Origin of the sequence: Burkholderia sp. MSMB1498 (genome assembly GCF_001526245.1) — a bacterium.
Classification (GTDB): domain Bacteria; phylum Pseudomonadota; class Gammaproteobacteria; order Burkholderiales; family Burkholderiaceae; genus Burkholderia; species Burkholderia savannae.
The window spans coordinates 1-55,654 of sequence record NZ_LOYJ01000092.1 but is presented as its reverse complement, the minus strand read 5'-3'; the positions used below and the strand labels follow the sequence as shown (position 1 = coordinate 55,654).

Genomic DNA, 55,654 nt, shown 5'->3' with positions numbered 1-55,654 from the left:
CCGCTGGCGCTGGCCGCCGGAGAATTCGTGCGGATAGCGGCGCGCGGCGTCGGCGGGCAGGCCGACGCGCTCGAGCAGCCAGTCGACGCGCGCCTGCGCCGCCTTGCCGCTCGCGACGCCGTGCACGAGGAGCGGCTCCATGATCGAGAAGCCGATTGTCAGGCGCGGATTCAGCGACGCGAACGGGTCCTGAAAGATGAACTGGATGTTGCGGCGCAGCGCCTGCAGCGCGCGGCCCTTCAGCGCGCCGATCTCGCGCCCCTCGAATTCGATCGAGCCGCTCAGGCTGTCGACGAGGCGCAGCAGCGAGCGGCCCGTCGTCGACTTGCCGCAGCCGGATTCGCCGACGAGCGCGAGCGTCTCGCCCGCGCGCAGCTCGAAGCTCACGCGCTCGACCGCGTGCACGTATTGCGACACGCGGCCGAACGCGCCGCTCTTGACCGGAAAGCGCGTGACGAGGTCGCGCACGCGCAGCAGCGGCGGCGACGCCGGATCGATCGCGGGCTGCGCGAAAGCGCCGGCGGCGCGCGCGTGCGCCGCCGGCGCGGCGGTCGATGCGGTCGATGCGGTCGATGCGGTCGATGCGGTTGCAGCGGTTGTAGCGGTCGATGCGGCAGAATCAAGCGAAGCAACCGGGGCAACCGAACCAACCGATGCGGATGCGGATGCCGCGTCGCCCGACGCGGGCGCGGCGTCGCCGTTCTCGACGACGACCGCATCGCCCGTGACCGGATCGAAGCGCAGCAGCGGGAATTTCGCGGGCGCGTCGGTGCCCTGCATCGAGCCGAGCCGCGGCACCGCCGCGAGCAGCGCCTTCGTGTACGGATGCGACGGCGCGGCGAAGATCGCATCGGACGCGCCCTCCTCGACCTTCTCGCCGCGATACATGACGAGCACGCGATCGGCGACTTCCGCGACGACGCCCATGTCGTGCGTGATGAAAATCACGCCCATGTCCATCTCGTCCTGCAGCCCGCGGATCAATTGAAGGATCTGCGCCTGGATCGTCACGTCGAGCGCGGTGGTCGGCTCGTCGGCGATCAGCAGCGCCGGCCGGCACGACAGCGCCATCGCGATCATCACGCGCTGCCGCATCCCGCCCGAGAGCTGATGCGGATGGCGCGCGAACACGCGGCGCGCCTCGGGAATGCGCACGAGATCGAGCAGGCGCAGCGCCTCCGCGCGCGCTTCGCCCGCGTTCTTGTTCTGGTGCAGCGCGATCGCCTCGCTGATCTGGTCGCCGACCGTGAAAACCGGATTGAGCGACGTCATCGGCTCCTGGAAGATCATCGCCACGTCCGCGCCGCGCACGCTGCGCAGCGCCGACGGCGACGCGCGCACGAGATCGAGCGTCGCGCCGTTGCGCCGGCGCAGCGCGATCCCGCCGCCCGTGATCGCGCCGCCGCCGTGCTCGACGAGGCGCATCAGCGCGAGCGACGTCACCGATTTGCCGGAGCCCGATTCGCCGACGATCGCGAGCGTCTCGCCGCGATCGACGTGGAACGACAGCCCGCGCACCGCCTCGAACGCGGCGCCCTCGCGGCGGAACGTGACGGACAGCCCGTCGACTTCGAGCACGCGCTGCTCGCGCAGGCTCGGGGCGGTTCGGCTCGCGCTCATCTTCCGGCTCTCCTGTGTCTGCGCGGCTGGCGGCGTCACGCCGCCTCCTCGCGGTAGATCGCGGTCACGGGCGCCTCGCCGACGCGCGCGTAGCCGCGGTACATCCCCTCGGTGTTGAACGGCATCGCGAGGTTGCCGCGCGCGTCGATCGCGATGACGCCGCCGCGCCCCGCGATCCGCGGCAGCTTGTTCATCACGACGTCGTACGCGGCCGACGCGAGCGACGCGCCGCGGTATTCGATCTGCGCGGACACGTCGTACGCGGTCGCGAGGCGAATGAACATCTCGCCCGTGCCCGTCGACGACACCGCGCACGTCGCGTCGTTCGCGTAGCAGCCCGCGCCGATGATCGGCGTGTCGCCGACGCGCCCCGGCTGCTTGTTCGTGATCCCGCCCGTCGACGTCGCCGCGGCGAGATGGCCGTGCAGATCGCGCGCGACCGCGCCGACCGTGCCGTGCTTGCGGTCCGGATCGAGCGGCTGCGGCGCGAACGCGACGGCGCCGTTACCGCTGCCGTTGCCGTCGCCGTCGCCGAACGCGAACGCCGTCGCCGCGTCGTGATCGAGCATCGCGCCCGCCGCCTGCCGCGCCTTCAACCACTGCGCGCGGCGGAACTCGGTGTCGAAGTAGCCCGGCTCCGCGAGCTCGAGCCCCTGCGCGGCCGCGAACGCGTCGGCGCCCGCGCCGGCGAACATCACGTGCTCGCTCGCCTCGAGCACGCGCCGCGCGGCGAGCACCGGGTTGCGCACGCGCGTCGCGCAGCAGATCGCGCCCGCTTTCAGCGTCGCGCCGTCCATGATCGCGGCGTCGAGCTCGTGCGTGCCGTCGGCCGTGTAGACGGCCCCGCGCCCCGCGTTGAAGAGCGGGCAATCCTCGAGCATCCGCACGGCGACGCTGACCGCGTCGAGCGCGCTGCCGCCCTCGGCGAGCACCTTCTGCGCGGCGGCGAGGATCGCGTTCAGCTCGGCGCGGTACTGCGCTTCGGCGTCGGCCGTCATTGCCTGACGCAGGATCGTGCCTGCGCCGCCGTGAATCGCAACGATTGCTGTTGAGGGTGAAGTCATCGGTCGGTTTTCCTGGAACGGCGCGGCGGGCGCGGCGGCGCGACGCACGCGCCCCGCGCCTCGAGCCACGGCAGCATGAATTCGGTCACTTCGGCAGCCGCGCGCGCGGAGCGCTGCGAGCGATGCGCGACCGCGTCGATCAGCGCCTCGAGCAGCGCGAGCACCGCGGCCTCGGACGTCGCCGCGAGCCGGCGCTCCGCGTGCACGAAGAGCGCGCGCGTGGCGAACGGCGCGATCGGCGAGTCGGGCCCGTCGGTGATCGCGAGCACCGGCGCGCCGCGTTCGGCCGCGCGGCGCGCGAGCTCGATCGTGTCGTGCACGTAGCGCGGAAACGCGATCGCGACGACGAGATCGTCGCCGCGCGCGTTGAACAGGCGCCGCGCGGCGTCGGTCGGGCCGCCGAGCAGCGCGAGCGACTGCACGTTGTCGCGATACACGGACAGCCCGTGCTCCATCAGCCCGGCGAGAAACGCGCTCGCGCCCATCCCGACGAGGAAGATCCGGCGCGCGGCGAGCAGCGAATCGACGGCCGCCTCGACGTTCGCGCGATCGAGCCGCCCGCGCGTGCGATCGAGGTTCGCGAGCGCCTGCTCGAAGCTCGCGTCGATCAGCTCGCCGCCGCGCGCGCCCGCTTCGCGCTCCTGCGCGGAGCGCAGCCGCTCGACGGGCGCGAGCGTCGCCTCGAAGCCGCGCACGAGCGCCGCACGCAGCGCCGGATAGCCGTCGAAGCCGAGCGCGCGCGCGAAGCGGTTCGCGGTGGCGATCGATGCGTCGACCGCGTTCGCGAGCTCGTCGATCCGCATCGTCGCCGCGCGGAACGGATTCGCGAGCACGTACTCGCCCATGCGCCGATGGATCGGCGTGAGCGACGGCAGCGCGGCGGCGATGCGCGCGGCGATCGACGGTTCGGCGTCGAGCGGTGTGACGGTCGGGCTGGAACTGGACATTCGGCGGTCGGGACGATGCGCTGATTGATGAAAGTAAATTTACACAATAGGAAGAAGAGAAAAAATAAATTTTCATCGGGGTTTGCACTGCCTACAGGCGAGCGCCGCCAGCCCGCGCCACCGGGCGCGCGGCGCGATCCGCGCGCGCATTGTCGGGCAACTTCATCGAATAGCTTACAATTCGTCAGTTTCGGCCTGCATCCTCGCCGTTGCAGCCCCTCCACCCCGCGCCTCGCGCGCGCCGCCGCCTCCGCGCCGTCCACATCGTCCCCATGCCGGGCTCGGTCGCCGCGGCGCGCGCCCCGCGACGCGTCCTTTTTCCGGAGATCCGCTCATGCCCTCATCCCGACCTACGCCGCGCACGACGCTCAAGCCGCAAGTCGTCGTGCCGTCGCTCGCCGCGATCGGCGCGCTGCTCGCTGCCTGCGCGCTGCGGCCGAGCGAAGCCGGCGCGCTCTTCGGCGCCGGCCAGCAGTGGATCGTCACGCGCTTCGACTGGTTCTACGTGCTCGCGATCACGACCTTCCTGATCTTCCTCGTGCTGATCGCGGCGAGCCGCTTCGGCAACATCAAGCTCGGCCCGGACGACGCCGAGCCCGAATTCAGCTTCGTGTCGTGGACCGCGATGCTGTTCGCGGCCGGCATGGGCATCGGCCTCATGTACTTCGGCGTCGGCGAGCCGATCCAGCATTACCTGTCGCCGCCGACGGCCGCGGGCGGCACGCCCGCCGCCGCGCGGGAGGCGATGCTGATGTCATTCTTCCACTGGGGCCTGCACGCGTGGGCGACGTACGGCGTGATGGGCCTCGTGCTCGCGTATTTCGGCTTTCGCTACAACCTGCCGCTCACGCTGCGCTCGGGGCTTTATCCGGTGCTGCGCGACGGCGTGAACGGCTGGATCGGCCACGCGGTCGACGCGTTCGCGCTCGTCGGCACGCTCGCCGGGATCGCGGTGACGCTCGGCTACGGCGTGCTGCAGCTGAGCGCGGGCCTGCATACGGTCGCCGGCTGGGACACCGGCAGCGATGCGTTCCGCGTCGGCCTCGTCGCGGTCGTCGTCGCGCTCGCCGGGCTCTCCGCCGCGAGCGGGCTCGACAAGGGCGTGCGCCGGCTGTCCGAGCTGAACCTGATGCTCGCGTTCGCGCTGCTCGCGTTCGTCGTCATCGCGGGGCCGACGTCGTTCCTGCTGCGCGCGATGGGCGACAACCTCGGCGAATATCTGTCGAAGCTCGTGTCGCTGTCGTTTCGCACGTACGCGTACGAGACGCCGAACGAGCAAGGCTGGTTCGGCGGCTGGACGCTGCTCTACTGGGCGTGGTGGGTGTCGTGGTCGCCGTTCGTCGGGATGTTCATCGCGCGCATCTCGCGCGGCCGCACGATCCGCGAGTTCGTGATCGGCGTGCTGCTCGTGCCGACCGCGTTCAACCTCGTCTGGATGACCGCGTTCGGCAACAGCGCGATCTGGCTCGACACGCACGCGGCCGCGGGCGCGCTCGCGCAGACCGCATCCAACGTCGACGCGCTGCTGTTCCGCTTCTTCGACTACCTGCCGCTCACGCGGCTGCTGTCGATCGCGGCGATCGTGCTGATCGCGGTGTTCTTCGTGACGTCGGCTGATTCGGGCGCGTTCGTGATCGACGCGATCGCGACGCGCGGCGCCGCGCATTCGCCCGTGTGGCAGCGGCTCTTCTGGGCGGCGGTGCTCGGCGTGACGGCCTCGGTGCTGCTCGTCACGGGCGGACTGAAGGCGCTGCAGGCGCTCACGCTCGTCGCCGCGCTGCCCGTCGCGCTCGTGATGCTCGCGCTCTGTTACGGGCTCTGGCGCGGCCTGAAGGCCGACCACGCGCACTACTCGCAGGACATGGCGCCCGCGACGAGCTTCTGGACCGGCCAGCACTGGCGGCACCGCCTGTCGCATATCCTGCGGCAGACGACCGACGCCGAGGCGCGACAGTTCGTTGAGCGGACAGTCGAGCCCGCGCTGCGCAAGGTCGCGGACGAATTGAAGGCGGGCGGCGTCGACGCGCACGTCGCGCGCGACGACGACGATGCGGTGCGCCTCACGGTGCCCGCGCCCGCGCAGCGCGACTTCGTGTACGGCGCGCGGGTGTCGCGCAAGTCCGCGCCCGCGTTCCGAATCCGCGAGGCGGCCGAGCCCGAGCCGCAGCGCGAGCACGTGTACGAGGTGCTGACGTTCTTCGCGGACGGGCGGCTCGGCTACGACATCGAGTATCTGCGCGGCGACGAGATCATCGCCGACGTGCTGCGGCAGTACGAGCGCTACGTGTCGCTCGCGGCGGACACGCGCACGCATCTGCTCAATCGCGCGCCCGAGCATGCGGGGCCGGAAGGCCAGCCGCCGCGGTAAGCCGCGTCGCCGGAGAAGGGCTCGCGCGGCGCGTGCGCCGACGGACGCGGGCGCCGACGGACGCGGGCGGCTCCGGCGGCGGGCGCAGGCGAGCGAGCGGGCGGCGCGGATCGGTTCGGTTCGGTTCGGTTCGGTTCGGTTCGGGGCGGCTCAGTTCAGCTCAGTTCAGCTCAGTTCGGCCCGGCCCGGTTCGGTTTGGCCCGGTTTGGCCCGGTTTGGCCCGGTTTGGCCCGGTTTGGCCCGGTTTGGCCCGGCTCGGGTCGGCCCGCTCGGCTCGGTTCCGTTTGACGCGACTCGGCGCGGCGCGCGAGTGCGTCAGCGTCGCCGCGATGCGTTCGCCCCCGTGCGGCGGCCCAAGCCGCCGCCGCACGGACCTTCCAGACCGCCCGGACCGCCGACGCCGCCCGCGCCCGCCGCCGCGAGGCCAAGCGCCGTCCTTCTTCGCGCCGCGCGCACCGCAAAGGCGGGCCGCGAATCACCCGCCGTAAACCGCGTCGCGCACCTCGACCGTCAACGGCCCCGACATCCCTTCATACGCGGTGTTCGTCATCAGCAGCACGGTAAGCCCGCGCGCCGCGTCGACGAACCAGGAATGCCCGTAGACGCCGCCCCATTGCAGCGTCCCCGCGCTTTGCGGCGACTGCGCGAGCGCCGGATCGGACAGCACCGCGCCGCCGTAGCCGAAGCCCCAGCCGGGGCCGCGCGTCTCGGCGGCCGGCCCCGTGTGATCGGTGCGCATCGCGTCGACGAGCGCGGCGGGCAGGAAGCCGTCGCCGCCCGTGCGGATCGTCTCGAGCATGCGCAGCACGTCGTCGGCGCTGCCGTACATGCCCGCGCCGCCCGACGGAAACGCCGACGCGTCGAACGCCCGCGACGGCGCGAAGCGCACCGCGACGCCTTGCCCGTCGGGCAGCGGCACGTCGAGGTTGTCGGTGATCCGCGCGGGTTCCGGCGCGGCGTTCGCGTACGCCACCGCGAAGCGCGCGGGATCGGCCGCGACGAAGCCCGTGTCGCGCATCCCGAGCGGCGTCGTGACGAGCTGCGCGACCGCGTCGGGCAGCTCGAGCCCGGTCGCGCGCTCGATCGCCGCGCCGAGCACGTCGAGCGCGAGCGAATAGCGCCATGCGCTGCCCGGCTCGAACGCGAGCGGCGCGGCCGCGATGCGCCGCAGGTTCTCCTCGAGATCGAAGTCGACGAGATCGATGCCGTCGGAAATGCCGAGCGCGTGATAGATCGAGCCGGGCTCTTCGAGCAGCCCGTAGCTGAGCCCCGCCGTGTGCGCGAGCAATTGATGCACGGTCAGCGCGGGCGCGCGGCCGTCGGGCAGCTTCGGCGCGAACGCCGGCAGCCAGCGCGTGATCGGCGCGTCGAGCGCCATCCGGCCGTCGGCGACGAGGCGCAGCACCGCGGCGGTGACAATCGGCTTGGTGATCGACGACAGGCGAAACAGCGTGTCCTCGCGCATCGGCTGCCGCGTTTCTCGCTCCGCGAACCCATGCGCGCGCCGATAGACGACTTCGCCATCGCGCGCGACGAGCGCGACCGCGCCGACGACGCGCCGCTCGGCGAGCGCCGTCGCGAACACGCGGTCGAGCCGCCCGGCAAGCGCGGCAGGGTCCGTTGCGGTGACCGCGGCTGTGGCGGCCGCGGATGCGGATGCGGGGGCTACGAACTCCAAATTCATCGTGCTGCTCCTCGTCGGTCGGAAAGCGTCGATTCTAGACACGCTGCGATGATTCCGCTGGCGTAGCCGCGCGCGGGACAGGGGCAAGGCGCGCGTCCCGCGCGCGCTCCGCGCGATTCGCTAAGATAGCAGGTCTTTCCGATTTTCCCGCCCCGTAGAGGTGAAGAGGTGCCGCTCCGATGACCGCTCCCGCCACGCTCGCCGCCGCAGCCGGCGCGACGACATTCGCCGAATGGACCGGGCTCGGCGCGCTCGCGCTGCTGTATCTGTTCGGCCTCGGCTGGTCGCTGCGCGGCGCGTTCGCGCGAACGCGCGGGCGCGGGTACTGGCTCGCGTGCGCGGCGCTGATCGCGGGCGGCACGGCGTGCGCGCTGCTCGCGAAGCCGTTTCCGTCCGATTCCGGCGAGATGCCGCCCGGCTTCGGGCTCGGCGTGCTCATCGTCATGCTCGGCATCGCGGGCACGACGGCCGGCTGCGCGTGGCAGGCGATCGCGCGGCTGCGGCGCGAACACCGCTAGCAGGCTGCTGAAATTCTCTCGCGAGGACTACGGCTGACAATTTCCGACCTCGTAAAACGCGCTACAAGCCGCCCGCACGACTTCGGGAAGCGGTGGACGACCCGCGAAACCGTCTGCAAGCACCCCTCAAAGTCGTTTTCAACAGCCTGCTAGGCCCGCGCCATCGCGCGCCGCGCGCATCGTCTCGTGCGGCCGGGCCGCGCCGCCGCTGAGATGCGTCGTCCGCTCGGCGCTCACGAGCGCCGAGCGCTCTGCGGTGCATGACGCGGGGCGGATCGCCGCGCGGCCCTGCGCGGCCGCGAAAACGCCGCCGCGCGTGGCGATCGGATCGTTCGCCGCGCCGGCGTCGCGACAGCGCCGGCCGGCTCGGCCGCGCCGAGCGGGAGCGGGAATTGCGCGCCGGCGACGATTTCGTCGCCGCCTTGTTTTTCCCGAAATATCGGATATACCTAATCCATCCGTTGCGCTCGTCAAGCAAGGCGCGCGACGGCCAGCGACGCCGTCCGCGCATAAAAAGGAGAAGATCGTGGCGAAGATCCTGGAAAACGTCGAGCACGTCGTCGTCGTGATGTTCGAGAACCGCTCGTTCGACACGATGCTCGGCTGGCTCTACCCGCCCGGCACGCAGCCCGCGCACGTGCTGCCCGCGCGCAGCTCGCCGCAGTTCGACGGCCTGAAGCCCGGCATGTCGAATCCGTCGAAGTCCGGCAAGCCGATCGCCGTCACGCTCGAAGCAACGAATAGCGTGATTCCCGATCCGCAGGAGACGTTCGTCAACGTGACGAGCCAGATCCTCGGCCCGCGCGACGCGCAAGCGCCGTGGCCGCCGATGCAGGGCTTCGTCGTCAATTACGAAACGACGCAGACGACCGATCCCGGCCACGTGATGCAATGCCACAGCGTCGCGCAGTTGCCGACGCTCACGGCGCTCGCGCGCGCGTACGCGGTGTCCGACGCCTGGTTCGCGTCGGTGCCGAGCCAGACCTGGCCGAACCGCGCGTTCGCGCACGCGGGCACGTCGAACGGGCGCGTGAACAACGGCGAGATCCCCGATCCGCTCGAATGGAACGTGCCGACGATCTTCGACGCGCTGTCGTCGATCGGCGCGAGCTGGGCGGTGTACAGCGACACGCTCGTCACGCCGTCGCTCACGCACACGATGTTTCCGACGCTGTGGGACGACAAGTACGCCGATCGCTTCAGGCACTTCCCGGATTTCGTCGCCGCGTGCAAGCACGACGCGCTCCCGCAGTACGCGTTCATCGAGCCGAGCTTCCTGTTCGAGCCGAACGACCAGCATCCGCCGCACGACGTGAGCGCGGGCGACGCATTCCTGCACGGCATCTGGACGGCGCTCAGCACATCGCCCGGCTGGCCGCGCACGCTGCTCGTCGTGACCTACGACGAGCACGGCGGCTGCTTCGATCACGTGCGGCCGCCCACGAACGCGACGCCGCCCGACGCGGCGAGCACCCCCGGCGACGAAACGTTCGACTTCGATCGCTTCGGCGTGCGGGTGCCGGCCGTCGTCGTGTCGCCGTACATCGAGGCGGGCACCGTGTTCCGCTCGCCGACGAACGTCCCGTACGACCACACGTCGATCCTCGCGACGCTGCGCGACTGGCTCGGCATCCCGCCCGACAGGATGCTGAAGAGCGCGCGGATCGCGAATGCGCCGACGCTCGCGCAGCTTTTCACGCGCAGCACGCCGCGCACCGATCTGCCGACGATCGCCGCGCCGGCGACCGACTTCGTCCATCCGCCGCCGACCGCGCCGCTCAACGATTTGCAGAAAAGCCTCGTGACGGGCACGTCGCGGCGCGACGGGCACGATCCGGCCGCGAGCGTCGCGCCGATCACGACGCGCCAGCATGCGCTCGACTTCTTCGAGCGCCGGGCGCAGGGCAAGCCCGCGTAGCGGCAAGCGGGCGAAGCGCCGCGCCCCCTCGGACGGCGCGCGCGGCGCTTCGCCCGCTTGCCCTGCGCGCGCGTTTCGCTCGACGCTCGCGAAATCCGGCATGATAGGTGCTCGAAGCGAGGTGCCTGAAGCGCAGTGCCTGAAGCGAATCGAACGGCCGGCCGCGCGCCCGCGCCCGCTCCCCGGTCCGCGCCGATCGCGCCCCGGCCAACCCAACGGAATCCGTCGCCGCCATGAAGATACGCCCCGGTCTCGTCGCCGAACTGACGGTGAACCTGCTGCTCCCCTGGGCCGCCTATCGTGCGGCGGTGCCGCACTGGGGCGAGACGGGCGGCCTGATCGCGTCGGCCGTGCCGCCGCTCGTCTGGAGCGCGATCGAACTCGCGCGCTTCCGGCGCATCGACGCGCTGTCCGCGGTCGTGCTGTTCGGCATCGTGCTGTCGATCGCCGCCGCGCTCGCGGGCGGCAGCCCGCGCATGCTGCTGATGCGCGAATCGCTCGCGTCCGGCGCGATCGGCGTCGCGTTCCTCGGCTCGCTCGCGCTGCCCAAGCCGCTCGTGTTCCATCTCGCGCGGGCGACGGTCGCGCGCGAGGCGCACGACGGCGCCGCGCGAATCGACGCGCTGTGGGTCGAGCGGCCGGCGTTCGTGTCGGCGATGCGGCTGATGACGCTCGTCTGGGGAGCCGGGCTCGTCGCCGAGAATCTGCTGCGCGCGTGGATGATCTGGAACTGGCCGGTCGAGCGCGTGCTCGTGGTCGCGCCGTTCGTCGGCTACGCGATCTACGGTGCGCTGATGATGTGGACGCTGTGGTATCGGAAGGTGATGCGCACGCATGCGCTCGCCGGCTTGCCGCGCGGCGGCGCGCTCGGCTGAGCGGCGAAGCCGCTCGCGCTCGGCCCGCCCGGCGGCCCGCGCCAGCCCGCCGTTCGCGCGAAATCGGCGTGAACGGGCCCCGGCACGCTGCCGGGATTCTGCGGGCGGGATGCCGGAGAAAATCGTCGCCCTCTCCGCATGCGCGACAAACCGCTCGTGCGGCTTCGGGCGCGGCTTCGGCGACGGGGCGCCCCCCCAAACTTCGTGCGAGCCCCTCGCGCCCCCGTCTTTCGGCAGCCCGCTAGCCGCGCCGGCGAAAGAACGCGATCGGGCTCGCCGCCGCACGCGCGCCCCAGCACGCTCGCGCGCGCGCCGCGAAATCGAGCGCGTCGTTCGACGCGGCCTCCGCGTGCCCTTCGTGCCAGATGCCGGCAAGGCGGCTGCCGATCCGATACGGATTGGCGCGCCCGCCGAGATAGTCGGCGAAGCCTTGCTGATATGCGCCGTACAGCGTGAGCGGCGGCGTTCCGTCGGACGGCGCGCCGCCGTGCGCGGCGAGCGGCTCGGACGCCACCTCGGCGATCAGCGTCTCGCCGTCGATCTCATTCGGCTCTGCGACGCGCACGCGCCGGCGCTCGACCCCGACGAATCCCATGTGAAGCTCCCTGAATCGGTTCTTTCCCAGTCAGGAGCAATAAGAGTGCCAGCCGCCACGCGCGCGGCGAACGCCGTCGCCTCAAGGCCGCGGCGGCGCGGCCCGGCGCACGCGGCGCCGACGTTACGGAACATGTCACGTGACGCCCGCGTTGCGCGCCGCGCCGCGCAACCGCCCATTCCGTTGCATCAATGAAACGTCGCGTCGCCGCCGTCGCCGCTGCCGCTGCCGTCGCTCGCGAGCCGCGCGCGCAGGAATTCGAGAAAGAGCTGCACGACCTTCGGCAGCGTGCGCCCGACGAGCGTCTGCAATTCCACCGCGCGCGCGTCCATCCCGCGATCGGCGATCGGCCGCACCGCGAGCTCGCCGCGCGCCTGCCGCGAGCGCACCGTGACCTCGCCGGAGATCGAGATCGCATCGCACGCGATCGCGAAGTTGTGCAGCGCAACGATGTTGTTGCTGACCATCACCGGCTCGATCGTCAGGTTCTGGCGGCTCGACACGACGTCGAACAGCTGCCGGATCGTCGTGCTCGGATCGGGCAGCGCGAGCGGATATGCGCTCATCTGCAGCACCGACACCCGCTCGAGGCGCGCGAGCGGATGATCGCCGCGCATCACCGCCATCACCGGCGCGCTCTGCCGGTGCTCGACCTTGATGTCGCTCTCGGGCGTGCGGCTGAACGTCACGCCGACGTCCGCCTCGCCCTTCTTCACGCGGCGCGTGACGTCGGCGGGCGCGCACACGGCCGCTTGGAACACGATGCCGGGATACGTGCGGCGGAAATCGGCGATCGCGTGCGGCACGAACTCGATCGCGAAGCCCTCCGACATCGCGACGCGCACCTGGCCGCGCCGCAGCCCCTGCAACGCGTCGATGTCCTGCACGAGCCGGTCGGCCTCGAGCTCGGTGCGAAACGCATACGCGGCGAGCATCTCGCCCGCCGCGCTCGCGACCATCCCGCGCGAGCGGCGCTCGAACAGCGGCGTGCCGAGCACCTGCTCGAGATGCGCGATCTGGCGGCTGATCGCCGAGCCGGCGACGTTCAGCCGCGCGGACGCCTCGCTGATCGATCCCGCGCGCACGACTTCGAGGAAGTAGCGCAATGCGGTGTCCTGCAGTTGATGGTGCTTCATTGCGCCTCCTCGCGATCGCCGGCGCCGCGATGCCGTTTCGGCAACGCAGACTTATTCTTTCGATAATAGTCGCAACAAAATTCGCTGTTTACGCTTGGCTCCTGAGCGTGGCCCCCATGCCCGCCGCGGCCCCGCCCGGCCGCCCCGTCCCGGATTTCCAGGAGCCTTGCGATGAATCGTCGGTTCGCCGTTCGCCCCGCCCTCCGCTTTTCCGCCCGCGCGGCGCTCGCGCCGATGCTCGCGTTCGCGCTGATGCTGTCGCTGCCGCCCGCCGCGCACGCCGGCAAGACGAACGACACGCTCGTCTACGCGTCCGACAGCGAGCCGGAGAACATCTCGCCGTATCACAACAACCTGCGCGAAGGCGTGATCATCGCGCACATGGCGTGGGACACGCTGATCTACCGCGATCCGAAGACGGGCGCGTACAAGCCGCAGCTCGCGACGGCGTGGAAGTGGGAATCGCCGACGTCGCTCGTCGTCGACCTGCGCCGCGACGTGACCTTCCACAACGGCGACAAGCTCACGGCCGACGACGTCGCGTTCACGTTCAACTACGTCGTCGCGCCGGATTCGAAGGTCGTCACGCGGCAGAACACCGACTGGATTCAGAGCGCCGAGAAGACGGGCGACTACCAGGTTCGCATCCGGCTCAAGGCGCCATTCCCGGCGGCGCTCGAATACCTGTCCGGCCCCACGCCGATCTATCCGGCCGCGTACTTCAAGAAGGTCGGGCTGCAGGGGTTCGGCAAGGCGCCCGTCGGCACCGGGCCGTACAGGATCGTGGCGGTGACGCCGGGCGTCGGCGTGACGATGGTCAAGAACCCGAACTATTTCAAGGACAGCCCGCTCGGCCAGCCGAGGATCGGCACGATCAAGTTCGTCGTGATCCCCGATCCGGAGACGCGCTCCGCGCAGCTCATGACGGGCGCCGTCGACTGGATCTGGCGCGTGCCGGCCGACCAGGCCGATTCGCTGAAGGCAATGCCAAACCTCACCGTGCAAAGCGGCGAGACGATGCGCATCGGCTATCTGTCGATGGACGCGGCGGGCGCGTCCGCGCCGAACTCGCCGTTCAAGGACGCGCGCGTGCGGCAGGCGGTCAACTACGCGATCAACCGCGGCGCGCTCGCGAAGAGCCTCGTGCGCGGCGGCAGCCAGCCCGTCTACGCGCCGTGCTTTCGCACGCAGTTCGGCTGCGATACGTCGGGCGTCGTCAAGTACGACTACGACCCCGCGAAGGCGCGCGAGCTGCTGAAGGCGGCGGGCTACCCGAACGGCTTCGACACCGATCTGTACGCGTACCGCGAGCGCGAGTACGCGGAGGCGCTGATCGGCGATCTGCGCAAGGTCGGCATCAACGCGCGGCTGCACTACCTGCAGTACGCGGCGCTGCGCACCGCGCAGCGCTCGGGCAAGACGCCGCTCACGTTCCAGGCTTGGGGCTCGTTCTCGGTCAACGACGCGTCCGCGTTCGTCAGCGTCTACTTCAAGGGCGGCCCCGACGACAGCGCGAAGGACGCGACCGTCGAGAAATGGCTCGATGCCGCCGACACGTCGAGCGACCCGGCCGTGCGCAAGACGAACTACGCGAAGGCGCTCGCGCGGATCAGCGGGCAGGCGTACTGGGCGCCGCTCTTCTCGTATTCGACGAACTACGCGTACGCGTCGGCGCTGAACTTCAGCGCCTATCCGGACGAGCTGCCGCGCTTCTACGAAGCGAGCTGGAAGTAGGCCGGCGCGCGCCGCGCCGATCGCCCGCGCAGCCGGATCGGCCCGTGCGCCCGATTCGCCGCTGCCCGGCCGGCGCGCGCCGCGCCCCGACCGTCCGCAGCCGATCGACGCTCGTTCGACACTTGACCGCCGCATCCGGCCGCGCCCTTCACCGAACCGAACCCAACCGATCCGTACCTCGCGCCATGTCAGCTTATCTGTTCCGCCGTCTGGGCCTCGCGATCGCCGTCGCGCTCACCGTGTCGATCGTCAGTTTCGCGCTGCTCCATCTGTCCGGCGACCTCGCGACCGCGATCGCCGGCCCCGAGGCGACCGCCGCGCAAGTGGACGCGCTGCGCATCCAGTACGGGCTCGACCGGCCTGTCGCCGCGCAGTACGCGGACTGGCTGTGGCGCGCGGCGCACCTCGATTTCGGCCGCTCGTACTTCTTTCAGTCGTCGGTCGCCGATCTGATCGCCGAGCGCCTGCCGATCACGCTGAAGCTCGGCGGCGTCGCGCTCGCGCTCGCCGTGGCGGTGGCGATTCCGCTCGGCGTCGTCGCCGCGCTGTACCGCGACACCTGGATCGATCGCGCGGCGCTCCTCGTCGCGGTGATCGGCCAGGCGATGCCGAGCTTCTGGTTCGGCTTGACGCTGATCCTCGTGTTCGCGGTCGGGCTCAAGTGGCTGCCCGTGGCCGGCAACGACGACTGGCGCCACTTCGTGCTGCCTGCCGTCGCGCTCGGCTACTACGCGACGCCCGCGATGATGCGGCTCACGCGCGCCGGGATGCTCGACGTGCTCGGCGCCGACTACATCCGCACTGCCCGCGCGAAGGGCCTGAGCCCGGCGCGCGTCGTCTTCAAGCACGCGCTGCGCAACGCGCTGATTCCGGTGGTCGCGCTCGCGGCGGTCGAGCTCGGCTTCATGCTCGGCGGCTCGGTCGTCATCGAATCGGTGTTCTCGCTGCAAGGGCTCGGCCAGCTCGCGTGGGATGCGATCGCGCGCAACGATTTCCCCGTGGTGCAGGCCGTCGTCCTCATCATCGCGATGTTCTACGTCGCGCTGACCTTTCTCGCCGACGTCGCGAACGCGGCGCTCGATCCGCGCATTCGCGCCCGATAGCTTCCCGTCCGACAGGAGCGGCCCATGCCCTTGCGCTCGCACTCTCTCCCGGCCCTGCGCATCGACGCGCCCGCCCGCCCCGCGTGGCGGCGCGCGGCACGCCGGCTGCTCGGCCATCGGGGCCTGTCGATCGGCGCGGCGCTCGTCGCGCTCGCCGTGCTCGCCGCCCTCTTCGCGCCGTGGCTCGCGCCGCACGATCCGTACGGCCAGGACCTGACGCGCCGGCTGCTGCCGCCCGCGTGGGACGCCGCGCGCGGCAACTGGGCTTACCCGCTCGGCACCGACAAGCTCGGCCGCGACTACCTGAGCCGCCTGCTCTTCGGCGCGCGCGTGTCGCTCGTGATCGGCGTCGCGGCGGCCGCGCTGTCCGGGGTCATCGGCACGACGCTCGGCGTGCTCGCCGGCTACTTCGGCGGCCGCGTCGACGCGGCGATCAGCTACCTGATCACGACGCGGCTCGCGATGCCCGTCGTGCTCGTCGCGCTCGCGATGTCCTCGCTGCTCGGCGGCTCGCTCGCCACCGTGATCGTGCTGCTCGGCCTGCTGCTGTGGGACCGCTTCGCGGTCGTGTCGCGCTCGATCGCGCAGCAGTTGCGCGACGCCGAATTCATCGCGGCCGCGAAGGCCGTCGGCGCATCGACGCCCTACATCCTGCTGCGCGAGCTGCTGCCGAACGTCTCGGGCGCGCTGATCGTCGTCGCGACGCTCGAGATGGCGCACGCGATCCTGCTCGAGGCGACGCTGTCGTTCCTCGGGCTCGGCGTGCCCGCGCCGATGCCGTCGTGGGGGCTGATGATCGCCGAAGGCAAGGCGTACATGTTCTTCCAGCCGTGGGTGATCCTGATTCCGGGCGCGGCGCTCGCGATCACGGTGCTCGCGATCAATCTCGTCGGCGACGGCGTTCGCGACCTGAGCGCGCCCGAAGGCCGCTGACCGACCGGCGTCAAGGAGAAGCCCGATGGCTGCATTGCTCGAAGTCGACAATCTGCGGGTCGACCTGCCGACCCCGAACGGCGTGCTGCACGCGGTGCGCGGCATCGACCTGCGCCTCGAGCGCGGCGAGCTGCTGTGCGTGGTCGGCGAATCCGGCTGCGGCAAATCGATGACGTCGCTCGCGCTGATGGATCTGCTGCCGCGGCACGCGCAGCGCCGCGCGGATCGGCTCGCGTTCGACGGCATCGATCTGCTGTCGCTCGAGCGCCGCGCGATGAACGGGCTGCGCGGCAACCGGATCGCGATGATCTTCCAGGACCCGATGACCTCGCTCAATCCCGCGTACACGCTCGGCAACCAGCTGTGCGAGGCGCTGCGCCGGCATCGCGGCGCGTCGCTCGCGCAGGCGCGCGAGCGCGCGGTGCATCTGCTCGAACGCGCGGGCGTCGCGCACGCGGCCGAGCGGCTGCGCCAGTATCCGCATCAACTGTCGGGCGGGCTGCGGCAGCGCGTGATGATCGCGATGGCGCTGATGTGCGAGCCCGATCTCATCATCGCCGACGAGCCGACGACCGCGCTCGACGTGACGATCCAGGCCGAGATCCTGCGGATGCTGCGCGAGCTGCAGCGCGAGTTCGGCACCGCGGTGCTGTTCATCACGCACGATCTCGGCGTGGTGTCGCGGATCGCCGATCGCGTGGCGGTGATGTACGCGGGCGAAGTCGTCGAAACCGCGAGCGCCGCGCAGCTGTTCGCGCGGCCCGCGCATCCGTACACGCGCGGCCTGCTGAACTGCATTCCGGTGCGCGGCAAGACGCGGCCCGGCTCGCGGCTCGACGCGATTGCGGGCGTCGTGCCGTCGCTCGTCGGCAACATCGACGGCTGCGCGTTCCGCAACCGCTGCGCGCTCGCGCGCGACGCGTGCGCGCAGACGCCGGCGTTCGTCGACGCCGGCGGCGGCCATCGCGCGCGCTGCGTGCTTGTCGAATCCGCTTGCGAGGAAATCAGCCGATGAACGCCGCTCCGCTTTCCGCGTCCAATGCATCCGCTGCATCCGCTGCATCCGCTGCATCCGCTGCATCCGCTGCATCCGCTGCATCCGCTGCATCCGCTGCATCCGCTGCATCCGCTGCATCCGCTGCATCCGCTGCATCCGCTGCATCCGCTGCATCCGCTGCATCCGCTGCATCCGCTGCATCCGCTGCATCCGCGCCGCCCCGTGCCGGCGTCGACGCCGACCTCCACGCTGCCTCGCCCGGCACCGACGTCGCACTCGAACTGTGCGCGCTCACCCGCACGTTCATGCTGAAACACGGCCTCTTCCACGCGCCGACGCCGCTGCGTGCGGTCGACGGCGTGTCGCTGCGCCTCCATCGCGGCGAGACGCTGGCGCTCGTCGGCGAATCCGGCTGCGGCAAGAGCACGCTCGCGAAGATGCTGCTCGGCCTGCTGCCGCCCACCTCGGGCAGCGTGCTGCTCGACGGCCGGCAGGTCGACCCGCGCGACGCCCGGCGCACCGCGCTGCGCATCCAGCCGATCTTCCAGGACCCGTATTCGTCGCTGAACCCGCGCAAGACGGTCGCGCAGATCGTCGGGCTGCCGCTGCGCGTGCACCGGCGCGGCACGCGCGACGAGCAGGACGCCGAAGTGCGCCGGATGCTCGACCTCGTCGGGATGCCGCAGCGCACGCACGGCCAGTATCCGGGCCAGTTGTCGGGCGGCCAGCGGCAGCGCGTCGCGATCGCGCGCGCGCTGATCCTGCGCCCCGGCATCCTCGTGTGCGACGAGCCGACGTCCGCGCTCGACGTGTCCGTGCAGGCGCAGATCCTGAACCTGCTGCTCGACCTGAAGGCCGAGCTCGGCTTGAGCTACCTGTTCATCAGCCACGACCTCGGCGTCGTCGAGCATCTCGCCGATCGCGTGGCGGTGATGGAGCGCGGCCGCATCGTGGAGCAGGACGCGGCCGGGCGGATCTTCGCGCAGCCGGGCCATCCGTATACACGCAAGCTGCTCGCGTCGGCGCTGACGCCGGAGCCGGGCCTCGGCCTGCCCGATCCGCCGGCCGCCGGCGCGCAGCGCGCCGCCTGAACCCTCAACATGGAGAGACAGACATGACGAGTCGCAGTCGAGCCATCGACATGGCCGCGTCGTACTTCGACGACGGCCGCTTCCTGCACGAACTGAACGCGCGCGTCGCCGTGCGCACCGAGAGCCAGCTCGCGTCGTCGCAGCCGCAGCTCTATGCGTACCTGACCGATCACATCGCGCCGTCGCTCGCGGCGCTCGGCTTCACGGCGACGATCGTCGACAGCCCGCTCGAAGGCGGCAGCCCGTTCCTGATCGCCGAGCGCATCGAGGCCCCCGGCGCGCTGACCGTCCTCACGTACGGCCACGGCGACGTCGTGCCCGGCCACGACGCGCAGTGGCGCGCGGGGCTCGAGCCGTGGCGGATCGTCGTCGACGGCGACCGCTGGTACGGCCGCGGCACCGCCGACAACAAGGGCCAGCACACGATCAACCTCGCCGCGCTCGCGCAGGTGATCGACGCGCGCGGCGGCCGGCTCGGCTACAACGTGAAGGCGATCATCGAGATGGGCGAGGAAACCGGCTCGCCCGGGCTCGCGCAGATCTGCGCCGCGCATCGCGACGCGCTCGCGGCCGACCTCTTCATCGCGTCGGACGGGCCGCGCGTCGCGGCGGCGCGGCCGACGATGTTCCTCGGCTCGCGCGGCAACCTGAATTTCACGCTGTCGATCGGGCTGCGCGACGGCGGCCATCATTCGGGCAACTGGGGCGGCCTGTTGCGCAGCCCCGGCATCCGGCTCGCGAACGCGCTCGCGACGATGGTCGACGCGCGCGGCCGGATACTCGTCGACGGCTGGCGGCCGGGCGGCGTGCCGCAGCCGGTGCGCGACGCGCTGCGCGCGCTCGATGTCGGCGGCGGCCCGAACGATCCGCAAGTCGATCGCGACTGGGGCGAGCCGGGCCTCACGCCGATCGAGCGGGTGCTCGCTTGGAACGCGCTGGAAATTCTCGCGTTCAGGACCGGCAATCCGGATGCACCCGTCAACGCGATCCCCGGGCATGCGCACGCGCATTGCCAGTTGCGCTACGTCGTGGGCAGCGACGGGCCGAATCTGCTGAACCGGCTGCGCGCGCATCTCGACGCGCACGGCTTCTCCGACATCGAGATCGCCGAGCGCGGCACGCGGATGGAGGCGACGCGGCTCGACCCGGACGATCCGTGGGTGCGCTGGAGCCTCGCGTCGATCGAAGCGACGACGGGCGACGCGCCCGCGCTGTTGCCGAATCTCGGCGGCTCGCTGCCGAACGACGTGTTCGCCGAGCTGCTCGGGCTGCCGACGCTGTGGATTCCGCATTCGTACGCGGCGTGCTCGCAGCACGCGCCGAACGAGCACCTGCTCGGCAGCGTCGCGCGGCAATCGCTGCAGATCATGGCGGGGCTGTTCTGGGATCTCGCCGAAGAGGGACAGGCGGTGCGCGACGCGAGGCGCGCGCGAGCGGCCTGAGGCGGCCGGCAGGCGCGCGGCCGCGCCGAGCGGGATTTGACGGGAGCGGCCGGAGCCCGGCTGCACGGCTGCCCGGTTGCACGGTCGCCGCGCCGATCCCGCGTTCCGCGGTTTCGTCGGCCGCGAGCGGCGGACCGCCGGCGTCGCGGCCGCGGCCCGCGCGCGGCGTGCCGGAAGCGGGCGCGAACGCGCTCATGCGTCGCCGGCTTTGCCGATCTCCGAGATTTTCTGCTTCGCGCGGGGATCGTCCTTCGGCAACAGCTTGACGCCGGATTCGTCGCCGTTCTCGTAAGGCACCGCATACCCCGCGAGCTCGAAATCGCCGCCCGGCTTGCGCAATTGCGACGAGAGAACGTCCGCCGTCATGTGTTTCGCGTTGACCTGCAGCGTATGCGGCATGACTTCGGTCGCTCGCCCGTGCGCGTCTCGGACCAGTTCGGTCTGCTGCTGCAGCCGCTCGTCCTTGCTTGCCGCACTCTTGAGCGCGCCTTGCTGATGCGCGCCGGCCTGCTTGACGTGGTCGAGCAGTTCCGGCGCGCCGTTGGACGCATCCCCGCCTTTCTTCAGCGCCGCCGCCTGATACGCGTACGTGACGAACTGCGAGCAGCTGACGCCCTGGTTCTTGCTGAGCGGCATGTCTTCATCGCTTCTGAGCGCGGCGCGCGCCGCGCGAAACGTCGCTTCAGGCGACCACTCCTCGGCCTTGTCTTCGTCTGCATCGTTCAAGCGCCCCTCACCGAATGGAGTCTTGGTCTTCGTCGGGTTGGACTCCCGCGAGCGCAGCGCCCATTGCTCGCCGATGCGCGCCGCTTCCTCGGGAATGGGCGATTCGGCGTTCTTCATCCGGTACACCGGCAGCTTCTTGGGCGTCTCGTTGCCGAACTTCTTCGTCAGGTAATCCGGGCCTTGCTGAAGGACGCCGAAGAAGCGCCCGTTCGTCGAGTGGACGAGCGGCTTGTCGCCCGCCGCGTACATCACCGCGTGCATGTTGCCGTGCTCCATGATCAGATCGCCGCGCTTCAGGTTCTGAAGATCCTTCAGGCCGCCGAGCGCGGCCCCGGCGCCGCGCTGCGACGATTGCCGCGCCTGTGTTTGCCCGGTTGCGTGCTGCCCGGAAGACGATTCGGAAGAGACATTGAGCGCAGTCGCGCCTTGCTGAACCTTTTGTATGCCCATGGCGTTCTCCAAGGTTGCCGGAATACGACGAATGTAGGGAAACGATGCGGCCCGCGACGGCCGCGACGCGAACGAGCGTCGCGCGTCGCGAAGCGAACCGGCCATGCGGCGCGCGAGCGCGGCGGACGCTCGCCGGTTCGCTCAGGCTGCCGGCGCGACGCGCCGCGCTGTTGCACGCGCGATTTCGGTTTCATCGTGGGTTTTTGCTGGGAGCTTTGCGGGGATCTTTATTGCGATCTTTACTGGAGTTTGCGTCGCGGCCGCGACGCACCATCTCGACATTCGACCCAGGCGGTCGATCCGGCGCACCGGGTGCGGATCGCCGCCGCGGGCTCGTCGAGCCGCCGAACGGCGAGTAGTGAGGGGCGCTCGGCTAGCGGTGAGCAGCTTGCAATGAGCAATGAGCAATGAGTGGTGAGTGGTGAGTGGTGAGCGGTGAGCGGCGAACGCCGCCGGATGACCGATGCCGATTCCGCCGCCCCAATCACCGCATGCCCGGCACGACGGGCTTTCGCCGATGATCGGCAACCACGCCGGCAAACGCATGCCGACATGACCGACACAACCGACATCGCCGACGCCGCCCGAATTCCGCCCGACACGCCGCACTCGCTGACCGGGTCAATATTCCGCGTCGATCCGCGACCGCATCGCGGCCCTCAGCAGCGCGAGCGCCGCGTCGACCGCGCGTTGCAGCTCGATCTCGTCGCACGTCAGCGGACAATGGCGCACGACGAACGTCCGATGGCCGTGCACGCCGCCGATCCAGTCGAGCGTCGCGGGCTGCTGCGACCACAACAGTAGCCGAGCGTCGCGCGACAACCGGCCGAGCGCGCGCTCGAGCGGCGCGATTTCGGCGGGCGGCCGCGCCGCCGCGCTCGACCGCGCATCGACCCACGACGCATGCAGCCGCGCCGGTTCGGCGCAGCCGAGCAGCGCGATCTGCGGCATGCCGGCGAGCCGCTTCGCGAGCGCGCCGCAGCACGCGGCGGGCAGCGTGTCGTCGCCGACGACGCACACGAGCGTCGGCGACGACGGCGGCTGCCACCAGCGCGCCGCCGCCGTTTCGTCGCACGAACGCCTCGCCCCGCTCATCGGCGCGAACACGCGCGGCGGCCCGACGCGCCGGGTCAGCCGTCGCGAAACAGGAAGCTGTACGCGTTCAGCGCGGGCACGCCGCCGAGATGCGCGTACAGCACCTTCGAGCCGGCCGGGAATTCGCCGAGCCGCACCTTCTCGATCATCCCGTGCATCGATTTGCCTTCGTAGACGGGGTCGGTGAGCATGCCTTCGAGCTTCGCGCACAGGCGAATCGCCTCGAGCGTGCCTTCGTTCGGCAGCCCGTATTCCGGGCCGCCGAAGCGCTCGTCGAGCACGACGTCGTCGCTCGTGATGTCGCGGCCGAGCTCGACGCGATCGGCGGTGTTCTTCGCGATCCTGAGGATCTGCTCGCGCGTCTGCGCGGGCTTGGCCGACGCGTCGACGCCGATCACGCGGTCCGCGCGCCCGTCGGCCGCGAAGCCGACGACCATCCCCGCCTGCGTGCTGCCCGTCACCGAGCACACGACGACGTAGTCGAACTTGAAGCCGAGCTCGGCTTCCTGCGCGCGCACCTCCTCGGCGAAACCGACGAAGCCGAGGCCGCCCAACGGATGATCGGAGCAGCCGGCCGGAATCGCGTACGGCTTGCCGCCTTGCGCGCGCACGTCGGCGAGCGCGTCCTCCCAGCTCTTGCGAAAGCCGATGTCGAAGCCGTCCGGCACGAGGCGCACGTCGGCGCCCATCATGCGCGACATCTGGATGTTGCCGACGCGATCGTAGACGGCGTCGTGATAGTTGACCCAGTTCTCCTGCACGAGCACGCACTTCATGCCGAGATGCGCGGCGACCGCCGCGACCTGGCGCGTCTGGTTCGACTGGATGCCGCCGATCGACACGAGCGTGTCGCAGCCTTGCGCGAGCGCGTCGGGAATCAGGTATTCGAGCTTGCGCGTCTTGTTGCCGCCGAACGCGAGGCCGCTGTTGCAGTCGTCGCGCTTCGCGTACAGCTCGACCTTGCCGCCCAGATGCGCGGTGAGGCGTTTGAGCGGCTGGATCGGCGTCGGGCCGAAGGTCAGCGGATAACGCGGGAATTTCTGAAGATTCATCGATCGCTCCTGTCATCGAAGATTCGGGCGCGCGAACGCATCGAACCGCGCGCCGCGCAGCCCGATCGCGATTCGCCGCGACGTCCCATGGTAAGAACGATCGGGAAAAACAGGGTTGCGAACATATTGCCAATCACCTACTTTTATGACGGCGTATAAGTCATTCGATTAATTTAATTAGGAACGACATATCATGCGCGCAACAAAAAAATCCACGCCGAAGGCCGTCGCCCAGCCGGCCGGCGCGGACATCGACCGTGTCGACCGCGCGATCCTTCGCGTGCTGCAGCGCGACGCGTCGATCTCGAACGTCGCGCTCGCCGCGAAGGTGAACCTGAGCGCGCCCGCGTGCCTGCGCCGCGTCGAGCGCCTGAAGGAGATGGGCCTGATTCGCGGCATCGTCGCGCTGCTCGAGCCGAAGGCGCTGAACGCCGGCATGCTCGTGATGATCGGCGTCGTGCTCGACCGCTCGACGCCCGATTCGTTCGACGCATTCGAGCAGGCCGCGCAGAAGGTGTCCGGCTGCATGGAATGCCATGTCGTGACGGGGGAATTCGACTACATCATGCTGATTCGCACGCGCGACAGCGACACGTTCAACCGGCTGCACGCCGAGCAACTGCTGTATCTGCCCGGCGTGCGGCAAATCCGGACATTCGTCGTGCTGAAGGAGATTCTGTCGACCACGAGCTTTCCGATTTGAGCCGGACGCGCTTCGCGCGCGCCGCCCATGCAGCCGGCGGCTATCGCGCGAAAAAAGCGCGGGCGGCCTCGCTCGGCCGCTCGGTCACTCGGCCGCTCGGTCACTCGGTCGCGCCGTTACGCCGTTGCGCCGTCGCGCCGTCGTGCCGTCGTGCCGTCGCGCAATCGCGCCGCCGCTCCATCGCCTCCGAGCGCACGACGCCGCGCGCTCGAACGATGCCGCCCCCCCGCAGACGTGCGCGAAACGCGCCGCGCATTCGCGTCGGCGCGCCACGACAAGCGCGCGTGCCGCGCATTCTTTGGCCCACCGTTCGCACCGCCGCCCGAGCCCCCGCGCACATCGCCGCGCACGCCGTCGAACACGCGGATTTCCGCGCGACCGCGCCGACCCGCTATCATGTGCGCCATCCTCGATCGCACGATCGACCCGACACTCAGGTTGGAGACCCCATGGCCTTACCCCAGGACAGCGTCAACATGGCGCTCTTTTGCGACTTCGAAAACATCGCGCTCGGCGTGCGCGACACGAAGTTCGAGAAATTCGACATCAAGCCCGTGCTCGAGAAGCTGCTGCTCAAGGGCAGCATCGTCGTCAAGAAAGCGTATTGCGACTGGGATCGCTACAAGACGTTCAAGGCGGCGATGCACGAAGCGAGCTTCGAGCTGATCGAAATCCCGCACGTGCGGCAGTCGGGCAAGAATTCGGCGGACATCCGGCTCGTCGTCGACGCGCTCGATCTTTGCTACACGAAGGCGCACGTGGACACGTTCGTCATCATCAGCGGCGATTCGGACTTCTCGCCGCTCGTGTCGAAGCTGCGCGAGAACGCGAAGCGCGTGATCGGCGTCGGCGTGAAGAACTCGACGTCGGATCTGCTCGTCGCGAACTGCGACGAATTCATCTTCTACGATGACCTCGCCCGCGAGCAGCAGCGCGCGCTCGCGAAGCGCGACGCGCGCAAGGCCGAGGCGGGCGCGAAGCGCACGGCCGACGACGACAAGCACCGCAAGCACGACGGCGACGCGCGCAAGGCGGAAGCGATCTCGCTCGCCGTCGAGACGTTCGACGCGCTCGCGTCCGAGCGCGGCGAGAGCGGCAAGATCTGGGCGTCGGTGCTCAAGAGCGCGATCAAGCGGCGCAAGCCGGATTTCAACGAGTCGTACTACGGCTTCCGCGCGTTCGGCAACCTGCTCGAGGAAGCGCAGGCGCGCGGGCTCCTCGAGATCGGCCGCGACGACAAATCGGGCACGTTCGTGTTCCGCTCGATCCAGCCGGCCGCCGTCGAGACGATCAAGCCCTTCGAGACGGCCTCGGCCGCCGAGGAAAACCACGCGGGCGCGAAGCCGTCCGGCAAGAAGGGGCACGGCAAGGGCCGCGGCGCGAAGAAGCGCGTGCCCGAGCAGATGCCGCTGATCGTCGAGCCGGGCGCGGAAAGCCACGCTGCGAGCCTCGATGCCGACGCCGAGATCCTCGGTGCGGACTTCGCCGAGACGCGCGAAACCCGGCGCGAGCGCGCCGCGGATGACGCGCGCGAGGCGCACCCGGCCCGCGAAGCGCGGGATGCGCACGAGCCGCACGAACCGGCCCGCACGCACGAGACGACCGAAGCGCAGGAAACCGAAGCGGCGAAGCCCGCGCGTTCGCGCGTGCGCAAGGCCCCGGCGAAGAAAAGCAAGCCGCGCGCGGCCGAAGCGGCGCCGGCCGCCAAGGCCGATGCGGATGCGGCCACCCCGGTCGCCGCCGGCGAACCAGCGGCCGAAGCGGCGCCCGCGAAGGCTCCGCGCAAGTCGACCGCGCGCCCGCGCCGCCCGCGCAAGACCGCGGGCGCGAGCGAGTCATGAGCGACGCGTGACAGGCGGCCGCGCGGGCGCGACTCGCGACTCGCGGCGCCCGTCGGTCGGCGATCGTCCGCAGGACGCGGGACGCGCGAGCGACCGAAACCGCCGATCCTGTCGCATCACTGGGGTCGCCCATGCTCGCCCATACGGCGCATCAGGGTGACGCGTCGGCCCCGGCGTGCCGCGTCGTTCGTCACCGCCGCGACTTGGCGGAGCGATCCCGGGCGTTAGACGGCGGTGCGGTGGTGCGGTGGTGCGGTGGTGCGGTGGTGCGGTGGTGCGGTGGTGCGGTGGTGCGGTGGGATGGTGGGATGGTGGGATGGTGGGATGGTGGGATGGTGGGATGGTGGGATGGTGGGATGGTGGGATGGTGAGGCGTTTATGCAGCGCGACAGTGAGACGGCGAGGCCCGCCCTCCACGCCGCGCGCGATTCACGCCGCATCGGACCGGCGCGGCGACATGAGCGCGCTACAGCGCCAGCAGTTCCTCCGGCCGCTCGATCAACGGCAGTCCACAATGCGCCCGCAGCGCCTGCGGCGCGGTATAGCCCCACGCGACGCCCCTGAACGCGATCCCGGCGTTGTCCGCGGCCTCGGCGTCGCGCACTTCGTCGCCGACGTACAGCACGTCGGCGCGCGCGAACCCGCTTGCGCGCGCGAGCAACCGCAAGCGCCGCGCCTTGCCGAACAGCGAAATCCCGCAACTGAAATGCCGGATGTGCGCGCACGTCGCCGGGCCGGCGATCGCACGCACGACGGCCTCCGAATTCGACGTCGCGACGGCGACGCGCGTCCCCCGTTGCGCGAGCGCGCGCAGCGTCGCGTCGATTCCCGGAAAGAGCCGCACGTCGGGCGCGCGCGCCTGCATCCGCCGCCGCATGTCGGCGGCGATGCGCGGCACTTTCCACTGCGGCACGCCGAGCAGCTCGACGATCTCGCGGGCCGACATCCCGCGCACTTGCGGCAGCAGCGCGTCGTCGATCGCGCGAAAGCCGTGATGCCGCGCGGACTCAGACAGCGCATGAAGAAAGCACGCGAGCGAATCCGCGAGCGTGCCGTCGAAATCGAAGGCGATGAGCTTGTAGCCCAAGTTTTCCTCGTGATGCTTATCGTGGCCGAAAGAAAATTGCCGGCGAGACAGGGCTCGCGATTGTGTCACGAAACACGCCGACGGCTAAATCGCGACGAAGCGATCGGATGCTTCGAGCGCTTCGAGCACTTCGAATACCTCGAATGCTCCAAACGCTTCGGATGCTTTGGATGCTTTGGATGCTTTGGATGCGATCAAATCGGCAGCATGATTGCCTCGGACGTTCCACTTAAAAATCTCAGAAACCTGTCCGAACGAGTGAGGCCACCTCCTAGGGGCCTTCGTGTGTAACGTAGTGGCGCGCCATCTCGGTTTCCTAGGTGCCGACCTGGTCAGCACTAGCCTCACAATCGTCCCAGTACCGTAACGGATCGAGATGTTGCGGATAGCGTAAGCTGAGCCACCCTGAAAGCCGAGCCCAATCCGGATGGTTGCTGCCTGTCAGTGAGGACCAGATCGAGGAACGCTCGAGAATCTGCCCAGTGGCGCGATCGCGGACCAGCAAGCTGCCCATCCCGGTCGAACTGTTCGACTGTGTCTCGACCAGATAACGTGGCAACAGCCGCAGCTCGGCATCCTCGGCCCAGCCATATACTGCTCGCACCACGTTCGACGGATCTCGCAGTTCAATGGGGCCAGTGGCCGGACGAATGGCCTTCCATCCTTCAGGAAACTCGGCAACAACCTCGTGGCCAGTTTCCCTAACCCATCTCACCCGTAAAATGTGCGCTATCGCCTCGCACAAGTGAGACAGCGACGCGTAGCCGGCGGGCAAAGCGAACGCGTTCGGTAGCGTGATCAGATTGTCTTTCCAGAGCCGGGTTTCGTCATCGGCACGCTGGACCGTATCGAGCGCGCTGGCTTCGAATGGATTCACCGGCCGGCCGGACGCGCTCGTGTTCCCGCTTGGTAATCCCGCAAAAAGACGCTCGGCGTCCTGACGGGTAAGTTTTGGTTTCCCGCGTCTCATGAGATCTTTGTACAGCTCCTTTCCTATCAATGGTCGAAGAGCGGTTACCCTACTCAGATGGCGAGCAGGTCGGGCTGAATTAGGAACACTGCAGGATCGTTACCGAGCCATGCTGGCTGTCGCCCCCTGCCAGACCAGGTTTTCCCTGTCGCCGGGTCGCGGTACTTCGGAACAGCCGACATGCGCATCGAGTTGCGCTTATGCACTTTCTCTTGCAGATCCAGAACGCTGAGATCGAACTCCTTCATCAGTGCCTTGATCTGTCCGATCGCCACTTCACGTTCGGCTTCGCGGGCGGCGTTGATTTGCGCATCCAGTGCCTCTCTTTGCGCAATTAGAGCTAGGTAGCCTGTCGGTTTGGAGTTCATGTTCTCTCTTTTCCTCCTTTACATCCGAAAACCCGGCGTCGTCGCAGGCGTATCCAGTGCGGAGGCATGACGCAGCCCGAGCACGTCGAGATACGTGTCGAGCGAGCGCTGCACTGATTCGGCGACCAGGCGCGTGATGTCGCCATAATCGCCACTGACGCAGGCTTTGTCGAGCGAGTCGTAGTAGGCAAGTCGATCCTCTTTGCGGATGATCGCGGCCGGATAGCCCGCCTTCATCAGCTCGAAGTTGAGCAGCAGCCGTCCCGCCCGCCCGTTGCCATCGACGAACGGGTGGATCTTCCCGAATCGCGTATGCAGTTCCGCCGCCCGCTCGACCGGATGCATGTCGCTGGTCGCCTCGCACCAGTCGATCAGCGCGGCCATTTCGGCAGGCAGATGCCTGAAGTCAGGCGAGGTCGTGCTCGCGCCCGCGATCACGACGTTCTCGCGGCGATACCGGCCCGCCTCTTCGGCGTCGATGCCTTTCAGCACCAGACTGTGGATGTTGCGGATCTGCCATTCCGACAGTGTTTCCGCCTTCGACACGATGTCCTCGACATAGACAATTGCGTCGCGGTGGTTCGTCGCCTCGAAGTGCTCGCGAAGTGACTTTCCACCGACCGTGATGCCTTCGAGCACCACCTTGGTTTCCCGCAGTGTCAGCGTGTTGCCCTCGATCGCATTCGAGTGATACGTCCACTCCAGCAACAGCTTTTCGCGCAGCGATGCAACCGTGTGCGGCGGCAGCGGGCGCGCAGCGTCGAGCGTCGCCTTGTCGGCGTCGATCATGTTCAGCAGCGCGGCAGTTTGATTCGACATTTGCTTCTCGAAGCGAGGTTCATTGAGGAACAGTACCTATCCCCATTAGGGGTGGTCAAAAGGGCTTTCGTTTTTTCTGCCATTGCAGGATCTCGAGCACGTACGATCGGCCCATATCGGGCATTGTGCGTGCGTCAGGGGAGCCGTCCGGCAGAAGCCACTTATCCAGCGTGCGAACGGCAATACTCAGCCGCGCGGCGAACTCCGCCCGCGTCATGCCCAGTCGATCCATCGCCACGCGTAGCAGTTCCTGCTGGGGAAGTTCCGCGAGATCTTCCTTGGTTGTCATGCGTCTCTTTATCGGTCAAATTCACTTCCGACTTTATATCCCCATCGGGGACAACAATCAATCCTCGTCGAACACCCCGCCGAGATCGGCCATTGCGTGGCACCGGGCCGTCTTCGATACTTCCAGATAAGGGGCCACATGATCGAGGTGGGAATGACCCAGCAGAAGCTGAACGGTCTCAATCGGATGCCCTTGGGCGAGTAGTCTGGTCGCGAACGTGCGACGGGCGCTGTGACTGGAGTAGCCCCGACCGAACCCGGCTGCTCGATATAGTGTATGCGGTCCACGAACGACGCCCCTCTGAGAGGGTGGCCGAAGCGTTCGGCTTGCGGCCCACACCTTCGCGACTCGGCCGCTTTACCGCAGCAGCGGTGACCATATCGGCCGAGCCTTCGTCGGCCTGCAGGTCTTCCAGCCGCAATTCAAGCTGCTCGATCTGGCGATTCAGCTTCTCCGATTTTCTACCGAACTGCATCCGGCGCAGCTTGGCGATCGTCAGCTTCAGGTGTTCGATCTCGATCGCGCGCGACGAGACACATCCAGCGTTTGCGGCAGAGCGTGGTTTGGGACGTCTTTCGCTTGCAGATCGACCACCTCAACAGGCAGCAGCGCGACGCTTGGTATCGGCGTTGCGCGTTGCGCTTCCAGTAAGCTCCTCCGCCACTGCGCGACCATATTGGCGTTCAAGCCATGCGCACGGGCTACTTCGGCAATTGAACGATTCGGATCGTTCGCTTCAGCAGCAACCGCTTCCCGAAACTCCTTCGTGTAATTCCTCGATCCCGGTTGTCTTCCATGCACTACTGGCTTCATCGATCTGATTCCCATTACATCTGATGGGAATCAGATCGCCTATGCCGCGCTCTCACGAACAGACGGTACATGTCGAGCGCTTACGCACGGTGTCCGCTCGCTCCTGGATCACGTGCGCCGTTTGGACCATCCTCGGAATATTCGGCATCGTCTTTTCCGTGTGCCGGCGCTACCGGCGTTTTCCTATCCTTTATCGAGGCCAAGCATTGCCTTTAACGTTGCCGTCGCGAGCTCTGGGGCGACTTTCGCTGCAACATCAAGACACCATTTGCCGACTCCGGCCAAATGACCGATGACAGACGGCACATCCCCATTCCTCGCTGCAAATCCGGCACTTGCGACCTTCGCAACTTCCATATCTTGCTCCGCCGTAACCGCCTCTGCTTTCATGGCGGAACGTAGTCGATCCAAATCATCTGCGAGCGTGTTGAGGTCGCTGGCTCGAAGTGACCTGCCCCCTTCACGCGCGCCCGGACCGCCCGAGACGCCGTCGCCGCGTCACGCGGCGCTCAAGCCGCGACGCCCGCGCGCGGCCGCCGGCCGAGCGTCGTCGCGACCGCCAGCATGCCGACGCCGAGCGTCGCGAGACACACGACGGGCACGAGCATCGGCGCGCTCGCGCTGCCCGCGACCTTGCCGACGTACGGCATCAGGTTCTGCGCGAAGAAGCCGCCGAGATTGCCGATCGAGTTGATCGCGGCGATGCTGGCCGCGGCGCGCGCGCCGGTGAAGAAACGCGGCGGCAGCGACCAGAAGCACGGATACAGCAGCGGGATGCACGCGCCGCCCAGCACGAGCGCGGCGAAGCGCAGCGGCAGGCCCGGCAGCGCAAGGCTCAGCGCGAAACCGGCGACGCCCACGCCCGCGACGAGCGCCATCGCCTTCAACACGATCCGCTCGCGCTTGAGCCGCGCCGGCAGCCACAGCAACAGCAGCGCCGAGATCGCCCACGGAATCATGTTCAGCAGCCCGTTCGTCGACGGCGGCACGCCGCTGCTCTTCAAGAGCGTCGGCAGCCAGTACGTGACGCCGTACAGTGACGTCGACATCAGCATGTACGCGAGCGCGAACATCAGCACGCGCGGATCGACGAGCGCGCGCCACGGCGATTCGGACACCGCGTCGGGCGACGCCTCGCGCTCGAGCGCGGCGAGCACGAGGCGCTTCTCGTCGTCGGACAGAAACGTCGCGCGCTCGACCGACTCCGGCAGGAAGCGCAGCGCGACGAGCGCGACGGCAACGGCAGGCAGCCCCGTGGCGACGAACACCCACTGCCACCCGGCGAGCCCGAGCCGGCCGTCGAGCGACAGCAGCAGCCCGCCCGCGAGCGAGCCGAGCATGTTCGCGAGCGCGCTGCCAAGCGTGAAGAAGCCGAGCACGCGCGTGCGGTGGCTTTGCGGAAACCACAGCGTCAGGTAATAGATGACGCCCGGATAGAAGCCCGCCTCCGCGACGCCGAGCAGAAAGCGAAACACGTAGAAGACGCCCGTCGAATGCGTGAAGCCGAGCAGCACCGTGATCGCGCCCCACGTCATCATGATGCGCGCGAGCCAGAGGCGCGCGCCGAACCGGTGCAGCGCGAGCGTGCTCGGCACCTCGAACAGCAGGTATCCGATGAAGAACAGCGAAGCGCCGAGCCCGTACGACGCCTCGGTCATCCCGAGCGCGTGCACCATCTGCAGCTTCGCGAAGCCGACGTTCTGCCGGTCGATGAACGCGATCAGGAACATGATCACGAGCAGCGGCATCAGCCGACGCGCGATTTTCGTCATGACCGCCCGTTCGCGGGTTGAGGACTCGTCCACCTGCTGTCTCCTGGTTCAAAATTCATATAGATGATTGGTTGAATAGTGGAATGCGGCAATGCGTAATAACCCGCGTCTCACGTCGGAATTTAGCGGCACTCATCGGGTTTTCACCGATTCGCCTCGCCACAAGTCATGCAAACATATAGATGAATTGGGAGAAACCATGCACGCCACCGACGACCGTCTGCCCCGTTATCAGCGTCTGCGCGACGAGCTGGCCGCGCTCATCGCCGCCCGGCACTGGCGGCCGGGCGAGGCGATCCCGACCGAGCAGGCGCTCGCCACGCGCTACGACGTCGCGATCGGCACCGTGCGCAAGGCGGTCGACCTGCTCGTCGCCGACGGGATGCTCGAACGCTTCCAGGGGCGCGGCACGTTCGTGCGGCGCGCGAGCTTCGACAGCTCGCTGTTCCGCTTCTTCCGCTTCCAGAGCAGGCATGGCGAGCGCCGGATACCGGAGAGCCGGGTCCTGCGCCGCGAGATCGTCGAAGCGCCGTCGGCCGTCGCCGCCGCGCTGCAGATTCCGAGCCGCGAACCGGTGATCGAAATGACGCGCCTGCGGCTGATCGACGGCGCGCCGATGCTCGCCGAGGAAATCTGGCTGCCTTACGACCGCTTCGCCGCGTTCGCGCGGCTCGAGCTCGACGCGATCGGCGACTTGCTGTACCCGGTCTATGAAGCGCACTGCAACCAGATCGTCGCGTCGGCGACGGAGACGCTGACCGTCGAGGCGATCGGCCCCGTGCATGCGCGCCTGTTGCGCATCGAGCCGGGCACGCCCGCCGTCGTGATCGAGCGGCTCGCGTACGGCTACGACCGCCGGCCGCTCGAATGGCGGCGCTCGCGCGGCCCCGCGAGCGAGTTCATCTATCAGGCGGAGATCCGCTAACGCAAACGGCGCAAGCGCACCGACACGCGAACGCGCGCATGCGCGCCGACGGGCGAGCGCCGCGAACCGCGGCGGCGCGCCGCAACGCCCGTCGGGCAACAGGAGACGACAGTGTTCAAATGGTTCGGCACGATCTCGGCCCGGGAACGGCGCACGTTCTGGGCCTGCTTCGGCGGCTGGGCGCTCGATGCGCTGGACGTGCAGATGTTCAGCCTCGTGATTCCCGCGATCATCGCCGAATGGTCGCTGTCGCGCACGCAGGCGGGCCTTGTCGGCGGCGCGACGCTCGTCGCGTCGGCGATCGGCGGCTGGGCGGCCGGCATGCTGTCCGACCGCTTCGGCCGCGTGAGAACGCTGCAATGGACGATCGCGTTCTTCTCGGTCGGCACGTTCCTCTGCGCGTTCGCGACGAGCTATCCGCAGTTCGTCGTCCTGAAAACGCTGCAGGGCCTCGGCTTCGGCGGCGAATGGGCGGCGGGCGCGGTGCTGATGGCGGAGACGATCCGCGCCGAGCATCGCGGCAAGGCGATGGGCACCGTGCAGAGCGCGTGGGCGCTCGGCTGGGCGGCGGCCGTGCTGCTCTATGCGCTCGCGTTCTCGCTGATGCCCGCCGAGCTCGCGTGGCGCGCGATGTTCGCCGTCGGCCTGCTGCCCGCGCTGCTGATCGCCTACGTGCGGCGCGGCATCGTCGAGCCTGCGGCGGACGCATCCGGAGCGCGGGCTGCGCCGCACGCCGCCGCGGCTCCGCTCGTCGGCATCTTCGCGCGGGACACGTTGCGCATCACGCTGATCGGCGCGCTGCTCGGCGTCGGCGCGCACGGCGGCTACTACGCGCTGATGACGTGGCTGCCGACGTATCTGAAAGCGGAGCGGCATCTGTCGGTGCTCGGCACGGGCGGCTATCTGGCCGTCATCATCTTTGCGTTCTTCTGCGGCTGCGTCGCGAGCGCGCAATTGCTCGACCGCATCGGACGGCGCCGCACGATCCTCGCGTTCTCCGCGTGCTGCGTCGCGACCGTGATCGCCTATCTGTTCCTGCCGCTCGGCAACGCCGCGATGCTCGTGCTCGGCTTTCCGCTCGGCTTCTTCGCGGCCGGCATCCCGGCGAGCATGGGCGCGCTCTTCAACGAGCTGTATCCGCGCGGCACCCGCGGCACGGGCGTCGGCTTTTGCTACAACTTCGGACGCGTCGCGTCGGCCGGCTTTCCGGTGCTCGTCGGCCACATGTCGGCGGGCATGCCGCTCGGCACCGCGATCGGCATCGACGCGGCGATCGCGTATTCGATCGTCGTCGTCGCGGTGCTGATGCTGCCCGAGACGCGCGGGCGCACGTTCGACGAGCGCGCGAACGCCGCTGCCGGCGCGGGAACCCGCGGCGTCGCCGCCCCGCGCGCGCAGCATCGCTGAAGGCGCGGCGGATTCGGGCGGCAGATTCACGGCATGAGGAGCATCGAGCGTTGAGCGAGCAACAGGGAACGGCCCGCGCGCCCATAGCGGCGATCCGGGATGAAGCCGGCGGCATCGTCGGCGTCGACGCGCACGCGCACGTGTTCGAAACGGGGCTGCCGCTCGCCGGGCGCCGCCGCTACGCGCCCGATTACGACGCAACGCTCGACGCGTACCTCGCCCAGCTCGACGCGCATCGCGTCTCGCACGGCGTGCTCGTGCAGCCGAGCTTTCTCGGCAGCGACTGCCGCTACCTGCTGCGCGCGCTCGCGCGGCAGCCGCGGCGTCTGCGCGGCGTCGCGGTGATCGACGCGGGCCGCGCGCAGGACGAGCTCGACGCGCTCGATCGCGCGGGCATCGTCGGCATCCGGCTGAATCTGATCGGGATGCCGGACCCGGCGCTCGACGGCCCCGCATGGCGCGCGACGCTCGAGCGCGTCGCGGCGCTGCGCTGGCATGTCGAGCTGCACGCGCAAGCGCACCGGCTGCGGCGGCTGATCGCGCCGCTGCTCGCGCATAGCGTGAACGTCGTCGTCGATCATTTCGGCCGCCCGGACCCGGCGCACGGCATCGCCGACGCGGGCTTCCGCGATCTGCTGCGCACGGCCGCGACGCGGCGCGTATGGGTGAAGATTTCCGGCGTCTACCGCAACTGGCCGCTCGCGCCCGACGAAGCGGCAGCCCGCGCGCGCGAAGCGTTCGATGCGCTCGAGGGCGAATTCGGCGCGCAGCGGCTCGTCTGGGGCAGCGACTGGCCGCATACGCAGTTCGAGCGAACCGAAACGTTCGGCCGCGCACTCACGCTCGCGCAACGATGGATGCGCGACGACGCGATGCGGCGCGCGATCTTCGTCGAAACGCCCGCGCGGCTGTTTCGGTTCGGTGAGAATCGGGGCGCGTAACGGCGATCGATCGGCAAGCGCGGGCGGTCGATGTGCCGCGATGCGTGGTGTGCGGTGCGTGGTGTGCGGTGCGTGGTGTGCGGTGCGTGGTGTGCGGCGCGCCTCAAAGGCTCACTCACGTTCGCGCCGCCCTTGCTTTCGACCCTTGCTTTCGACCCTCGCCCTTGCCCTTGCCCTTGCCCTTGCCCTTGCCCTTGCCCTTGCCCTTGCCCTTGCCCTTGCCATCGCCATCGCCATCGCCATCGCCATCGCCATCGCCATCGCCATGCGATGATGTCACGCCGCCTTCACATTTATTACATCGGCCATGCGTACTTTTACGTCTTTCCAACGGAAACGACCATGCCACGACCGATTCTTCGCCGCGCCGCCGCGCTTCTGCCGGCGCTCGCGGGCGCCACGCTGTTCCACGCCTGCACGAGCAGCATCGATAACCAGCCGGACGCCGCGAGCGCGCCCGCGAACATCCAGGCGGCGTGGGTCGAGATCGGCGACGCCAACCAGGCCATCGCCCGCGTGATCACGAGCTACGCGCCGCCCGCCGCGGCGTCGGCGGAGCCTGCGCCCGCCGTCTGCCCGCAACTGAGCGCCGACGGCAAGATCGCGCGGATGACGCTGCGCGTCGCCGCGGGCACCGCCGCGCAACGCCCGACCGCGAGCGATCCGGCCGATTCGAAGCCGTCGAGCTTTTCGGTATCCGTCTGCGAAACGGCACTGCCCGCGAACGCGAAGGACGTGACCGTCGCCGGACGAGCGCTGCCGCTGCCGAAGGCCGAGCCGCAGCGCGTGGCGATCATCGCCGACACCGGCTGCCGGATGAAGAAGGCCGACAACGCATTCCAAGCGTGCAGCGACGCAACCGTGTGGCCGTTCGCGACGATCGCGGCGAGCGTCGCGAAGCTGAATCCGGATCTCGTGCTTCACGTCGGCGATTATCACTATCGCGAGAACGCGTGCCCGCCCGACATCGCCGGCTGTAGGAACAGCCCGTGGGGCTACGGCTGGGACACCTGGCGCGCGGACCTGTTCGAGCCCGCCGCGCCGCTCTTCGCGAAAGCGCCGTGGGTGGTCGTGCGCGGCAATCATGAGGAATGCGCGCGCGCGGGCCAGGGCTGGTTCCGCTTCCTCGATCCGCGCCCGTACGCGGACGCGCGCTCGTGCAACGATCCCGCGAACGACGGCAACGCGAATTATTCGGAGCCCTACGCGGTGCCGCTCGGCACCGGCTCGCAGGTAATCGTGTTCGATACCGCGAAGGTCGGCCGCGCGGCGCTGAAGACGACCGACACGCAATTCCAGATCTACCAGAAACAGTTCCAGACGGTGGCCGCGCTCGCGAACAGGCCCGGCATGTCGACGACGATCTTCACGAACCATCATCCGATCCTCGCGTTCGCGCCGATCCCGGGCAGCACGCCCGCGCCGGGCAATCTCGCGCTGCAGTCGGTGATGTCGAGCCTCTATGCGCAGGCGTACTACCCGCCCGGCGTGCAGGTCGCGCTGCACGGCCACGTGCACGACTTCCAGGCGATCAACTTCGCGTCCGGCCATCCGGCGACGATCGTATCGGGCAACGGCGGCGACAACCTCGACGTCGCGCTGCCCGATCCGTTCCCGGCAAACCTCACGCCCGCACCCGGCGTCGTCATCGACAAGCTGTCGCACAACAACAGCTTCGGCTTCCTGATCATGGAGCGGCGCGCGTCGCCCGCGCGCGGCTGGACGTTCAAGGCGTACACGGCGGCGGGCAAGCTGCTCGCGACCTGCGACCAGGCGGGCACGACGCTCGCGTGCGACAAGACCGGCTTCGTCACGCCGTGACCGGCCGCAAGCGACGCGCGGCGACGCGGCGTGCGCCCGCATGCGCGGAACGCGCGCGGCGCGCCGCGCCGGCCCGCGCGCCGAAAGCAGGCGCCGTCGATACCGTCGCCCCGCATGCGACGGCGGTGCCGGCCGTGGCGCGATTCGGCCGCGCCCCCGCGCATCGTCGGGCGGCGCACGTTAAACCACCGGCATTCGCCGCCCGGCGCGCGCTCGAATTCGACGAGCGCGCGCCCGCGATGGCGCTTGCCGATCCGTCGGCCGGCGCAGCCGACGCGGCGCGACCGCCCCGTTCTCACCGCACATCCCGCTCGCTCGCACGATGAAGAAACATCGCATCATCCCGGCCATCGCGCGCGCCGCATGCGGCGCGCTCGTCGCGTGCGCATCGGTGATTGCCTTCGCGTCCGGTTCGGCGGCGACGAACACGATGAGCGCGATTCACACGACGGCCGCGACGGGCGCCACTAGCACGACGAACGCAGCCGATACGAAAATCACGCCCGACACCGCGCCCGCCTCGCCCCGCTCGGCGGCGGCGACCCTGCTTCCCGGCGCGCCGCCGCAGCGCGTCGTCGGCACGATTGGCCGACACACGCCGCAGGTCGCGTCGAAAGTCGATCCGACTGCGGCGGTGTTCCGCCCGGAGCCGGCGCTCGTCGCGCTCGGCAAGCGCGTGTTCTTCGATGCCCGGCTGTCGCAGCCGCGCGGCACGTCGTGCGCGAGCTGCCACGATCCGGGCCGCGCATTCGCGCCGACGCTGTCGAGCGCGGCGCTCGCCGGCCCGCGCGTGCCGCAGGGCAGCCGGCCCGGCCGCTTCAGCAGCCGCAACGCGCCTTCGCTGCTGTACGTGCGCTATGTGCCGCGCCGCCACTTCTATCAGGACGACGACGCGCTCGCGCCCGCGCCGTTCGGAGGCCTTTTCTCGGACGGCCGCGCCGATACGCTCGCCGAGCAGTTGCGCGGCCCGCTCTTCGATCCGAACGAGATGAACAACGCGTCGCCCGCGGCGCTCATGCGCAAGATCGACGGCACCGAGCTCGGCGCGGCGCTCGCCGAGCGCTTCGGCCCGTCGGTGCGCCGCGATCCCGAGCGGATGGCGCGCGCGCTCGGCGAAGCGGTGCAGGCGTATCTGCAAAGCGACGAAATGGCGCCCTTCTCGTCGCGCTACGACGCATACGTGACGAAGCGCGCGCCGCTCACGCCGCAGGAGCTGCGCGGGCTTGCGCTCTTCAAGAATCCGGACAAGGGCAACTGCATGAGCTGCCACACGCTGTCGGACACCGCGAGCCGGCCCGAGCGCTCGCTCTTCACCGACTTCGGCTACGACGCGATCGCGGTGCCGCGCAATCGCGCGCTGCCCGCGAACCGCGATCCGCGCCGCTTCGACAACGGCCTGTGCGACACCGCGGCGAAGCTGCGCTGGCCCGGGCCGACGCAATGGTGCGGCTACCTGCGCACGCCGGGGCTGCGCAACGTCGCGATCAAGGAGACGTTCATGCACAACGGCGTGTTCGACACGCTGCGCGACGCAGTCGCGTTCTACAACACGCGCTCGACCGATCCGGCGCACTGGTATCACGGCCGCGACACGTTCGACGACGTGCCGCCCGCGTATCGCGGCAACATCAACGTGAATTCGACGCCGATGAATCGCCGCCCCGGCACGCCGCCCGCAATGACGGACGCCGACGTCGACGATCTCGTCGCGTTCCTGCGCACGCTGACTGACGCGCGCTACGTCGAGCTGATGCCTGCCGCGCTCGACGGAAAAGCGGCGCGGCCGTGACGCTCGCCTGAACGGGCCGCCCCGATCCTCGCCCCGTCAGCGGCGCAGCGAGGATCGCGCCCCCGCTTGGGGCGGCGCCGCACGATCGATACACTGTGACGTACCGACGAAATTCGTCCACGGAAGGGGGAGCGTCATGCCGAACCAATCGATCGCAGCGCCGGACAGCACCGCGGTGCGCGTCGCGCTGTGGCGCGCGTTGCACGTCGAGATCGATGCGCCGCCGCACGTGCTCGACGACGAGATCGGCCTGCAGTTGGCCGCGCCGGACGAAGGCTGGCGCAGCCGGCCGGACATGGATGCGCAAGCGACGCGCGGCTACCGGGCGTCGATCGTCGGCCGCGCGCGCTTCGTCGAGGATCTGGTCTGCGAGCAGGCCGCGCATGGCGTGGCCCAGTACGTCGTGCTCGGCGCGGGTCTCGACACGTTCGCGCAGCGCAGGGCCAAGCTCGCGTCGCATCTGCGGGTATTCGAGGTCGACCAGCCCGCCACGCAGGCATGGAAGCGGCAGCGCCTGATCGCGCTCGGCTATGGCGTGCCGGACTGGCTGCGGCTCGTGCCGGTCGATTTCGAGGCGGGCGGCGTCTGGCGCGAACAGTTGAAGGCGGCCGGCTTCGACGGGGAACGGCCGGCCGTCGTGTCGTCCACCGGCGTCTCGATGTATCTGACGCGCGACGCGATCGCCGACACGCTGCGCCAGATCGCGACGCTCGCGCCCGGCTCGACGCTCGCGATGACGTTCCTGCTGCCGCTCGAACTCATCGACGATCCCGCCGAGCGCGCGCAGCACGAAGCCGTCTACGCGCGGGCACGTGCGGCGGGCACGCCGTTCGTCAGCTTCTTCGGCCCGTCCGAGATGCTCGCGTTCGCCCGCGAGGCGGGATTGCGCGAGGCCCGGCACGTGTCGACCGACGATCTCGTCCGGCGCTATTTCCGCGGCCGGACCGACGGCCTGCGGCCGTCGAGCGGCGAGGCGTTTCTCGTCGCGACGACGTGACGCGTGCGATCGGGGCGCGGGCGTCGCGGCGAGAGCCGATCGAGCCCGTGCTCGAGCCGGTGGCCCGGTTGCGCCCTGCTCGCGTTCAATTGGATGCGGCTCGGTGATCGTCGCGACGCGCATCGCGACATGACATCGGAAACGCTCTGAGAAAATCCGCCGCGACTCGATACGATTGGAGCGCGCGACGCTTGCAATCAGCTCATCGACGATCTCGACCGGGCCGGTTCGACGCACTTCGTTTTAACTGTTTACCGAAGAGATCGATCTTTTCGATTCCTCGAAACCCGCTTCCTGCGCCGGCTCATCGAATCGAATTTCGCCGGCGCCGCAGCTCGCCCGCTGCCCCGATTCGAGATCCCCGCGACGCCCGACGACGCCCGACGAAACACGGCCCGATCCGCAACGAACCCGCTCGCGTGGAATCCCCGAGTGGAAAACACCAATCTTCTCGGCAAAACCGGCATCGCCCAGAATCGAATCGATCCGATCGAATCGCCAATTTTCCGCAACATCTCATTTACCCATGAAAACGGACAGAAAATGAACTAGCATTTTCATGGCGACGGCCCGATGCCCAAAACCAGAAAACGAAGCCGGAACTCGTTGCCTCGACAAAGACCGGCGCTTTCCGTGCGAGCCGAATCGCCGTTTGAACAATGACCAACAATTAACGTGACCTTCCTTTCCATCGGATAACGCTTTATCCATTTCAATTGATCGATAGTCGTTTGGACGATCGGATTCGACCAATCCGATCGCGGCATGCTGCACGCTTATAAAAAAGGGGAAATCAGCATGACTTACTTACGTCAAAACATCTGGGATCTGGGTGCCGACTGGGCCGAGCCGATTCTCTGGTACGCACGCGGCGTCAAGGCGATGCAGGCGCGCGCGCTCGACGATCGGGCCAGCTGGCGTTTCTACGCGGCCATCCACGGATTCCAGAAGGACCTGTGGCAACGCGTGGGCTACCTGAACGCGCACGACAAGATGCCGAGCACGGCCGATTACCAGACCTTCTGGAGACAATGCCAGCACGGCAGCTGGTACTTCCTGCCCTGGCATCGCGGCTACCTGCTCGCGTTGGAGGCCGTCGTGCGCGACGAGATCGCGAAGCTGCGCGGGCCCAAGAACTGGGCGCTGCCCTACTGGAATTATTTCAAGCCGGGCCAGGATCTTCTGCCGAAGGCCTTCGCGTCGCCCGACTGGCCGGACGGGAAAGGCAACAATCCGCTGTACGTGAAGCAGCGCTACGGCCCGTACAACAACGGCGAAGTCTACGTGCCGACCCAGTGGATCAACATGAACGCACTCGGCGATCCCGATTTCGAAGGCGTGGCGAGCGGAGGCAGCCCCGGATTCGGCGGGGTGGATACGGGCTTCAGCCATAGCGGCCGGGTGCACGGCGGAATCGAGACGCAGCCGCACGACGCGGTGCACGGCATCGTCGGCGGCAAGAATCGGGCGACGGGCCTGCCCGGATTGATGTCCCACCCCGACATCGCGGGCCTCGACCCGATCTTCTGGCTGCACCACGCGAACATCGACCGGCTGTGGGAAGTCTGGCGAAGGAATCCCCCGGCTCACGTCGACCCGACCGCCGTGAATTGGCTGAAAGGCCCGGCCGCCATCGGCGAGCGGCCTTTCAAGATGCCGATGCCGCACGGAGACATCTGGACCTACACGCCCGGCGAAATGAGCGACCTGTCGAAGCTCGGCTATGCTTACGATGACGTATCGGCGCCGACCGCGACGCCGCTGACGGCCGCACGCGTGAGCCGCCTGCGCGCGCAGGCGACGGCCGAAACGCCGCAGGAGGACTTCGCCGTGACCGATCCGAAGATCGTCGAGCTGTTCGGCGCAAGCGACCAGCACGTCCCGGTGGCGGGCTCGGAGGCGCGCTCGTCCGTCACGCTCGACGCCGGCGTGCACCGCAAGCTCACCGCCAATCTGGCGGCGACCGCGGCCGCGACATCATCGACGCCCGACCGCATCTTCCTGAACCTCGAGAATGTCCGCGGTCTCGACGACGCGACCGTCCTCAACGTCTACATCAACGTTCCCGAAGGCGAGGACCCCGCGAAGTATCCCGACCATCTCGCCGGCTGCGTCGCGCTCTTCGGCGTGAGCAAGGCGACGGTGGCCGAGGACGGACACGCGGGCGACGGCGTGACGTTCGTGCTCGAAATCTCGCACGTGATCGATGCGCTGCACCTCGCCGGCGCGTTGCCGCCGTCCAAGCTCGACGTGCGGCTCGTCGCGGCGACGCCGGTGGCCGAAGAGTCGCAGGTGAACATCGGCCGCATCAGCGTGTATCGGCAGAGCACGTGACGCGGGGCCGATGATGAAGCTCGCCGAGCGACGGCTCGACGCGCCGCTCGTCGCGCTCGCGTCGATCAGCGTGATCGCGTGGTCCGCGTTGATCGTCGGCGCGGGCGGCCTGATGCCGCCCGCGCTCTGCGCGATCGCGGGCGACTGGCGCGTGCCGCTGTCGACCTGGCTGCGTCTCGCGTATTTGTCGAACTCGCCGGCGAAGTTCGCGGCCGATTCCGTGCTGATGGTCGCGGCGATGATGGCGCCGCTCGCCGCGTCGCCGCTGCGGCATGTACTGGAGCGCAGTTTCGCGCGCCGCCGCACGCGGGCGGCGCTCCTCTTCGTCGCCGGCTACGCGGCCGTCTGGCTCGCCGCGTGGATCGGCTTGCAGATCGCCGCGATCGCGCTGACCTGGGCCGCGCCGGGCGCCGTCGCGCGAATGAGCGCCGGGCTTGCGCTCGCGCTGCTTTGGCAGGCTTCGCCCGCCAAGCAGTGGTTCCTGAACGTCTGCCATCGCCGGCCGCCATTGGCGGCGTTCGGCATGGCCGCCGAACGCGACGCGCTGCGCTTCGGGCTGGCGAGCGGCGCGTCGTGCGCGGGGAATTGCTGGGCGCTGATGTTGCTGCCGCTGCTGGCCGGACCGGCGCACGTGCCCGCGACGATCGCGGTCATGGGCTTCATCGTCGCCGAACGGATCGAACGGCCGGCGACGCCCGCATGGCGATGCCGCGGCCCCGGCAAGGCCGTGCGCATCGTTTCGGCGAGGGTGCGCGCGACGCTGGCTTCGCTGCGCTTGCCCGTCTGACCTTCTCGGACGCACGACCGCGAATGCCCCGCTCGCGGAAAGCGCGGCGCTTCGCGTTCGTCATGCCGCCCTCGCAACCGCGCCGAGGTTCCATTGCCGCCGAGAAGGCCTCCGGCCTCCGGCCGACGATCGACGCCGCGCATGAGATTCGTTCGTCGCCGGGCCGCTCCCCGCCTCGCCGCATTCATCGGCATCGAACGCTGCGCGGCTGAACGAACCCGTCTCGCCTGAGCGTGCGCCCCCCCTTTTCGCGCCGCGTTCTCCTCACTGCGCTACCGCGTGGGTCCCGCGCCGCGCCGCATTCCAACTGCCGGCGCCCTTCGCGCCCCAATTCGCACCCTATTTAATGCAGTTGCACATACGACAAATACTGGATAAATTAACAGTACTGTGTTTTTAGCCAGTGAGGTGTCAAATGGAGCACCTGATTCGCATCGTCAACGATACCGATCGCCAAATCCTCGCCTGGCTGCGCAGCCAGGTCGGCGACGAACGCGTGGAGCGCGCGGCTCGGCACATGGGGCGCGTCCGCAAGCCTTATTTGTCGGCCGTTTGCCGCTACCTGGGCGTCTGGCCGCCGATCTCGCTGCGCAAGCCGCCCCGGCGCGCCGAAATCGATCGCACGGTGGGTGACCGTTACTTGACGCTGATCCGCCAGCACCTCGCTGCGCAAGCCGCAAGCCGGTAAGCGCCGTGTCCGGCGTCGACCGACGCAGTCGACACGGACAACACGGATCGACGCCGCGCGGCCGCCGCCGGCGCGACATGCCGCAACAGGCAGCGACATGCCGCAACACGGTGCAACGCCGCGCGACGCGGCGTCGCACCGTGCGATTCGATGCGCGACATCAAGGAACGCGCGTCGCCCGCTCGACAAAATATGCTGGTCGCGGCGACAGAAATCCTGTCAGCTCACCACGCACGAAGTCGTGCGCGCGTCGCGCCTTTCCCAGCCGCCTACCCCGCCCGCCAAGGCGCCGTCTGACATCGCCGCCGCGACACCCTCCAACGCATTTTGCGAGGCCCCCCGGCATGGCGAAGAAATTTCCGCTGCATCCGAAACACCCCGAACGCAATTGCTGGGGATGCGATCGATATTGCTCGGTCGACGCGCTGTCATGCGGCAACGGCTCCGACCGCACTCAACATCCGATCGAGTTGCTCGGCGACGACTGGTACGAATGGGAACAGGAGAACGAGGCGGCGCAGCAGCAACGGCAGCAAACGCAAGCAGCCGCTTGATGACGCCGCGCCGCGATCGTGCGAGCCCGCTTGGAATCGCTCGATGAAATGGACCGCTGCCGCCAGACATCGGGAAATGCGCGTTCCCGGCAATCACAGCGCCGGCGTGTGCCGACCGTCATCCGGCGTCCGCCCGGCCCGAATCGCGCAATAGGAACGAGCACGGCGAAGAGCGCCGGGCGATAGAGGTCGCGCGAACAACGCGCAACGCGACATCGCCGAAACGCGGCCGCGACGCGACGACACAAGCCGTCGGGCGCGCCTGACCACCGCACATGCTGCGCTCAACGAAGCAACCGAACCATGTGCTGCTCGTCATAAAACCGATCGCCGACACGCATCGCACGCCGCTCGACGCCGAACGTCTCGAAGCCGAGCGACGCATACAGCGCCTTCGCGAGTTCGTTTTCCGTGTTCACGCATAGATTGACCTGAGCGATGCCCCAATCGCGCGCCGCGTGCGTCAACGCGGCGTCGATCAACCGTCGCGCGAGCCCGGCGCCGCGATGCGCGGGCGCCACGAACACGCCCCAAAGCGTCGCCTTATGGCCGACCTGCACGAGCGCATCCCTGCGCACGCCGGCGATGCCAATCAATTCGTCTTCGGCGGCCAGCGCGCCGAACACCGCCTGCGTGTCCGACGCGCGAAGCCGCGCCTCCACTTCCGCCGTCGATCGCGCCGCTTCTTCGTCGCGCGTCGGCCATACCGCGCTCGGCGACGCATCGATCGCGGCGAGACGCAAGGCCTTGAACGCGGCGGCGTGAACGGGCTCGAGCAAACGGATAGCGATCATCGGGCAGTCGAAGGCAGAAACAGGAAGACCCCGATTCTACGCATTCCCGCGCCTCTCCGGCGCGCGCCGTTCAACGCCCGGCCCCGGCGCGTTCGATCCCTTCGAACGCCGCCATGCCGATCAGCATCGCCGCGACGAAGCCGAACGCCTTCGCGCCGCCCAGGCCGAGCGACACGACGGCCGGCCCCGGACAGTAACCGACGAGCCCCCAGCCGACGCCGAACGCCGCGCTGCCCGCGACGAGCCTGGGCGTGACGGCCCCGCGCGGCGGGATCTGCATCGGCAGCCCGAGCAACGAGCGCTCGCGCCGCTTGGCGAACGCGAATGCGACCGAGCCGACCGCGATCGCGCCTGCCATCACGAACGCGAGCGACGGGTCCCAGTTGCCGGCAAGATCGAGAAAGCCCTGCACCTTCGCGGGATTCGCCATCCCGGACACCAATAAACCGGCGCCGAACAGCAAGCCGGACAGGAATGCGAACAACACGCTCATGTCACCCTCCGAACACGTGGCGCAGCACGAACACCGTCGCGATGCCCGCCGCCATGAACACCGCCGTGGCGACGATCGAGCGCAACGCGCCGCGCGAGATCCCGCACACGCCGTGTCCGCTCGTGCAGCCGCCCGCATAGCGCGTGCCGATGCCGACCAGCACGCCGCCGGCGATCACCCTGGCCCAGCCCGCGTCGACGACGGGCATCGAGAACCAGTCGAGCGCGCTCGCGACGAGCGCGGCCGCGATCATGCCGGCGAGAAACGCCGCGCGCCAGCCCGCACCGCCGCGCCGGCCGGCGAGCAGCCCGCCGACGATGCCGCTGATGCCGGCGATGCGGCCGTCGAAGAGCACGAGCAGCGCGGCTGCGGCGCCGATCATCAGGCCGCCCGCGAACGAGAGGCCCGGCGTGAAATGAACGAGATCAACGGCCACGGCGCTTCCCCTTCTTGTTCGTTGCACAGAATTGCTCGTAGAGCACGGACATGATCGCGATCGCCGGCTCGCTCGCGAGCGCGTAGTAGACGTTCTTGCCGTCGCGCCGCGTTTCGACGAGCGCGCTCTCGCGCAGCACGGCGAGCTGTTGCGATAGCGTCGGCTGGCGGATGTCGAGCCGCGCTTCGATGTCGCTCACGCACAGCTCGCCGCATTGAGCAAGCTCGCACATCATCAGCAATCGATCCGGATTCGACAGCGCCTTCAGCAGCGCGCAAGCGGCGTCGGCCGACGCGCGCATCCCGGACAGTTCGATCGACGAACCGGCAGCACCCATCGCCTCACCTCCACAATCTACAAAATAACATTATATATTTTTGCATAATGAATGGCGAGAACGCAAACGCTGCGCGATCGTGTCGCGGCGTTCGATTTGGACCGTTAAGCGAGGCTTAAGCGCACGCCCGGCACAGTGGCGGCACGCGAAACCGCAGCCCGCATCGAAGAAACGACATGAAACGCATTCTCATTTTTCTGCTTTGTCTGAGTACGCTTGCCGCGGCCAGCGGATGCGCGACGCGGCAGACCGTCGCCGATTCCTACGTCGACGGCCCGCACCCCGCGCACATGGGCCGGCCGAACTGGCTTTGAGCCGGCGCCCGATCAGCCGGCGGGCCGAGCGGCGACGCACGCCGCATCGCACGTGGTGCGCCGCCATTTGCGCGGCCACGCCCCGGCCTTAAGATTTCCATAAGAATCGGCCGCCATAATCGATCGAGCCCGGTAATGTACGACGGCGCACGACACGTCGCGCCGACCGATCCCTACGAACGGCTTACCTATATGACGATCCGCGCGATGACACACGCCACCCGAACGCCAGCTCGCTACGACCTGCTCAGCCGCATCCTGCACTGGAGCGTTGCCGCGCTCGTGCTCGCTCAATTCGTGATCGGCTGGACGATGCCCGACGTGCACGGCACGGCGCCGCCCGCCGGCCTCGTCGCCTGGCATGTCGCGCTCGGCACCGCACTGATCGCCGTCATTGCGGCGCGCGCGCTGTGGTCAATCGTGCGCCGCAGCCCGCCCGCGCATCAGCAGGGCGCGCTGCTGTCACTCGCGGCGAGCGCGGTTCACAAGCTGCTGTACGCCGCGCTGATCGCCGTGCCGCTGCTCGGCTGGCTGAATGCGAACGGCCGCACGTGGCAATTGAAGCTCGCGGGCATCGTCCCGCTGCCGACGATCGCATCGCCTCATTCGCTCGGCGCGAGCATCGGCGAATGGCACAGCCTGTCGGCGACGCTCTTCATCGTGCTGATCGGCATGCATGCGCTCGCGGCGCTCGTTCATCGCTTCGTGATGAAGGATGGCGCGTTCGAACGGATGATCTGATCGCGACGCGCGGCGGTCGATCGAGCATCGAGCCGCCGCGCACGCAACGACCACGCGGAGTGATGTCGTGGCGGCGAGGATCGGCCGGCTGCAGGCTCGTGGCCGGCGCGGCCCTCGCCGCCTGCATCGCTCTCTTCGACCCGGCTCGCGCCGGGTCTTTTTTTCGTATGTCGAATCAACCGGAAGCCGGGCCTCGAGTTGTTCGTCGATGCGGCAGCCGGCCCGGTCGTTTCGCGCGAATCGACCGAGCCGGCATCGTCACGATGTGGCGCGCGGGGCTACCCGCGTCGCGCCGCGAGCCCTCGCACCACATCGACCATCGCATCGACCTCGTCGCACGTGTTGTAGAAAGCAAGCGACGGACGCACCGTCGCTTCGAGTCCGAAGCGACGCAGGATCGGCTGCGCGCAGTGATGCCCGGAGCGCACGGCGATACCCTCCTCGTTCAGCGCCCGCCCGACTTCTTCCGTCTCGTAGCCCTTCAGCACGAATGACAGCACGCTCGCCTTGTCGCGTGCGGTGCCGACCAGCCGCACGCCCGGCACCGGCGCGAGCACGCCCGTCGCATAGGCAAGCAGATCGTGCTCGTAGCGCGCGATGTTCTCGATGCCGACGCGCGTCACATATTCGAGCGCCGCACCGAGCCCGACCGCGTCGGCGATGTTGCCCGTTCCCGCCTCGAAACGGTTCGGCGGCGGCTGGAACACGGTGCGCTCGAACGTCACGTCCGCGATCATGTTGCCGCCTCCCTGCCACGGCGGCATGTCGTCGAGCAGCGCGCGCTTGCCGTACACGACGCCGATGCCGGTCGGCCCGTAGATCTTGTGCCCAGAGAACACGAAGAAGTCGGCATCGAGCGCCTGCACGTCGACACGCATGTGCGAAATCGACTGCGCGCCGTCGACGAGCGCCTTCGCTCCCGCGCGATGCGCGAGCTCGACGATCTCCTTCACCGGCACGACCGTGCCGAGCGCATTCGACACCTGCGTGACGGAGACGATCTTCGTGCGGTCGTTGAGCAGCTTCCGGTACTCGTCGAGCAATACCTGCCCCGTGTCGTCGACGGGAATCACGCGCAGCGTCGCCCCCTTCGATGCGGCCAGTTGCTGCCACGGCACGATGTTCGCATGATGCTCGAGATGCGACACGACGATCTCGTCGCCTTCGCCGACGTTCCGGACTCCCCACGTTTTCGCGATCAGGTTGATCGCCTCCGTCGTGCCGCGCACGAACACGATCTCGTCCGGCGACGCCGCGCCGATGAAGCGCTGCACGGTCGCGCGCGCATGCTCGTACGCGTCGGTCGCGCGCCCCGCGAGCGTATGCGCGGCGCGGTGGATGTTCGAATTCTCGTGCGCGTAGAAGTAGGCGAGACGGTCGATCACCGCTTGCGGCTTGTGCGTCGTCGCCGCGTTGTCGAACCAGACAAGCGGTTTGCCGTTCACCCGTTCGGAGAGGATCGGGAAGTCGCGGCGAATCGCGTTGACGTCGAACGGCGGATGCGCGCCGGCTCCGGGCGAATGCGAAGCCGCGGGCCGCGCATCGTCGATGAAGTAGCGCGACGCGCCGTGTCGATCGGCCTGCGGCCGCTGAATCGGCAGCAGGTCGCGCAGCGCCTGCTCGTCCGGCAGGCCGAACGCGCGCGGCGACGCGATGCCGTCCTGCGGCACGACGATCTGCGCGGCGTCGCGCTGCCAGCCGTGCGATGCGCGGTCGACGAAGTAATACGGCGAAGACGACGATGCGAACGCAGACGGCATCGCCGTCGCGGACGCGTCGGTTGCCGATTGCGTGGCGACGGCCTCCTGCACGGGCGGCACGCCGAGTGCGGCACCGCCCGCGCGCGGCTCGAGCGCCGGCGCGATCGCTACGACGTTGTCCGGCAATCCGTTTTGCGCCGCCGCGTGCGGCGCGAGCGCGGGCGCGCGATTGCCGAGCGACAGCACGTGCGTCGGCGCGGGCGCGAGGTTCGCGCCGGGCACCTTGCCGGGCGGCGCACCGACGCCCGGCATGCCCGTGCCGGTGCCGCCGGGCCCGGCGAGCGGCGAGCCCGCCGGCGCGGGATTCGACGCCGACGCGAGAAGCGGCGCGGCGGCCGGCAGCGCCGACGGCACGCCGCCGACCGCGCCGCTTCCCGCGCCGACGTCGGGCGCGGCGGATTGCCCCGGCAACGCCGCGAGAAACTCGGACGCGAGGCGCGCGAGCGTCGCCGGATCGGGCAATCCGGCAGGCAGCGGCGCATGCGGCGGCGCGACGCTCGAGGCGCTCGCGGCAGGATTAACGGTAGGTGTCGGGATAGTCATGGTACTTGCCGATCTCCACGTCATCGAGGACAGCCAGCGCATCCGGCGAATGGACGGCGAGCGAGCAGTACAGCGAAATCAGATACGACGCGATCGCCTGATTGTTGATCCCCATGAACCGAACCGACAGGCCCGGCCCCTGCTCGCCCGCGACGCCCGGCTGATAGAGGCCGACGACGCCCTGCCGCTTGTCGCCGACGCGCAGCAGCAGGATTTTCGTCTTGCCGTCGGCAACCGGCACCTTGTCCGACGGAATCAGCGGAATGCCGCGCCACGTCAGGAACTGCGAGCCGAACAGGCTCGTGGTCGGCGGCGGCACGCCGCGCCGCGTGCATTCGCGGCCGAACGCGGCGACCGCGAGCGGGTGCGTGAGGAAGAACGCAGGCTCCTTCCACACTTTCGTCAGCAATTCGTCAAGATCGTCGGGCGTCGGCGCGCCCGTCAGCGGAAACACGCGCTGCTCTTCCGCGACGTTCGCGAGCAGCCCGTAATCGGGGTTGTTGATCAGCTGGCTTTCCTGCAGTTCCTTGATCGTCTCGATCGTCAGGCGCAGTTGCTCCTTGATCTGATCGTGCGGACTGCTATAGAGATCGGAGATTCGCGTGTGAACGTCGAGCACCGTGCTCACTGCGTTCAGGAAGTATTCGCGCGGCGCTTCCTCGTACGGCACGAAGGTGCTCGGCAGCGCGCCCTCGTCCTCGCGCGCGGTGCAGGCGGCCCGCACCGCTTCCGGGTTCTTCACCTGATTCAGACGATAGATGCCGGCCTCGACGGGCACCCATTGCAGCAGGTGCGTCAGCCAGCGCGGCGTGATCGTGGAAAGCTGCGGAACAGTCTTGGTGGCATTGGCGAGTTGCCGTGCTGCGTTGTCGCCGAGCGCCGTCTGGCCGCTCACTATCGTCGACATAGAGGACTCCGGGGGCTATAGAACTAAATCTGGAATGCTTATCAGCAGAACGCATTATCGAGACGCCATTTGGGCGGCTCAACATGCTATAGACGCCAATTCGGGGAGATCGAACAGGGATTCAGCGCGCGGTCGACAGCGACGCGTTCGATGCCGGCGACACGCCGAATCCTTGCGACGCGGCCTCGGATACGTCGACGCCGGAGGACAACAGCCGCGCGATCGGCACGCCGAACGCGCGCGCGAGCTTCTCGACGGTGACGATCGAAGCGATCGCGGTGCCGCGCTCGATCTCGCCGACGTACGAGCGGTTCAAGCCCGCATGCTCGGCGAGTTGCTCCTGCGACCACGCGCGCGCCTCGCGCAACTGGCGAATCGCCGCGCCGAAACGTTGGACGAGCGCCGTCATCACAGCGCTCCCGCGGCGGAAAGCGCCGTGTCGCTTGCGCCGTTCGCGCCATTCGCGCCCGGCACGCCAGCCGGCGCGTCGGCCTGCACGTCGGCCGGCCGCGCCGGATCGCTGCGCGTGACGGCCTGCGTGACATGGCTGCCCGGCGCGACGTCCTGCGTGATCCAGACGTTGCCGCCGATCACCGCGCCCTTACCGATCGTCACGCGGCCGAGAATCGTCGCGCCCGCGTAGATGACGACGTCGTCTTCGACGATCGGATGGCGCGCGAGGCCTTTTTCGAGATGTCCGGATGCGTCCCGCGGAAAGCGCTTCGCACCCAGCGTGACCGCCTGATAGACGCGCACGCGCTCGCCGATGATCGCCGTCTCGCCGATCACGACGCCCGTGCCGTGGTCGATGAAGAAGCCGCCGCCGATCTGCGCGCCGGGGTGAATGTCGATCCCCGTCTGCGCATGCGCATGCTCCGCGACGATGCGCGCGAGGAGCGGCAATTCGAGGCGGTACAGCTCGTGCGCGAGCCGGTGGTGAATCATCGCGAGGACGCCCGGGTAGCAGAGCAGCACCTCGTCGACGCTGCCCGCGGCCGGATCGCCATGAAACGCGGCGAGCACGTCGCTGTCGAGCAGCGCGCGGATCGCGGGCAGGCGCGCGGCGAACGCGCGCACCGCGGCGTCGGTCTTCGCTTCGATCGCGGCCTCGGCCTGCGCGCTCGCGTCGTGCCGCCCCTTGTAGCGCAGCTCGAGCCGCGCCTGCGCGAGGAGCGCGTGCAGCGCGTCGTCGAGCGCATGGCTCACGTAGAAATTTTCGCTCTCCTGCCTAAGATCGGGCGGCCCGAGCCGCATCGGAAACAGCACGCCCTTCAGCGTTTCGACGATGCTCGCGAGCGCCTCTCGCGCCGGCAATTCGCGCCCGCCCGGCTCGAGCGAGCGGCGCTGCACTTCGCGCCAGCGCTGGCGCACGGTTTGAAGCGATTGAACGATGTCGTCGATGTCGAATACCGCCACGGCTGCCGCTCCTTGTTGCTTCTCGTTGTTTCTCGTTGCTGGCTGACTGCTGCTCGCTACTCACGGCCGGTCGATGCCGGTTGCCGCACCGGAACCGACCGCATCGGTCAACTCTGCTGCCACGGCAACCCGTGCAACCGCCAGCCGTTGATCGCGCCGCGATGGCCCGCATCGTCGAGCTCGCCCTCGAAGCCTTCGAGCACGTTGAAGACTTGCGTGAAGCCCGCCTTCGCCGCCGCTTCCGCGGCGAGCGCCGAACGGTTGCCGCTGCGGCACAGCAGCAGCACGGCCGCGTCCTTGCCCGTCTTCGCTTCGAGCTCGCGCGCGAAGCGCGGGTTGCGCGTGAGGCTCGTGCCGGTCGCCCAGGGCACGTGCAGACTGTCCGGCACGTGGCCGACGAACGCGCGCTCCTCCGCGGTGCGCACGTCGACGAGCCGCGCGGCGCCGGCCGTGACGAGCGCCCATGCGTCGCGAGGCGATATGCCGCCCGCATACGGCAAGCCCGCCGCGCGCGCGGCTTCGCGTGCGGCTTCGAGCACCGCATGTGTGGAGCGTTCTTCGAGTTCAACCGTCATGGCGTCTCCTTGTGGGTATCGCGCATCGTGCACGAGACATGGGCCGGGCTCGACGGCGAGCGCTGTCCGAGCGCCGTCTATAGCCATCAAGGCTCCACTATGAAAGAGCCGCCGCAAAAGCCGAACCAATTATTTTTCATTTCGAAATGAGGCCGGGCATGCGGGAGATAGTCGCGATGTCGGATTGATTCGGGCGGGAAGCGCGACACGTGCGACGCCGGCGCTCGTCGTTCTCACGTACGACGAAAGCGTGCGCGCGTCGCTCGCGCACGCCGCGGCAACGCGCTCGCGCGAAGGACGCTCGGGCCGTCGGCCCAGCAATCGAAGCGCAGGCACATCACGCCTTACGCTACCATTACACGCAACGCTCATTGTGAATACGCCATGCCTCATGCTTCCTGGCCTGATCAGGCCGATCCGTACCGCTTCCTCGAAGAACTGGAAAGCCCCGCGAGCGTCGACTGGGTCGACGCGCAGAATGCGCGCACGCACGGCGCGCCATGGCTCGACGGCGCACGCTACCGCGCGCTCGTCGAGCGCTTCACGAAGGCGCTGCTGCCTCGCGAGCGGCCCGTGATCCCGCAGCGCTGGCAAGCGTGGGCCTACGACGTATGGCAGGACGAGCGCCATCCGAAAGGCCTGTGGCGGCGCGCGCCGTGGGCGAGCTGGCGCAGCGGCCGCGCCGAGTGGCAGACGCTGATCGATCTCGACGCGCTCGGCGCGGCGGAAGACGTTCAATGGGTGTTCGACGGCGAGCTCATCCTCGAGCCGGACGGCGATCGCGCGCTGATCGTGCTGTCCGACGGCGGCGCCGATGCGGTCGTCGTGCGCGAGTTCGATATCGAGCAGCGCCGGTTCGTCGACGGCGGCTTCTCGATCGAGGCGGCCGGCAAACATTCGATCGAATGGATCGATCGCGACACGGTCTATGTCGGCTGGGACAACGGCGGCCCGAGCGTCACGCGCTCCGGCTATCCGCGCGAAGTCAGGCGCTGGACGCGCGGCACCCTGCTATCGGACGCGCCCGTCGTGTTTCGCGGCGCACGCGGCGACATCTCCGTCGACGCGCAATACGATCCGGTCGATCGGCACCACATGATCGAGCAGGCGATCAACTTCTACGACGCGAATACGTATCGCCTCGGCGACGACGGCGCATGGATTCGCTACGACGCCCCGGCGCACGTCGAGGTCGGCTACTGGAACGGTTGGCTGCTGCTCCAGCCGAGGCTCGACTGGACCTGCGGCGGCGCGCGCTACACGGGCGGCAGCCTGCTCGCGATCCGGGAAGATGCGTTCGTCGCGGGCGAGCGCGCGTTCGCTACGTTGTTCGAGCCGAACGATCGCACGTCGGCGTGCGGCTGGACGCACACTCGCCGCTACCTGCTGGTGTCGTGGCTCGACGACGTGCTCACGCGCACGCTGCTCTGGCTGCCCGAGCAGCAGGACGACGGCGCCTGGCGCTGGCGCGCGCGCCCGTTCCCGGCGCGCGGGCTCGCGCAGGTCGACGTGTCGCCCGTCGAGCCGACGTTCGATGACGAGGTGTACGTGAGCGTCGGCGATTACCTGACGCCGCCCGAATACTCGCTCGCCGACCTCGCCGACGACGACCTGTCGGCATGGACGCTGCTCGATCGCTGGCCGACCCAATTCGATGCATCCACGCTGACGGTGCGGCGCGAACATGCGCGCTCGCGCGACGGCACGCTGGTGCCGTATACGCTGGTCGGCCCGCGCGACGCATTGGACGATGCGGGTCGCGCACCGCGTCCGTGCCTGCTGTACGGCTACGGCGGCTTCGCGATTGCGCTCACACCGGACTACGATCCGCTGCTCGGCATCGGCTGGCTCGAAAAAGGCGGCATCGCTGTCTTCGCGCATATTCGCGGCGGCGGCGAATTCGGCACGCGATGGCACGAAGCGGCGCGACAAACGGAGCGGCAGCGCTCGTTCGACGATTTCATCGCCGTCGCCGAAAGGCTCGTGGCGGACGGCGTGACGACGGCCGGGCAGCTCGGCATCCGCGGCGGCAGCAACGGCGGCTTGCTGGTGGCGGCATGCATGATCCAGCGCCCGGACCTGTTCGGCGCGGTGGTGAGCGACGTGCCGCTGCTCGACATGCAGCGCTATCCGCACTTGCATGCGGGCGCGTCGTGGCTCGACGAATTTGGCGATCCTGACGATCCCGGCCATGCGCCGACGCTCACGGCATACTCGCCGTATCATCGAGTCGCGCACGACGTTGCATATCCGCCGGCGCTCTTCACGACGTCGACGAGCGACGATCGCGTGCATCCCGCGCATGCTCGGAAGATGGTCGCGCGCATGCATGCGCAAGGGCACCGGAACGTATGGCTGCTCGAAAAAACCGATGGCGGCCACGGCAGCGCCGACGCAATCGACACGGCCGAGCACGAAGCGATCGGATATGAGTTCCTCTGGGGCCACTTGTCCCGCGACGCGAAGGACCGGCGCGAGTAAATCGCCATGAGAAGACGGGCGGGCGTTCGGCGTCCCGCCGCCCCGCCGTCCCGGCGCTCGCGGCGCGGCTCCGGGCGACCGCGTTCGCTTCAGAAGCTTGCCGGGACGAACGTGACTTCGTCGCGAGTTGCATATGCGGGGATCGCGGATTCGTCGCCGGATTTCCCGTGTTGCCAAGCGCGCGTATCCGATGATGCCAAGACGAACGAAGTCGATTGGCTTCGTTCGCCTTGGGCGAGCGCACCGTTGGAGCGCTCGCCTTCCGCGTCGCGCGTCGGCCATGCCCTGTTCGCGCTGCGCTTCACGACTTCACGTCGTTCCCGCTCCGTCACGAAGGCAACCGCGCCGCATCGCTCGACGAACAAGTCGCCTGCAATCGCGAATCGAGCGCGAATCGACCATCGACATGCTTCGTCATCCGTACGATTGAAGCGCATCGCACCCGCATCGCGATGTCACCGCGCGGCGGGCGGCTCGCGATCGCCGCCGGCAATGCGGCGATCGCGCCCGACGAACATTCGCCGCGTCCCGTCGTTCGACATGCCGCGAGCGCCTCGTCACCGGCCGCCGTCGTTCTCCCGAATCACCGCCTCCGCCGCCGCGT

Annotated in this window: 54 protein-coding genes and 1 pseudogene (1 of these 55 cut by a window edge); 27 read left to right on the top strand and 28 right to left on the bottom strand. The window is 68.9% G+C overall.

The features are described from left to right. The 3 genes in view from WS91_RS20170 to WS91_RS20160 are tightly spaced (at most 35 nt apart) and all read right to left on the bottom strand, a layout consistent with a single transcriptional unit that may run on beyond the window. On the bottom strand, positions 1-1,620 hold the 5' portion of the coding sequence (locus WS91_RS20170; protein ID WP_059670875.1) for a dipeptide ABC transporter ATP-binding protein. It extends 450 nt beyond the left edge of the window; only the first 1,620 of its 2,070 coding nucleotides appear in the window; the start codon lies at positions 1,618-1,620; its stop codon lies beyond the left edge, outside the window. 35 nt (positions 1,621-1,655) lie between these two features. Continuing rightward, positions 1,656-2,684 (bottom strand): isoaspartyl peptidase/L-asparaginase family protein, encoded by a 1,029-nt coding sequence (locus WS91_RS20165; RefSeq protein ID WP_059670874.1) that lies wholly within the window; start codon positions 2,682-2,684, stop codon positions 1,656-1,658. Beyond that, positions 2,681-3,631: a MurR/RpiR family transcriptional regulator gene (locus WS91_RS20160; RefSeq protein ID WP_059670861.1), complete on the bottom strand. Its 951-nt coding sequence runs from the start codon at positions 3,629-3,631 to the stop codon at positions 2,681-2,683. The genes WS91_RS20165 and WS91_RS20160 overlap by 4 nt, the downstream gene beginning before the upstream one ends. A gap of 334 nt (positions 3,632-3,965) precedes the next feature. Here WS91_RS20160 and WS91_RS20155 point away from each other — a divergent pair, with 334 nt between their 5' ends. Next, the gene (locus tag WS91_RS20155) at positions 3,966-5,999 is read left to right on the top strand and encodes a BCCT family transporter (RefSeq protein ID WP_059670860.1); all 2,034 of its coding nucleotides are present in this window, start codon (positions 3,966-3,968) and stop codon (positions 5,997-5,999) included. A 475-nt stretch (positions 6,000-6,474) separates the two neighbouring features. Here WS91_RS20155 and WS91_RS20150 read toward each other — a convergent pair whose 3' ends face one another. Further along, complete coding sequence (locus tag WS91_RS20150) at positions 6,475-7,683, bottom strand: serine hydrolase domain-containing protein (RefSeq protein ID WP_059579047.1); 1,209 nt, start codon at positions 7,681-7,683, stop codon at positions 6,475-6,477. A gap of 179 nt (positions 7,684-7,862) precedes the next feature. Between WS91_RS20150 and WS91_RS20145 the strand changes: the two genes are divergently transcribed. The 3 genes from WS91_RS20145 (at position 7,863) to WS91_RS20135 (ending at position 10,994) form a co-directional block, all read left to right on the top strand. Continuing rightward, positions 7,863-8,201 carry a hypothetical protein gene (locus tag WS91_RS20145; protein ID WP_038749518.1) on the top strand — a complete coding sequence of 113 codons (339 nt, stop codon included), beginning with the start codon at positions 7,863-7,865 and terminating at the stop codon, positions 8,199-8,201. 526 nt (positions 8,202-8,727) lie between these two features. Then, complete coding sequence (locus WS91_RS20140) at positions 8,728-10,119, top strand: alkaline phosphatase family protein (RefSeq protein WP_059670859.1); 1,392 nt, start codon at positions 8,728-8,730, stop codon at positions 10,117-10,119. A 233-nt stretch (positions 10,120-10,352) separates the two neighbouring features. Next, complete coding sequence (locus tag WS91_RS20135; RefSeq protein WP_059579053.1) at positions 10,353-10,994, top strand: VC0807 family protein; 642 nt, start codon at positions 10,353-10,355, stop codon at positions 10,992-10,994. 241 nt (positions 10,995-11,235) lie between these two features. On the opposite strand, the gene WS91_RS20130 is transcribed toward WS91_RS20135, so the two are convergent. Then, positions 11,236-11,589 (bottom strand): hypothetical protein, encoded by a 354-nt coding sequence (locus WS91_RS20130; RefSeq protein ID WP_038749525.1) that lies wholly within the window; start codon positions 11,587-11,589, stop codon positions 11,236-11,238. 188 nt (positions 11,590-11,777) lie between these two features. Beyond that, complete coding sequence (locus WS91_RS20125; RefSeq protein ID WP_059670858.1) at positions 11,778-12,725, bottom strand: LysR family transcriptional regulator; 948 nt, start codon at positions 12,723-12,725, stop codon at positions 11,778-11,780. Positions 12,726-12,896: 171 nt separating this feature from the next. Between WS91_RS20125 and WS91_RS20120 the strand changes: the two genes are divergently transcribed. The 7 genes from WS91_RS20120 (at position 12,897) to WS91_RS20095 (ending at position 20,025) form a co-directional block, all read left to right on the top strand. After that, on the top strand, positions 12,897-14,459 hold the full coding sequence (locus tag WS91_RS20120) for an ABC transporter substrate-binding protein (protein ID WP_059579060.1): 1,563 nt from the start codon (positions 12,897-12,899) through the stop codon (positions 14,457-14,459). Positions 14,460-14,644: 185 nt separating this feature from the next. After that, positions 14,645-15,562, top strand: a complete 918-nt coding sequence (locus WS91_RS20115; protein WP_059579065.1) for an ABC transporter permease — start codon at positions 14,645-14,647, stop codon at positions 15,560-15,562. A 24-nt stretch (positions 15,563-15,586) separates the two neighbouring features. After that, positions 15,587-16,495 carry an ABC transporter permease gene (locus WS91_RS20110; RefSeq protein WP_038749532.1) on the top strand — a complete coding sequence of 303 codons (909 nt, stop codon included), beginning with the start codon at positions 15,587-15,589 and terminating at the stop codon, positions 16,493-16,495. A 25-nt stretch (positions 16,496-16,520) separates the two neighbouring features. After that, positions 16,521-17,510, top strand: coding sequence for an ABC transporter ATP-binding protein (locus WS91_RS20105; protein ID WP_038749535.1), 990 nt, complete (start codon positions 16,521-16,523; stop codon positions 17,508-17,510). Between the two features lie 24 nt (positions 17,511-17,534). After that, positions 17,535-17,804: a hypothetical protein gene (locus WS91_RS36905; RefSeq protein WP_197422258.1), complete on the top strand. Its 270-nt coding sequence runs from the start codon at positions 17,535-17,537 to the stop codon at positions 17,802-17,804. After that, positions 17,798-18,583 carry an ATP-binding cassette domain-containing protein gene (locus WS91_RS20100; protein WP_414734408.1) on the top strand — a complete coding sequence of 262 codons (786 nt, stop codon included), beginning with the start codon at positions 17,798-17,800 and terminating at the stop codon, positions 18,581-18,583. The genes WS91_RS36905 and WS91_RS20100 overlap by 7 nt, the downstream gene beginning before the upstream one ends. 23 nt (positions 18,584-18,606) lie before the next feature. After that, entirely contained in the window at positions 18,607-20,025 is a 1,419-nt protein-coding gene (locus WS91_RS20095) for a M20 family metallopeptidase (RefSeq protein ID WP_059670857.1), read from the top strand. Between the two features lie 192 nt (positions 20,026-20,217). On the opposite strand, the gene WS91_RS20090 is transcribed toward WS91_RS20095, so the two are convergent. The 3 genes from WS91_RS20090 to WS91_RS20080 form a co-directional block, all read right to left on the bottom strand. After that, on the bottom strand, positions 20,218-21,201 hold the full coding sequence (locus WS91_RS20090; RefSeq protein WP_059670856.1) for a hypothetical protein: 984 nt from the start codon (positions 21,199-21,201) through the stop codon (positions 20,218-20,220). A 621-nt stretch (positions 21,202-21,822) separates the two neighbouring features. Continuing rightward, entirely contained in the window at positions 21,823-22,296 is a 474-nt protein-coding gene (locus tag WS91_RS20085) for a hypothetical protein (protein ID WP_059579137.1), read from the bottom strand. 35 nt (positions 22,297-22,331) lie between these two features. After that, positions 22,332-23,348 carry a 1-aminocyclopropane-1-carboxylate deaminase gene (locus WS91_RS20080; RefSeq protein WP_059670855.1) on the bottom strand — a complete coding sequence of 339 codons (1,017 nt, stop codon included), beginning with the start codon at positions 23,346-23,348 and terminating at the stop codon, positions 22,332-22,334. Positions 23,349-23,541: 193 nt separating this feature from the next. Between WS91_RS20080 and WS91_RS20075 the strand changes: the two genes are divergently transcribed. Both WS91_RS20075 and WS91_RS20065 read left to right on the top strand, forming a co-directional pair. Further along, complete coding sequence (locus WS91_RS20075; protein WP_038753042.1) at positions 23,542-24,051, top strand: Lrp/AsnC family transcriptional regulator; 510 nt, start codon at positions 23,542-23,544, stop codon at positions 24,049-24,051. Positions 24,052-24,500: 449 nt separating this feature from the next. After that, a complete protein-coding gene (locus WS91_RS20065) occupies positions 24,501-25,892 on the top strand; it encodes an NYN domain-containing protein (protein ID WP_082758253.1) in 1,392 nt (463 codons plus the stop codon). Between the two features lie 466 nt (positions 25,893-26,358). On the opposite strand, the gene WS91_RS20060 is transcribed toward WS91_RS20065, so the two are convergent. The 9 genes and pseudogenes from WS91_RS20060 to WS91_RS20045 form a co-directional block, all read right to left on the bottom strand. Continuing rightward, positions 26,359-26,979: an HAD hydrolase-like protein gene (locus tag WS91_RS20060; RefSeq protein WP_038753036.1), complete on the bottom strand. Its 621-nt coding sequence runs from the start codon at positions 26,977-26,979 to the stop codon at positions 26,359-26,361. Between the two features lie 316 nt (positions 26,980-27,295). Further along, positions 27,296-27,949: a hypothetical protein gene (locus tag WS91_RS33835; protein WP_082758254.1), complete on the bottom strand. Its 654-nt coding sequence runs from the start codon at positions 27,947-27,949 to the stop codon at positions 27,296-27,298. A gap of 53 nt (positions 27,950-28,002) precedes the next feature. Then, on the bottom strand, positions 28,003-28,317 hold the full coding sequence (locus WS91_RS33830) for an H-NS histone family protein (protein WP_038753034.1): 315 nt from the start codon (positions 28,315-28,317) through the stop codon (positions 28,003-28,005). Between the two features lie 18 nt (positions 28,318-28,335). Beyond that, positions 28,336-29,136, bottom strand: coding sequence for a Fic family protein (locus tag WS91_RS20055; protein WP_059670852.1), 801 nt, complete (start codon positions 29,134-29,136; stop codon positions 28,336-28,338). Positions 29,137-29,191: 55 nt separating this feature from the next. Continuing rightward, positions 29,192-29,425, bottom strand: a complete 234-nt coding sequence (locus WS91_RS20050; RefSeq protein ID WP_038753030.1) for a hypothetical protein — start codon at positions 29,423-29,425, stop codon at positions 29,192-29,194. Between the two features lie 57 nt (positions 29,426-29,482). Further along, positions 29,483-29,764: a tyrosine-type recombinase/integrase gene (locus tag WS91_RS33825; RefSeq protein ID WP_082758251.1), complete on the bottom strand. Its 282-nt coding sequence runs from the start codon at positions 29,762-29,764 to the stop codon at positions 29,483-29,485. Next, positions 29,748-29,960: pseudogene (locus WS91_RS33820) on the bottom strand (transposase domain-containing protein); the annotation flags it as partial. The gene WS91_RS33825 and the pseudogene WS91_RS33820, both read right to left, overlap by 17 nt. Beyond that, complete coding sequence (locus WS91_RS37455) at positions 29,927-30,238, bottom strand: transposase (RefSeq protein ID WP_222430152.1); 312 nt, start codon at positions 30,236-30,238, stop codon at positions 29,927-29,929. The gene WS91_RS37455 and the pseudogene WS91_RS33820, both read right to left, overlap by 34 nt. A 509-nt stretch (positions 30,239-30,747) precedes the next feature. Then, positions 30,748-32,010, bottom strand: coding sequence for an MFS transporter (locus WS91_RS20045; protein WP_082745345.1), 1,263 nt, complete (start codon positions 32,008-32,010; stop codon positions 30,748-30,750). Positions 32,011-32,209: 199 nt separating this feature from the next. On the opposite strand from WS91_RS20045, the gene WS91_RS20040 reads away from it, so the two are divergent. The 3 genes from WS91_RS20040 to WS91_RS20030 all read left to right on the top strand — a co-directional run bounded on the left by WS91_RS20040 (position 32,210) and on the right by WS91_RS20030 (position 35,283). Continuing rightward, positions 32,210-32,935 carry a GntR family transcriptional regulator gene (locus tag WS91_RS20040; RefSeq protein ID WP_059670851.1) on the top strand — a complete coding sequence of 242 codons (726 nt, stop codon included), beginning with the start codon at positions 32,210-32,212 and terminating at the stop codon, positions 32,933-32,935. Between the two features lie 111 nt (positions 32,936-33,046). Continuing rightward, the gene (locus tag WS91_RS20035; protein WP_059670850.1) at positions 33,047-34,342 is read left to right on the top strand and encodes an MFS transporter; all 1,296 of its coding nucleotides are present in this window, start codon (positions 33,047-33,049) and stop codon (positions 34,340-34,342) included. 50 nt (positions 34,343-34,392) lie between these two features. After that, a complete protein-coding gene (locus tag WS91_RS20030; protein ID WP_059670849.1) occupies positions 34,393-35,283 on the top strand; it encodes an amidohydrolase family protein in 891 nt (296 codons plus the stop codon). Between the two features lie 115 nt (positions 35,284-35,398). Here WS91_RS20030 and WS91_RS36070 read toward each other — a convergent pair whose 3' ends face one another. Beyond that, positions 35,399-35,632, bottom strand: a complete 234-nt coding sequence (locus WS91_RS36070) for a hypothetical protein (RefSeq protein WP_156432411.1) — start codon at positions 35,630-35,632, stop codon at positions 35,399-35,401. On the opposite strand from WS91_RS36070, the gene WS91_RS20025 reads away from it, so the two are divergent. From WS91_RS20025 to WS91_RS19990, 7 genes are all read left to right on the top strand, one after another. Beyond that, entirely contained in the window at positions 35,626-37,104 is a 1,479-nt protein-coding gene (locus WS91_RS20025) for a metallophosphoesterase family protein (RefSeq protein WP_059670873.1), read from the top strand. The two genes, WS91_RS36070 and WS91_RS20025, sit on opposite strands and share 7 nt — an antisense overlap. Positions 37,105-37,426: 322 nt before the next feature. Next, a complete protein-coding gene (locus WS91_RS20015) occupies positions 37,427-38,893 on the top strand; it encodes a cytochrome-c peroxidase (protein WP_231752053.1) in 1,467 nt (488 codons plus the stop codon). A 136-nt stretch (positions 38,894-39,029) separates the two neighbouring features. Continuing rightward, positions 39,030-39,890, top strand: coding sequence for a class I SAM-dependent methyltransferase (locus WS91_RS20010; RefSeq protein ID WP_038753020.1), 861 nt, complete (start codon positions 39,030-39,032; stop codon positions 39,888-39,890). 798 nt (positions 39,891-40,688) lie between these two features. Continuing rightward, a complete protein-coding gene (locus WS91_RS20005) occupies positions 40,689-42,224 on the top strand; it encodes a tyrosinase family protein (RefSeq protein ID WP_231752052.1) in 1,536 nt (511 codons plus the stop codon). A 10-nt stretch (positions 42,225-42,234) separates the two neighbouring features. Next, positions 42,235-43,011, top strand: a complete 777-nt coding sequence (locus WS91_RS20000; RefSeq protein ID WP_226377290.1) for a copper chaperone — start codon at positions 42,235-42,237, stop codon at positions 43,009-43,011. 415 nt (positions 43,012-43,426) lie between these two features. After that, on the top strand, positions 43,427-43,699 hold the full coding sequence (locus tag WS91_RS19995) for a hypothetical protein (RefSeq protein WP_059579102.1): 273 nt from the start codon (positions 43,427-43,429) through the stop codon (positions 43,697-43,699). Between the two features lie 344 nt (positions 43,700-44,043). Beyond that, complete coding sequence (locus WS91_RS19990) at positions 44,044-44,253, top strand: DUF3079 domain-containing protein (RefSeq protein ID WP_038753016.1); 210 nt, start codon at positions 44,044-44,046, stop codon at positions 44,251-44,253. A gap of 284 nt (positions 44,254-44,537) precedes the next feature. On the opposite strand, the gene WS91_RS19985 is transcribed toward WS91_RS19990, so the two are convergent. The 4 genes from WS91_RS19985 to WS91_RS19970 all read right to left on the bottom strand — a co-directional run bounded on the left by WS91_RS19985 (position 44,538) and on the right by WS91_RS19970 (position 46,313). Continuing rightward, entirely contained in the window at positions 44,538-45,047 is a 510-nt protein-coding gene (locus WS91_RS19985; protein WP_059648030.1) for a GNAT family N-acetyltransferase, read from the bottom strand. 70 nt (positions 45,048-45,117) lie between these two features. Beyond that, positions 45,118-45,540, bottom strand: coding sequence for a DUF6691 family protein (locus WS91_RS19980; protein WP_059648028.1), 423 nt, complete (start codon positions 45,538-45,540; stop codon positions 45,118-45,120). Between the two features lies 1 nt (position 45,541). Then, a complete protein-coding gene (locus tag WS91_RS19975) occupies positions 45,542-45,976 on the bottom strand; it encodes a YeeE/YedE family protein (protein WP_038753010.1) in 435 nt (144 codons plus the stop codon). Beyond that, positions 45,966-46,313, bottom strand: a complete 348-nt coding sequence (locus WS91_RS19970) for an ArsR/SmtB family transcription factor (protein WP_038753008.1) — start codon at positions 46,311-46,313, stop codon at positions 45,966-45,968. The genes WS91_RS19975 and WS91_RS19970 overlap by 11 nt, the downstream gene beginning before the upstream one ends. Before the next feature lie 176 nt (positions 46,314-46,489). Between WS91_RS19970 and WS91_RS36900 the strand changes: the two genes are divergently transcribed. Continuing rightward, entirely contained in the window at positions 46,490-46,627 is a 138-nt protein-coding gene (locus WS91_RS36900) for a hypothetical protein (RefSeq protein ID WP_197422256.1), read from the top strand. Positions 46,628-46,834: 207 nt separating this feature from the next. Next, positions 46,835-47,368, top strand: a complete 534-nt coding sequence (locus WS91_RS19965; RefSeq protein WP_059670871.1) for a cytochrome b — start codon at positions 46,835-46,837, stop codon at positions 47,366-47,368. Positions 47,369-47,646: 278 nt separating this feature from the next. On the opposite strand, the gene WS91_RS19960 is transcribed toward WS91_RS19965, so the two are convergent. The 5 genes from WS91_RS19960 to WS91_RS19940 form a co-directional block, all read right to left on the bottom strand. After that, the gene (locus tag WS91_RS19960; RefSeq protein ID WP_052145230.1) at positions 47,647-49,671 is read right to left on the bottom strand and encodes a family 2A encapsulin nanocompartment cargo protein cysteine desulfurase; all 2,025 of its coding nucleotides are present in this window, start codon (positions 49,669-49,671) and stop codon (positions 47,647-47,649) included. Continuing rightward, the gene (locus WS91_RS19955) at positions 49,646-50,578 is read right to left on the bottom strand and encodes a family 2A encapsulin nanocompartment shell protein (RefSeq protein ID WP_038755522.1); all 933 of its coding nucleotides are present in this window, start codon (positions 50,576-50,578) and stop codon (positions 49,646-49,648) included. The genes WS91_RS19960 and WS91_RS19955 overlap by 26 nt, the downstream gene beginning before the upstream one ends. A 121-nt stretch (positions 50,579-50,699) precedes the next feature. Next, a complete protein-coding gene (locus WS91_RS19950; RefSeq protein WP_038755520.1) occupies positions 50,700-50,987 on the bottom strand; it encodes a helix-turn-helix domain-containing protein in 288 nt (95 codons plus the stop codon). After that, positions 50,987-51,994, bottom strand: a complete 1,008-nt coding sequence (epsC, locus tag WS91_RS19945; protein ID WP_059579111.1) for a serine O-acetyltransferase EpsC — start codon at positions 51,992-51,994, stop codon at positions 50,987-50,989. Before epsC ends, WS91_RS19950 begins: the two co-directional genes overlap by 1 nt. Positions 51,995-52,101: 107 nt before the next feature. Further along, positions 52,102-52,569 (bottom strand): rhodanese-like domain-containing protein, encoded by a 468-nt coding sequence (locus WS91_RS19940; protein WP_059579115.1) that lies wholly within the window; start codon positions 52,567-52,569, stop codon positions 52,102-52,104. Between the two features lie 384 nt (positions 52,570-52,953). Between WS91_RS19940 and WS91_RS19935 the strand changes: the two genes are divergently transcribed. Together WS91_RS19935 and WS91_RS19930 are read left to right on the top strand one after the other, a co-directional pair. Beyond that, complete coding sequence (locus WS91_RS19935; protein WP_059579118.1) at positions 52,954-55,050, top strand: prolyl oligopeptidase family serine peptidase; 2,097 nt, start codon at positions 52,954-52,956, stop codon at positions 55,048-55,050. Between the two features lie 215 nt (positions 55,051-55,265). After that, positions 55,266-55,654, top strand: a 389-nt coding sequence (locus WS91_RS19930; RefSeq protein WP_156432410.1) for a hypothetical protein, incomplete at its 3' end; no start/stop codon positions are given.

What these genes read in the sequence shown, in the direction of transcription:
- WS91_RS20145 (WP_038749518.1), top strand. Translation starts at nt 7,863, where the DNA reads ATGACCGCTCCCGCCACGCTCGCCGCCGCAGCCGGCGCGACGACATTC.
- WS91_RS33830 (WP_038753034.1), bottom strand. Translation starts at nt 28,317, where the DNA reads ATGAACTCCAAACCGACAGGCTACCTAGCTCTAATTGCGCAAAGAGAG.
- WS91_RS19955 (WP_038755522.1), bottom strand. Translation starts at nt 50,578, where the DNA reads ATGTCGACGATAGTGAGCGGCCAGACGGCGCTCGGCGACAACGCAGCA.
- WS91_RS20155 (WP_059670860.1), top strand. Translation starts at nt 3,966, where the DNA reads ATGCCCTCATCCCGACCTACGCCGCGCACGACGCTCAAGCCGCAAGTC.
- WS91_RS19950 (WP_038755520.1), bottom strand. Translation starts at nt 50,987, where the DNA reads ATGACGGCGCTCGTCCAACGTTTCGGCGCGGCGATTCGCCAGTTGCGC.
- WS91_RS20150 (WP_059579047.1), bottom strand. Translation starts at nt 7,683, where the DNA reads ATGAATTTGGAGTTCGTAGCCCCCGCATCCGCATCCGCGGCCGCCACA.
- WS91_RS20000 (WP_226377290.1), top strand. Translation starts at nt 42,235, where the DNA reads ATGATGAAGCTCGCCGAGCGACGGCTCGACGCGCCGCTCGTCGCGCTC.
- WS91_RS20040 (WP_059670851.1), top strand. Translation starts at nt 32,210, where the DNA reads ATGCACGCCACCGACGACCGTCTGCCCCGTTATCAGCGTCTGCGCGAC.
- WS91_RS20055 (WP_059670852.1), bottom strand. Translation starts at nt 29,136, where the DNA reads ATGTCGAATCAAACTGCCGCGCTGCTGAACATGATCGACGCCGACAAG.
- WS91_RS20115 (WP_059579065.1), top strand. Translation starts at nt 14,645, where the DNA reads ATGTCAGCTTATCTGTTCCGCCGTCTGGGCCTCGCGATCGCCGTCGCG.
- WS91_RS20165 (WP_059670874.1), bottom strand. Translation starts at nt 2,684, where the DNA reads ATGACTTCACCCTCAACAGCAATCGTTGCGATTCACGGCGGCGCAGGC.
- WS91_RS36900 (WP_197422256.1), top strand. Translation starts at nt 46,490, where the DNA reads ATGAAACGCATTCTCATTTTTCTGCTTTGTCTGAGTACGCTTGCCGCG.
- WS91_RS20005 (WP_231752052.1), top strand. Translation starts at nt 40,689, where the DNA reads ATGACTTACTTACGTCAAAACATCTGGGATCTGGGTGCCGACTGGGCC.
- WS91_RS36905 (WP_197422258.1), top strand. Translation starts at nt 17,535, where the DNA reads ATGCATCCGCTGCATCCGCTGCATCCGCTGCATCCGCTGCATCCGCTG.
- WS91_RS20105 (WP_038749535.1), top strand. Translation starts at nt 16,521, where the DNA reads ATGGCTGCATTGCTCGAAGTCGACAATCTGCGGGTCGACCTGCCGACC.
- WS91_RS20045 (WP_082745345.1), bottom strand. Translation starts at nt 32,010, where the DNA reads ATGACGAAAATCGCGCGTCGGCTGATGCCGCTGCTCGTGATCATGTTC.
- WS91_RS20110 (WP_038749532.1), top strand. Translation starts at nt 15,587, where the DNA reads ATGCCCTTGCGCTCGCACTCTCTCCCGGCCCTGCGCATCGACGCGCCC.
- WS91_RS20010 (WP_038753020.1), top strand. Translation starts at nt 39,030, where the DNA reads ATGCCGAACCAATCGATCGCAGCGCCGGACAGCACCGCGGTGCGCGTC.
- WS91_RS20120 (WP_059579060.1), top strand. Translation starts at nt 12,897, where the DNA reads ATGAATCGTCGGTTCGCCGTTCGCCCCGCCCTCCGCTTTTCCGCCCGC.
- WS91_RS20075 (WP_038753042.1), top strand. Translation starts at nt 23,542, where the DNA reads ATGCGCGCAACAAAAAAATCCACGCCGAAGGCCGTCGCCCAGCCGGCC.
- WS91_RS20100 (WP_414734408.1), top strand. Translation starts at nt 17,798, where the DNA reads ATGCTGAAACACGGCCTCTTCCACGCGCCGACGCCGCTGCGTGCGGTC.
- WS91_RS20015 (WP_231752053.1), top strand. Translation starts at nt 37,427, where the DNA reads ATGAAGAAACATCGCATCATCCCGGCCATCGCGCGCGCCGCATGCGGC.
- WS91_RS19985 (WP_059648030.1), bottom strand. Translation starts at nt 45,047, where the DNA reads ATGATCGCTATCCGTTTGCTCGAGCCCGTTCACGCCGCCGCGTTCAAG.
- WS91_RS20025 (WP_059670873.1), top strand. Translation starts at nt 35,626, where the DNA reads ATGCCACGACCGATTCTTCGCCGCGCCGCCGCGCTTCTGCCGGCGCTC.
- WS91_RS20050 (WP_038753030.1), bottom strand. Translation starts at nt 29,425, where the DNA reads ATGACAACCAAGGAAGATCTCGCGGAACTTCCCCAGCAGGAACTGCTA.
- WS91_RS37455 (WP_222430152.1), bottom strand. Translation starts at nt 30,238, where the DNA reads ATGAAGCCAGTAGTGCATGGAAGACAACCGGGATCGAGGAATTACACG.
- WS91_RS20125 (WP_059670858.1), bottom strand. Translation starts at nt 12,725, where the DNA reads ATGAAGCACCATCAACTGCAGGACACCGCATTGCGCTACTTCCTCGAA.
- WS91_RS20085 (WP_059579137.1), bottom strand. Translation starts at nt 22,296, where the DNA reads ATGAGCGGGGCGAGGCGTTCGTGCGACGAAACGGCGGCGGCGCGCTGG.
- WS91_RS20080 (WP_059670855.1), bottom strand. Translation starts at nt 23,348, where the DNA reads ATGAATCTTCAGAAATTCCCGCGTTATCCGCTGACCTTCGGCCCGACG.
- WS91_RS20135 (WP_059579053.1), top strand. Translation starts at nt 10,353, where the DNA reads ATGAAGATACGCCCCGGTCTCGTCGCCGAACTGACGGTGAACCTGCTG.
- WS91_RS19960 (WP_052145230.1), bottom strand. Translation starts at nt 49,671, where the DNA reads ATGACTATCCCGACACCTACCGTTAATCCTGCCGCGAGCGCCTCGAGC.
- WS91_RS20065 (WP_082758253.1), top strand. Translation starts at nt 24,501, where the DNA reads ATGGCCTTACCCCAGGACAGCGTCAACATGGCGCTCTTTTGCGACTTC.
- WS91_RS19940 (WP_059579115.1), bottom strand. Translation starts at nt 52,569, where the DNA reads ATGACGGTTGAACTCGAAGAACGCTCCACACATGCGGTGCTCGAAGCC.
- WS91_RS20095 (WP_059670857.1), top strand. Translation starts at nt 18,607, where the DNA reads ATGACGAGTCGCAGTCGAGCCATCGACATGGCCGCGTCGTACTTCGAC.
- WS91_RS20090 (WP_059670856.1), bottom strand. Translation starts at nt 21,201, where the DNA reads ATGGGCATACAAAAGGTTCAGCAAGGCGCGACTGCGCTCAATGTCTCT.
- WS91_RS33835 (WP_082758254.1), bottom strand. Translation starts at nt 27,949, where the DNA reads ATGAGACGCGGGAAACCAAAACTTACCCGTCAGGACGCCGAGCGTCTT.
- WS91_RS20130 (WP_038749525.1), bottom strand. Translation starts at nt 11,589, where the DNA reads ATGGGATTCGTCGGGGTCGAGCGCCGGCGCGTGCGCGTCGCAGAGCCG.
- WS91_RS19935 (WP_059579118.1), top strand. Translation starts at nt 52,954, where the DNA reads ATGCCTCATGCTTCCTGGCCTGATCAGGCCGATCCGTACCGCTTCCTC.
- WS91_RS19980 (WP_059648028.1), bottom strand. Translation starts at nt 45,540, where the DNA reads ATGAGCGTGTTGTTCGCATTCCTGTCCGGCTTGCTGTTCGGCGCCGGT.
- WS91_RS19970 (WP_038753008.1), bottom strand. Translation starts at nt 46,313, where the DNA reads ATGGGTGCTGCCGGTTCGTCGATCGAACTGTCCGGGATGCGCGCGTCG.
- WS91_RS19965 (WP_059670871.1), top strand. Translation starts at nt 46,835, where the DNA reads ATGACACACGCCACCCGAACGCCAGCTCGCTACGACCTGCTCAGCCGC.
- WS91_RS19995 (WP_059579102.1), top strand. Translation starts at nt 43,427, where the DNA reads ATGGAGCACCTGATTCGCATCGTCAACGATACCGATCGCCAAATCCTC.
- WS91_RS19990 (WP_038753016.1), top strand. Translation starts at nt 44,044, where the DNA reads ATGGCGAAGAAATTTCCGCTGCATCCGAAACACCCCGAACGCAATTGC.
- WS91_RS20160 (WP_059670861.1), bottom strand. Translation starts at nt 3,631, where the DNA reads ATGTCCAGTTCCAGCCCGACCGTCACACCGCTCGACGCCGAACCGTCG.